Source organism: Leptospira soteropolitanensis, from assembly GCF_026151655.1.
Taxonomy (GTDB): Bacteria; Spirochaetota; Leptospiria; order Leptospirales; family Leptospiraceae; genus Leptospira_A; species Leptospira_A soteropolitanensis.
This window is the reverse complement of sequence record NZ_JAMQPN010000002.1, coordinates 403,699-461,072: the sequence shown is the minus strand read 5'-3', so window position 1 is coordinate 461,072 and position 57,374 is coordinate 403,699. Positions and strand designations below refer to the sequence as shown.

The 57,374-nt window shown below is 39.3% G+C and carries 58 protein-coding genes, 2 tRNA genes and 1 pseudogene (1 of these 61 running past the window's edge); 40 read left to right on the top strand and 21 right to left on the bottom strand.

Translation table 11 applies throughout. The annotated features are described in order from the left end of the window. On the top strand, positions 1-1,774 hold the 3' portion of the coding sequence (locus tag ND811_RS06910) for a methyl-accepting chemotaxis protein (protein ID WP_265351352.1). The gene continues 32 nt to the left of window position 1, outside the view; 1,774 of the gene's 1,806 nt are visible here — the last part of the coding sequence; the start codon falls outside the window, past its left edge; it ends in the stop codon at positions 1,772-1,774. Between the two features lie 47 nt (positions 1,775-1,821). Here the strand turns inward: ND811_RS06910 and ND811_RS06905 are convergent, their stop codons facing one another. Then, positions 1,822-2,826, bottom strand: a complete 1,005-nt coding sequence (locus ND811_RS06905; protein WP_265351351.1) for a PAS domain S-box protein — start codon at positions 2,824-2,826, stop codon at positions 1,822-1,824. 505 nt (positions 2,827-3,331) lie between these two features. On the opposite strand from ND811_RS06905, the gene ND811_RS06900 reads away from it, so the two are divergent. The 8 genes and pseudogenes from ND811_RS06900 (at position 3,332) to ND811_RS19575 (ending at position 7,768) form a co-directional block, all read left to right on the top strand. Then, entirely contained in the window at positions 3,332-3,772 is a 441-nt protein-coding gene (locus ND811_RS06900; protein WP_265351350.1) for a hypothetical protein, read from the top strand. Between the two features lie 99 nt (positions 3,773-3,871). Continuing rightward, positions 3,872-4,081: a hypothetical protein gene (locus ND811_RS06895; RefSeq protein ID WP_265361136.1), complete on the top strand. Its 210-nt coding sequence runs from the start codon at positions 3,872-3,874 to the stop codon at positions 4,079-4,081. A gap of 218 nt (positions 4,082-4,299) precedes the next feature. Then, entirely contained in the window at positions 4,300-4,635 is a 336-nt protein-coding gene (locus ND811_RS06890; protein ID WP_265351348.1) for a hypothetical protein, read from the top strand. A gap of 74 nt (positions 4,636-4,709) precedes the next feature. Next, positions 4,710-4,874, top strand: coding sequence for a hypothetical protein (locus ND811_RS06885; RefSeq protein WP_265351347.1), 165 nt, complete (start codon positions 4,710-4,712; stop codon positions 4,872-4,874). A 395-nt stretch (positions 4,875-5,269) separates the two neighbouring features. After that, positions 5,270-5,629, top strand: a pseudogene (locus ND811_RS06880) (RHS repeat-associated core domain-containing protein); the annotation flags it as partial. A 496-nt stretch (positions 5,630-6,125) separates the two neighbouring features. Beyond that, positions 6,126-6,566, top strand: a complete 441-nt coding sequence (locus tag ND811_RS06875; RefSeq protein ID WP_265365520.1) for a hypothetical protein — start codon at positions 6,126-6,128, stop codon at positions 6,564-6,566. Positions 6,567-6,808: 242 nt separating this feature from the next. Continuing rightward, complete coding sequence (locus ND811_RS19580; RefSeq protein ID WP_322113444.1) at positions 6,809-6,952, top strand: hypothetical protein; 144 nt, start codon at positions 6,809-6,811, stop codon at positions 6,950-6,952. 57 nt (positions 6,953-7,009) lie between these two features. Beyond that, positions 7,010-7,768 carry an RHS repeat-associated core domain-containing protein gene (locus ND811_RS19575; RefSeq protein WP_407658875.1) on the top strand — a complete coding sequence of 253 codons (759 nt, stop codon included), beginning with the start codon at positions 7,010-7,012 and terminating at the stop codon, positions 7,766-7,768. Positions 7,769-8,046: 278 nt separating this feature from the next. Here ND811_RS19575 and ND811_RS06865 read toward each other — a convergent pair whose 3' ends face one another. Then, positions 8,047-8,652 carry a hypothetical protein gene (locus ND811_RS06865; protein WP_265351346.1) on the bottom strand — a complete coding sequence of 202 codons (606 nt, stop codon included), beginning with the start codon at positions 8,650-8,652 and terminating at the stop codon, positions 8,047-8,049. 424 nt (positions 8,653-9,076) lie between these two features. On the opposite strand from ND811_RS06865, the gene ND811_RS06860 reads away from it, so the two are divergent. Together ND811_RS06860 and ND811_RS06855 are read left to right on the top strand one after the other, a co-directional pair. Then, complete coding sequence (locus tag ND811_RS06860) at positions 9,077-10,621, top strand: RHS repeat domain-containing protein (RefSeq protein WP_265351345.1); 1,545 nt, start codon at positions 9,077-9,079, stop codon at positions 10,619-10,621. Beyond that, entirely contained in the window at positions 10,618-11,034 is a 417-nt protein-coding gene (locus ND811_RS06855) for a hypothetical protein (RefSeq protein ID WP_265351344.1), read from the top strand. The genes ND811_RS06860 and ND811_RS06855 overlap by 4 nt, the downstream gene beginning before the upstream one ends. A 575-nt stretch (positions 11,035-11,609) precedes the next feature. Here the strand turns inward: ND811_RS06855 and ND811_RS06850 are convergent. From ND811_RS06850 to ND811_RS06840, 3 genes are read right to left on the bottom strand one after another with little or no spacing between them, the layout of a single operon-like run. After that, positions 11,610-12,350 (bottom strand): UDP-galactose-lipid carrier transferase, encoded by a 741-nt coding sequence (locus tag ND811_RS06850; protein WP_265351343.1) that lies wholly within the window; start codon positions 12,348-12,350, stop codon positions 11,610-11,612. Beyond that, positions 12,347-13,102, bottom strand: a complete 756-nt coding sequence (locus tag ND811_RS06845) for a polyphosphate kinase 2 family protein (protein ID WP_265351342.1) — start codon at positions 13,100-13,102, stop codon at positions 12,347-12,349. Before ND811_RS06845 ends, ND811_RS06850 begins: the two co-directional genes overlap by 4 nt. Before the next feature lie 58 nt (positions 13,103-13,160). After that, positions 13,161-13,517, bottom strand: a complete 357-nt coding sequence (locus tag ND811_RS06840; protein WP_322113452.1) for an HIT family protein — start codon at positions 13,515-13,517, stop codon at positions 13,161-13,163. A gap of 32 nt (positions 13,518-13,549) precedes the next feature. On the opposite strand from ND811_RS06840, the gene ND811_RS06835 reads away from it, so the two are divergent. The 4 genes from ND811_RS06835 (at position 13,550) to ND811_RS06820 (ending at position 15,858) form a co-directional block, all read left to right on the top strand. Beyond that, positions 13,550-14,392 carry a hypothetical protein gene (locus ND811_RS06835; RefSeq protein WP_265351340.1) on the top strand — a complete coding sequence of 281 codons (843 nt, stop codon included), beginning with the start codon at positions 13,550-13,552 and terminating at the stop codon, positions 14,390-14,392. Positions 14,393-14,410: 18 nt separating this feature from the next. Beyond that, a tRNA-Arg gene (locus ND811_RS06830) sits at positions 14,411-14,485 on the top strand. A gap of 472 nt (positions 14,486-14,957) precedes the next feature. Then, a complete protein-coding gene (locus tag ND811_RS06825; protein WP_265351339.1) occupies positions 14,958-15,428 on the top strand; it encodes a MarR family winged helix-turn-helix transcriptional regulator in 471 nt (156 codons plus the stop codon). Positions 15,429-15,438: 10 nt separating this feature from the next. After that, positions 15,439-15,858 carry a DUF1398 domain-containing protein gene (locus ND811_RS06820; protein WP_265351338.1) on the top strand — a complete coding sequence of 140 codons (420 nt, stop codon included), beginning with the start codon at positions 15,439-15,441 and terminating at the stop codon, positions 15,856-15,858. Between the two features lie 319 nt (positions 15,859-16,177). Here the strand turns inward: ND811_RS06820 and ND811_RS06815 are convergent, their stop codons facing one another. From ND811_RS06815 to ND811_RS06800, 4 genes are all read right to left on the bottom strand, one after another. After that, positions 16,178-16,405 (bottom strand): hypothetical protein, encoded by a 228-nt coding sequence (locus ND811_RS06815; RefSeq protein WP_265351337.1) that lies wholly within the window; start codon positions 16,403-16,405, stop codon positions 16,178-16,180. A 94-nt stretch (positions 16,406-16,499) separates the two neighbouring features. Further along, positions 16,500-17,111: a hypothetical protein gene (locus tag ND811_RS06810; protein WP_265351336.1), complete on the bottom strand. Its 612-nt coding sequence runs from the start codon at positions 17,109-17,111 to the stop codon at positions 16,500-16,502. Then, positions 17,111-18,601 carry an NAD(P)H-hydrate epimerase gene (locus ND811_RS06805; RefSeq protein ID WP_265351335.1) on the bottom strand — a complete coding sequence of 497 codons (1,491 nt, stop codon included), beginning with the start codon at positions 18,599-18,601 and terminating at the stop codon, positions 17,111-17,113. Before ND811_RS06805 ends, ND811_RS06810 begins: the two co-directional genes overlap by 1 nt. Continuing rightward, positions 18,602-19,708 carry an LIC_12708 family protein gene (locus ND811_RS06800; RefSeq protein ID WP_265351334.1) on the bottom strand — a complete coding sequence of 369 codons (1,107 nt, stop codon included), beginning with the start codon at positions 19,706-19,708 and terminating at the stop codon, positions 18,602-18,604. Between the two features lie 132 nt (positions 19,709-19,840). Between ND811_RS06800 and rimP the strand changes: the two genes are divergently transcribed. From rimP to ND811_RS06730, 14 genes are all read left to right on the top strand, one after another. Beyond that, positions 19,841-20,329: a ribosome maturation factor RimP gene (rimP, locus tag ND811_RS06795; RefSeq protein WP_265351333.1), complete on the top strand. Its 489-nt coding sequence runs from the start codon at positions 19,841-19,843 to the stop codon at positions 20,327-20,329. A gap of 4 nt (positions 20,330-20,333) precedes the next feature. Continuing rightward, on the top strand, positions 20,334-21,728 hold the full coding sequence (nusA, locus tag ND811_RS06790; protein WP_265351332.1) for a transcription termination factor NusA: 1,395 nt from the start codon (positions 20,334-20,336) through the stop codon (positions 21,726-21,728). 15 nt (positions 21,729-21,743) lie between these two features. After that, on the top strand, positions 21,744-24,497 hold the full coding sequence (gene infB, locus ND811_RS06785) for a translation initiation factor IF-2 (protein ID WP_265351331.1): 2,754 nt from the start codon (positions 21,744-21,746) through the stop codon (positions 24,495-24,497). Between the two features lie 9 nt (positions 24,498-24,506). Beyond that, entirely contained in the window at positions 24,507-24,938 is a 432-nt protein-coding gene (rbfA, locus tag ND811_RS06780) for a 30S ribosome-binding factor RbfA (protein ID WP_265351330.1), read from the top strand. A gap of 120 nt (positions 24,939-25,058) precedes the next feature. Then, positions 25,059-25,988 (top strand): tRNA pseudouridine(55) synthase TruB, encoded by a 930-nt coding sequence (gene truB, locus ND811_RS06775; RefSeq protein ID WP_265351329.1) that lies wholly within the window; start codon positions 25,059-25,061, stop codon positions 25,986-25,988. 26 nt (positions 25,989-26,014) lie between these two features. After that, a complete protein-coding gene (gene rpsO / locus ND811_RS06770) occupies positions 26,015-26,281 on the top strand; it encodes a 30S ribosomal protein S15 (protein ID WP_100742754.1) in 267 nt (88 codons plus the stop codon). A gap of 5 nt (positions 26,282-26,286) precedes the next feature. Next, complete coding sequence (gene pnp, locus ND811_RS06765) at positions 26,287-28,377, top strand: polyribonucleotide nucleotidyltransferase (RefSeq protein ID WP_100734469.1); 2,091 nt, start codon at positions 26,287-26,289, stop codon at positions 28,375-28,377. A 37-nt stretch (positions 28,378-28,414) separates the two neighbouring features. After that, positions 28,415-29,701 (top strand): M16 family metallopeptidase, encoded by a 1,287-nt coding sequence (locus ND811_RS06760; protein ID WP_265351328.1) that lies wholly within the window; start codon positions 28,415-28,417, stop codon positions 29,699-29,701. A 40-nt stretch (positions 29,702-29,741) separates the two neighbouring features. After that, complete coding sequence (gene dut / locus ND811_RS06755; protein ID WP_265351327.1) at positions 29,742-30,185, top strand: dUTP diphosphatase; 444 nt, start codon at positions 29,742-29,744, stop codon at positions 30,183-30,185. Positions 30,186-30,257: 72 nt separating this feature from the next. Beyond that, positions 30,258-31,055, top strand: coding sequence for a flagellar basal-body rod protein FlgG (gene flgG, locus ND811_RS06750; RefSeq protein WP_100790205.1), 798 nt, complete (start codon positions 30,258-30,260; stop codon positions 31,053-31,055). After that, the gene (gene flgA / locus ND811_RS06745) at positions 31,055-32,005 is read left to right on the top strand and encodes a flagellar basal body P-ring formation chaperone FlgA (protein WP_265351326.1); all 951 of its coding nucleotides are present in this window, start codon (positions 31,055-31,057) and stop codon (positions 32,003-32,005) included. The genes flgG and flgA overlap by 1 nt, the downstream gene beginning before the upstream one ends. Positions 32,006-32,018: 13 nt before the next feature. After that, positions 32,019-32,804: a flagellar basal body L-ring protein FlgH gene (locus ND811_RS06740; RefSeq protein WP_265351613.1), complete on the top strand. Its 786-nt coding sequence runs from the start codon at positions 32,019-32,021 to the stop codon at positions 32,802-32,804. Next, positions 32,805-33,956 carry a flagellar basal body P-ring protein FlgI gene (locus ND811_RS06735; protein WP_265351612.1) on the top strand — a complete coding sequence of 384 codons (1,152 nt, stop codon included), beginning with the start codon at positions 32,805-32,807 and terminating at the stop codon, positions 33,954-33,956. It abuts the gene before it with no gap. Positions 33,957-33,991: 35 nt separating this feature from the next. Continuing rightward, the gene (locus tag ND811_RS06730; RefSeq protein ID WP_265351325.1) at positions 33,992-34,474 is read left to right on the top strand and encodes a rod-binding protein; all 483 of its coding nucleotides are present in this window, start codon (positions 33,992-33,994) and stop codon (positions 34,472-34,474) included. Here the strand turns inward: ND811_RS06730 and ND811_RS06725 are convergent. From ND811_RS06725 to ND811_RS06705, 5 genes are read right to left on the bottom strand one after another with little or no spacing between them, the layout of a single operon-like run. Next, positions 34,471-36,822 carry a YhjD/YihY/BrkB family envelope integrity protein gene (locus ND811_RS06725; RefSeq protein WP_265351324.1) on the bottom strand — a complete coding sequence of 784 codons (2,352 nt, stop codon included), beginning with the start codon at positions 36,820-36,822 and terminating at the stop codon, positions 34,471-34,473. The genes ND811_RS06730 and ND811_RS06725 overlap by 4 nt on opposite strands. An 8-nt stretch (positions 36,823-36,830) precedes the next feature. Next, positions 36,831-37,712, bottom strand: coding sequence for a class I SAM-dependent methyltransferase (locus tag ND811_RS06720; protein WP_265351323.1), 882 nt, complete (start codon positions 37,710-37,712; stop codon positions 36,831-36,833). After that, entirely contained in the window at positions 37,712-38,320 is a 609-nt protein-coding gene (locus ND811_RS06715; RefSeq protein WP_265351322.1) for a class I SAM-dependent methyltransferase, read from the bottom strand. Before ND811_RS06715 ends, ND811_RS06720 begins: the two co-directional genes overlap by 1 nt. After that, complete coding sequence (locus ND811_RS06710; protein WP_265351321.1) at positions 38,317-39,519, bottom strand: ATP-grasp domain-containing protein; 1,203 nt, start codon at positions 39,517-39,519, stop codon at positions 38,317-38,319. Before ND811_RS06710 ends, ND811_RS06715 begins: the two co-directional genes overlap by 4 nt. Beyond that, a complete protein-coding gene (locus ND811_RS06705; RefSeq protein WP_265351320.1) occupies positions 39,520-39,888 on the bottom strand; it encodes an RNA recognition motif domain-containing protein in 369 nt (122 codons plus the stop codon). A 113-nt stretch (positions 39,889-40,001) separates the two neighbouring features. Between ND811_RS06705 and ND811_RS06700 the strand changes: the two genes are divergently transcribed. Continuing rightward, complete coding sequence (locus tag ND811_RS06700; RefSeq protein WP_100790507.1) at positions 40,002-40,862, top strand: flagellar hook-basal body protein; 861 nt, start codon at positions 40,002-40,004, stop codon at positions 40,860-40,862. A 231-nt stretch (positions 40,863-41,093) separates the two neighbouring features. On the opposite strand, the gene ND811_RS06695 is transcribed toward ND811_RS06700, so the two are convergent. Continuing rightward, entirely contained in the window at positions 41,094-41,846 is a 753-nt protein-coding gene (locus tag ND811_RS06695; protein ID WP_265351319.1) for an SDR family NAD(P)-dependent oxidoreductase, read from the bottom strand. Positions 41,847-42,216: 370 nt separating this feature from the next. On the opposite strand from ND811_RS06695, the gene ND811_RS06690 reads away from it, so the two are divergent. The 4 genes from ND811_RS06690 to ND811_RS06675 all read left to right on the top strand — a co-directional run bounded on the left by ND811_RS06690 (position 42,217) and on the right by ND811_RS06675 (position 48,083). Further along, positions 42,217-45,579: a PAS domain S-box protein gene (locus tag ND811_RS06690; protein WP_265351318.1), complete on the top strand. Its 3,363-nt coding sequence runs from the start codon at positions 42,217-42,219 to the stop codon at positions 45,577-45,579. Further along, on the top strand, positions 45,563-46,555 hold the full coding sequence (locus tag ND811_RS06685) for a response regulator (RefSeq protein WP_265351317.1): 993 nt from the start codon (positions 45,563-45,565) through the stop codon (positions 46,553-46,555). The genes ND811_RS06690 and ND811_RS06685 overlap by 17 nt, the downstream gene beginning before the upstream one ends. Before the next feature lie 43 nt (positions 46,556-46,598). Continuing rightward, positions 46,599-47,459 (top strand): AraC family transcriptional regulator, encoded by an 861-nt coding sequence (locus ND811_RS06680; RefSeq protein ID WP_265351316.1) that lies wholly within the window; start codon positions 46,599-46,601, stop codon positions 47,457-47,459. Positions 47,460-47,591: 132 nt separating this feature from the next. Next, the gene (locus tag ND811_RS06675; protein WP_265351315.1) at positions 47,592-48,083 is read left to right on the top strand and encodes a GyrI-like domain-containing protein; all 492 of its coding nucleotides are present in this window, start codon (positions 47,592-47,594) and stop codon (positions 48,081-48,083) included. A 20-nt stretch (positions 48,084-48,103) separates the two neighbouring features. On the opposite strand, the gene ND811_RS06670 is transcribed toward ND811_RS06675, so the two are convergent. Both ND811_RS06670 and ND811_RS06665 read right to left on the bottom strand, forming a co-directional pair. Continuing rightward, a complete protein-coding gene (locus ND811_RS06670; RefSeq protein WP_265351314.1) occupies positions 48,104-48,835 on the bottom strand; it encodes an aldose epimerase in 732 nt (243 codons plus the stop codon). Between the two features lie 32 nt (positions 48,836-48,867). Further along, a complete protein-coding gene (locus ND811_RS06665; RefSeq protein ID WP_265351313.1) occupies positions 48,868-49,512 on the bottom strand; it encodes a class II aldolase/adducin family protein in 645 nt (214 codons plus the stop codon). Between the two features lie 146 nt (positions 49,513-49,658). Between ND811_RS06665 and ND811_RS06660 the strand changes: the two genes are divergently transcribed. Continuing rightward, positions 49,659-50,282 carry a TetR/AcrR family transcriptional regulator gene (locus ND811_RS06660; RefSeq protein WP_265351312.1) on the top strand — a complete coding sequence of 208 codons (624 nt, stop codon included), beginning with the start codon at positions 49,659-49,661 and terminating at the stop codon, positions 50,280-50,282. 305 nt (positions 50,283-50,587) lie between these two features. Beyond that, on the top strand, positions 50,588-50,878 hold the full coding sequence (locus ND811_RS06655) for a hypothetical protein (protein WP_265351311.1): 291 nt from the start codon (positions 50,588-50,590) through the stop codon (positions 50,876-50,878). 168 nt (positions 50,879-51,046) lie between these two features. Here ND811_RS06655 and ND811_RS06650 read toward each other — a convergent pair whose 3' ends face one another. Both ND811_RS06650 and ND811_RS06645 read right to left on the bottom strand, forming a co-directional pair. Beyond that, entirely contained in the window at positions 51,047-51,877 is an 831-nt protein-coding gene (locus tag ND811_RS06650) for an SDR family NAD(P)-dependent oxidoreductase (protein WP_265351310.1), read from the bottom strand. Further along, on the bottom strand, positions 51,874-53,304 hold the full coding sequence (locus ND811_RS06645; protein ID WP_265351309.1) for a flavin-containing monooxygenase: 1,431 nt from the start codon (positions 53,302-53,304) through the stop codon (positions 51,874-51,876). The genes ND811_RS06650 and ND811_RS06645 overlap by 4 nt, the downstream gene beginning before the upstream one ends. Positions 53,305-53,390: 86 nt before the next feature. On the opposite strand from ND811_RS06645, the gene ND811_RS06640 reads away from it, so the two are divergent. Next, positions 53,391-54,080: a TetR/AcrR family transcriptional regulator gene (locus ND811_RS06640; RefSeq protein WP_265351308.1), complete on the top strand. Its 690-nt coding sequence runs from the start codon at positions 53,391-53,393 to the stop codon at positions 54,078-54,080. Positions 54,081-54,182: 102 nt separating this feature from the next. Continuing rightward, positions 54,183-55,037, top strand: a complete 855-nt coding sequence (locus ND811_RS06635) for an ankyrin repeat domain-containing protein (RefSeq protein ID WP_265351307.1) — start codon at positions 54,183-54,185, stop codon at positions 55,035-55,037. Between the two features lie 102 nt (positions 55,038-55,139). Here the strand turns inward: ND811_RS06635 and ND811_RS06630 are convergent, their stop codons facing one another. Next, the gene (locus ND811_RS06630; protein ID WP_265351611.1) at positions 55,140-55,814 is read right to left on the bottom strand and encodes a CDP-alcohol phosphatidyltransferase family protein; all 675 of its coding nucleotides are present in this window, start codon (positions 55,812-55,814) and stop codon (positions 55,140-55,142) included. 103 nt (positions 55,815-55,917) lie between these two features. On the opposite strand from ND811_RS06630, the gene ND811_RS06625 reads away from it, so the two are divergent. Further along, positions 55,918-55,994: transfer RNA gene (locus ND811_RS06625), tRNA-Asp, on the top strand. A gap of 14 nt (positions 55,995-56,008) precedes the next feature. On the opposite strand, the gene fliG is transcribed toward ND811_RS06625, so the two are convergent. Next, positions 56,009-57,028 carry a flagellar motor switch protein FliG gene (gene fliG, locus ND811_RS06620; RefSeq protein ID WP_135630968.1) on the bottom strand — a complete coding sequence of 340 codons (1,020 nt, stop codon included), beginning with the start codon at positions 57,026-57,028 and terminating at the stop codon, positions 56,009-56,011. A 129-nt stretch (positions 57,029-57,157) separates the two neighbouring features. Here fliG and ND811_RS06615 point away from each other — a divergent pair, with 129 nt between their 5' ends. After that, complete coding sequence (locus tag ND811_RS06615) at positions 57,158-57,367, top strand: hypothetical protein (RefSeq protein WP_004788926.1); 210 nt, start codon at positions 57,158-57,160, stop codon at positions 57,365-57,367. Positions 57,368-57,374 lie beyond the last annotated feature (7 nt).

The window sequence follows — 57,374 nt, the reverse complement described above, 5'->3', positions numbered from 1 at the left end:
GCGATTAACATTAGGTTTAGAGCTACTCACTTCTATACTTGCAGTGCCGATTGCTGTTTTGTTTATCGTTTCTGGAGGAGAGTATAACTTTGAAAAGGCGATCTATGTAGTCATTGGTGCCACTATCGCCCTCACTGTATCCTATATCATTCCAACCATTCGATTTTTTCGTTTGCGTAGGTTAATTCTAGAAACAAAACCAATGTATTTTTCGAAAAAAACATTGGAAGAGAAAAAGGAAATTAAAACGAGACTTCTTAAGTTTCCAAGGAACAATCTTGGATATTTTTTGGTACAATGGTCGCTCGGTATTCCATCCGCAGCATTGGTTACTTTTTTATTTTTCACACCTACACTTATCGAACTCATTCCCTATATGATCTTACCTGTGATTATTTATCCGGTATTAGGTGTTTCTCATTTTTTTCTTACAGAGTTACGATTAGCACCTGTTTTATCTTTACCTGATATAAAAAGACTTCCTTTGGATATTGAAAACATTCCCAAAATTGGCATTTTCCCTCGAGTTTTTTTTACAATGCTTGCCGTATTTAGTATGAGTATGACTACCCTTGGGTATTTGCTCGGGGCACAAGTCACTGGTATCATTCAATTAAAAAATGCGGAGTTAACGATCGGTCTTCTTGCTTTATTTATTTGTATTGCGATTTATATTTTGACCTCACTATTTGTTCGTGCATTGAAAATGAATACTGTGGAAATGGTAAACCGCTATAAAGCTTTAGCAACGGGAGATCTACGTGATCATGTTCCTATGATATCCACAGATGAGTTGGGTCTTGGGACAATTTCTCTCAATTCCTTCATTGATAGTATTCGAAAAATTACCGCAGGGGTGATTAAAGAATCGGAACGAGTGAGTAATGATTCGAAAGTCATTTCGACACAAACACAAGGTTTGTCTCAATCTATGATGGAACAAGCCTCTTCAACAGAACAAATGTCTGCTGGTATTGAGGAGATGTCGGCAAGCATACGTTCAACGGCGGTAGGGGCAAAAACACAAAATAAAATTACAGGAGAAGCGCTCCAATCTCTTGTGGAAATGGAATCTGTGTTAGTGGAAGTGCATTCTTCTATGGAGAGGACCGAATCCGAAACCAAAAAAATGGAAGAAGAAATAGTTTCTGGTCAAAACACATTAAAGTCAACACTTCTGGCTATGGAGGAAATCGAAACTAGTGTAGAACATACTGCAGATGTTATACAGGTGATTAGTGATATTTCCGATAAAATAGGACTTTTGTCTTTGAATGCATCTATTGAAGCGGCTAGGGCGGGAGAGGCAGGTAGAGGTTTTGCTGTCGTTGCCAGTGAAATTTCTAAACTGGGCGAACAAACACTGCAAAATACAAAACGAATTTTAGAGGCAGTTGATAAAGCATACGAGGCTTCCAAACTCGGAAGAGCTGCTGTTTCCAATACCGAAAAAACATTTTCACAAATTGGTAGTGCAGTAGAGATAGCGGTTCATTTGATCCAAACTTCCTCTGAAATGACAAGAAAACAGATGTTAATCGCTAAAGATGTAAAAGACGGATTTTCAAACTTAACACGTTCCGCTTTAGAGATTGAACAAAATACGGAGGAACAAGCACGCACTTCTTTTGAGTTGTCAAAAAGTATTTCTACCATTTCAGAGGGAACAGAATATCTAAATCAATTTGTCGGCGAAATCGATAAACTCTGTTTAACACTCGCAGAACAAGCGGATAATCTCAAAAAAGGGATTGGTTTTTTTCAAATCGTATGATTTTTTGGGCGCCTCGCCTTGAGGCGACCGCGCTATCTGCTATTCGATTAAAGTTTTTCTTTTTCCTCTTGTAAACTAACGGCAGTTCTATTTACAATTTCGCAAACTAGATTGTCTAATTCCTTTGCCGATTGTTTTAAATAGGTATATATTTCGTTAGTGGTATCAGTAGCCAATCCAGATTCCAAGAGATTGATAAGGCCTAAGATATTGGCAAGTGGACTACGTATTTCATGTGATTGGATTCTTGCTATTTCTTTTAATTCGAAAATTTGTTTTTGAATTTTATTATCAGCTAAAACCTTTTCTGTAATGTCCACGATGATGGCTGAAACATAATTGGTTTGGTTGACAACAAAACTATTTAGGCTGACTTCTACTTGGATTTCCGTTCCATCCTTTTTGACTGCTGAGGTTACTTGGTTTTTTCCTATTCGCATCGGTTTTGGAGCTTGGAAGTAACCTTCAAGTAATCTATCATGTCCTTTTCTGTGGTGCATGGGAACAAGAAGTTCTACTGGTTGGTTTGTGAGCTCTTCTCTTGAAAATCCAAAGGTATTTTCTGTTTCTAAATTACAATGGATGATTTTTCCTTCGCGGTCGACAATGAGGATCGCATTCGGTGCCGATTCAATTAAGTTTCGAAATTTTTGTTCGCTTTCGGAAAGGGCAATTTCCATTTTTTTTCTAACATCAATATTTTTTCCCCTAAGACAAACGCCCATTAGTTTCTTATCTTTATCATAGGTGGGATTCATTTTGTATTCGAACCAAATGGATATAGCATTGATACTTGCGATTCTTTCTATGGTTACACTTTGTCCTAAAAGAGACTTTTGAAATAGTTCGAAAAATACCTCTTTGTCACCTGCTGTAACAAATTCTCGATAATCATCTCCAATTTTAATCGTTTTTCCAGAATAGGCAAGGATGGTTTCTTTCAAATTCTGGTTAAAGGCAAGAACCGAATAATCAAGTCCCATAAGCACAATGGCATCGGTAGAATTATCTAAGATCATTTGTGCGTAATTAGAGGAATCTTCGGGAAACATTGGCTATCTAGGGCATTTTCCCCTTTTTGCTAAATCAGGAAAGAAAATTTAAGCGGTTGGCAATCGCAAGTTTTGATCAATACAAGAATCTCCTAAGTTTTTTTTAGATACATTCTAAGAATGGAAAAGCTAAGTATTTTACACTCGTTAGCTTGGTTCTTTTGGATTTGGTCTTTTTTAGAATCCTTCTGATCATTGATTTAGTTTTATTTGCTTTGAAAAAGTGTAAAATTCGAAAAAATGAAAGATATTAATAGAATTTTGCATTAAGTATACGGAATTTTTTGCACATTCAAGATGAACTGAAGAAATCCGATTTAATTTTGGGGCTTTGACGAAACAATATTAGGGATTCTAAATATGCCCTTTTGAAAGGAAATTTATGAAAAACAGAATACTTGTATATTATGGTTAACGCTTTATAACCAGTGCAAAAATTGATAAAAAATAATCGCCAAACCGCAGTCATATTGTTAAGTTTGTTTCCTATAGGAACTTTTATTTTTTGAAAAAGTTTATATTTAGTTTGGTTTTCGTATTTGGTTGTAATGGAATCGGTGGCCCCTCTGTCCTACCTTACGAAAATTTTAAAAGCCAGGCAGAATCTTATTTTTACTTAAAAGCCATCGAATGTGGAAGGATTTATGCTACCAACTCAGCCAACACGCTAGAAACAGAAAAATCGGCAAATGATCAAGGTTTGTTGGGTATTTTGGTATCAGGAGCTGCCAAGTCTTCTGAGATTTTATCCTTTTCTGGACCAAGCTTTGTAAGAAAGGATGATGCTGGTTTTTGTTTTAGATCTATATTGGCAGTTCCATGTGGGAATCAATATTCGGATTTTTTAGTTTCACATAGCGTAGCCTATGCGATGCATTGTTCCCCCAAGAAAGCATGTATGACCAGCCATCAAAATTTCCTGCAAGGAGATTTTTGCAATCGTTAACTTCTGATAAATCGGGAGTGATTTGCTATGGAACTTATGAAAAAAACTGGTATATCGGCTTGTATAGTTGGAATTAAGAAATTTTGTAGGTTGATAATCTTGATCTCTAATTTGCATTGTTTTTCTCCTAGCATTTCTGGTATGCGTGCGTCCTGTAAAGAGTTTTACACAAAAGAAGCTCCGTTGTTAGTGGGAGCAGCGGGTCTTACAAATGAAGAACTGAACCGGATGGTAACAGGGTATTTGACCGGTTATTTAATGTGTCTTGATAATGCAGAAAGAAAGGGTGATCCAGGACCAAGGTTATAAATTTGGTAGATTTTGCGCGAGACTATTCCTTTTTAAAATAACAATAGATGGCCTGATGAGTTATGTCTAAAATCATTAGAATTCCTTTAGAAATGGTAAGGCAGAAATTACGTAGGAGCCACATGGGCGTTGTTAAATTATGGAGCTGGAAAACTGATGCAACGTGATACAAAGTTAAGAAAGTAAATGGGGGATATGTAGTCCAAGGTGGTCCGCTGATGCCAAACTCTGAGGGTCCAGGGGTTACCATAGGTCAATTTGCCGTTACCAGAGGAACTGATGAATCTACATTAAGACATGAAACAGCGCACTTGCAACAATATAAGGAATGGGGGCCTTATCGGTATTTATCTGTATTAGGATCATCACCGGCTGGAGGTGGTGGCGTCGGAGAAAATGATGCTGACCTTCGTGGTGGTACATTTGCATACAATGCAACTTATACAAACAGGATGCTTTCGGGTTTCGCTTTAGCATTTAGGCCAGGTGCATCTTATGATTACAATAGTCGACAAGCCATGACACTTTTCATTTATCTGGGTTATATGCCGTGAATTTCATTATTAAGGAAATAACTATATTCGCACTGATTATGACTGTAATTTCTTGTGGACGTCCGAAGGATGTCATGGAAAAAGAATGTGCATACTTATTATTGGCACCCCTTCTATTGGAACAGAGAGAGGGTGAAAGCATACAAGCATTTAATGAAGAAAGATTTTATTATGTGGGAATCTACGGCGGATGTATGATTAATGCAAAAAGGTTTGGAACTAAAAATCGAAGTTTATAGATCTATTGTATATATACAGTAATTCACTTTGTGAAATTATCTAGCTAGTGTTAGGTTATCGATTTTCTTCCTTTTCTAATTCTAGGAATCCATCGAGGAAAAATTGATAAGGAGTTCTGCCATTCCTGTACTTTCCTGGTGAGATTTCTTTGTTGAAATAGGACTTTTGATAACCTGAAAATATTTTTCCATCTCATCAACCATTTATAAAAAATCGTTTTTCCCACGAGAAGGATACGTCGGGCTTGGTCCGCAGGACGGGAGCGAACTCAGGACCCCAAAGTAGCCTGATCCCGACGAACACGGGAAAAGTGATCGCCAAACGTTAGATATGTTGTAGACTTGGTTCCATGTTCGGGACTCGCCCAAAAAAGACTACGACCCACAACGCCAGAGTGGAAGGGATGTATTTTTACCATCCGGACCATTTGGGTAGTATTACCATGATTACCGATGGTCATGGGAATGTGCTTGCCGGTGGGGAAAGAGGCGGTAAAAGTCATATCACGTATAAACCGTATGGGGAGATATTCCGAACGGACTCGTATGGACCAGACATTACTAAATTCAAATATACGGGACAAGAGGAAGACCAGGAAAGTGGGTTGTATTATTACAAGGCCAGGTATTACGATGCGGCTCTAGGCAGGTTTGTGAGTAACGATGGTATGGTATTTCCTGATAAAGCACAAGGGATGAACCGAATGATGTATGTGGAAGGGAATCCGGTAGCCTTTGTCGATATTACCGGGCATAATCCAAAGATGCATATGATTAATCAAATGATAAGACATACAGTTGCGGCTGCTAGAGTGATAGGGCGAAATATTGATGGTGGTGCTAGATGGCTTGCCAGTGGTGGTAACTTCTCAAGAAATAAGGGAAATGATTTAGACAAATTTTTTGGCTTGTCAAATATGCATTCACAAATTGAAAAAGGAGATATAGGAAGATTGACAACAAAAGTATGGCAGGATTCAATAAAAAGAATGCAACACCCAAGTACACGAACTGGACGTGCAAAAAACAGAAGTAAAGAGTCAAACGAATATAAAAGAACAGAACGACATATTGGTATGGCAGTCATTGCTTTTAGTCTTTGTAAGGGAATTGTTATAAGTTCATCGAATATACCTAGTTTTCCCACTTTGCCTGCTTTGCCAGAGGATGGTAATTGCAATGATCTTGGAATTTGCACAGATTCAATTGGAAATAATTGTACAGAAGATTTATTGGGTGCGGATGGTTTATGTGAAACTCCTTAGTATTGTAAATTCATTATTTTTTATTATTTTTCTATCATGCGATACAAATTCTAATTATAAAGATGGATATAAAAATTCGATTTTGTATAATCTTGTTTTAATAGATGCACTCGCGAATCAAAATGATAAATTTACATTTCAGAATTACCGCTTTAGTTATTCTTCAATGATTTCACGTAATATCAATAGTTCGAACTATTCTATTTGCGTAGATATTTTTAAAAATGTGACATTGGATGGAAATAAAATAATTACAGGCTATGAAGGTAGCGAGATGCCAAATAGATGTCATACATATATTCCAATTCAATTTCGTTGTATTAAAGATGTATTGCTTGTAATAGAAGTTCAGAATTTTCCTAATGAAGTAAATACAAGTCTTAGAGATTATTGCAAAGATACTTTGAATGGCGTTATTGCGTATTAGCAAATTTTCCTAAGTTGTAAAGATACAGTAATTACTTTACGCAAGCATTTAACTTGGTTTAGATTGTTGATTTTCGTCCTTTTCTAATTCTCGGATACTATCGAGGAAAACCTGATGGGGAGTTCTTTCATTCAAATTTCTACCTTAGTGTGATCTTTCGTCGTTATAGAATTTGAGATGAACCAGGGCAAGGTGGTAGTGGAGGCGGGGGAACTTCTACAGGCAATGCCAGAGTGGAAGGGATGTATTTTTTCCACCCAGACCATTTGGGTAGCATTACTATGATCACTGATGGTCATGGGAATGTGCTTGCCGGTGGGGAAAGAGGTGGTAAAAGTCATATCACGTATAAACCGTATGGGGAGATATTTAGAACGGACTCGTAGGGACCAGACATTACTAAATTCAAATATACGGGACAAGAAGAAGACCAGGAAAGCGGGTTGTATTATTACAAGGCCAGGTATTACGATGCGGCTCTAGGCAGGTTTGTGAGTAACGATGGTATGGTGTTTCCAGATAAAGCGCAAGGGATGAATCGGATGATGTATGTGGAAGGGAATCCGTTGAAATGGGCAGATAGGAGTGGGAATAAGATATCTACGCCACTGGCATGGGGTTTAGTGGGGGCTGTCGCTGCCCAAAATTTAGGACTATCTATGCAGCAGGGTTTCGCACTGGGATATGGGTTCGGCAAGAATCAACAACAAAAGAGTAATAACTCTAAGCTAAGAAATACAATGGATAATACTATCGGAAAAAATGGTTTATTGGGTTGGACGGCTAATAATGCATTAAGTATAAGGAAAATTAATCACTATTTATTTAAGTTTAAACATACATATGCTCAATCGCGTATGGGAGAACGAAGGAAAAGTTTGTCACAATTTCTTCAGGTTGCTTGTAGCTCAAAATCTGCAGATAAAGCTACTTGCGAGAATTTAATACTTTGGAATGGTATAATGGCTGAAAGGGAGACTGCGAAATTTAGCACAAATACAAATGAACCATTTTTAGGTATGTGGGATTTTAATATTAGGCCAATTAATGAAAGTCGAGTTACAGAGGAAGATGTAGGCTATAAAAAAACTGCTTTAATTTGGAATTTTTATGAAGCAGCTGTTTCTTGTTATAACAAAGAGCCTGATTGTTATGGAAATGGTATGATTAGAGGTTGGTATATTGCTAGTATGAAATGGTAAGGGGTTTTTTTAATTACGCTAATTATTTTCCATAGCATGTTGAGTGGTTGTGCTAAAGGTGATGAAGGATGTTTTGATTTTTTTGGAATGCCAGCGCTAACAGATTGTGACAAAGCAATAAACGATCCGGCAAAACAAGATTTGTGTTTGTTATGGTTAACTTTATATCAAAGATGTAGAAAGCGATGATGGCATTGTTTTCGTAGTATTTTTTTCCGTAAAGTATCTGACAGCTGCTTTAGTTTGTATTTTAAAATACCGTAAATTTTAAACTTTATTTAGTTTTGGTCTGTCTCGTCGTCATTAAGTATATCTAGAGTTGAATATCCGACGATTAGGTCTAGCAATTCACCAAGATTAAATCCAAACCTTACTCCGAAATATAATCCGAGAGACCCCTCAATTTTTACAGGAGAGTTGCAGTACGCTACTTTTCTCTTTGATTCGGGTATTGGTGGTATTGGAAAAATGGTTAAAAAATTTACAATTTGGTAATCTTTTTCTTTTGTTCTCTCTTGTGGGTGTAATTGTTTATGACCACTGGAATTGATTAATATATTTGAAATCCCAATTTTGTTAGCGGGCGAATCTTTTCTGACTAAGGGGAATATATCCAGGGTTGAATTGTCATTTATTTCATAGATGCCAAAATGTCCATCCCTCATACCGATCCCGCTTGTCCTACTGCTAATGGTTAAACCTCCCCCTAGGCACCAGAAAAAAAAATTTGCTCCGATATTCCCCCTTTCGATACCAATGGTAAAAAGGTCTGCTGTGTCGTGAATTCGATTACGTGAGTATCTTTTGACACTTTCACATTGAATGAGAAAAAGGATTAAAAATAATTTAAAAATTAAAAATGATTTTATCTTAACTATTTTCATAGATATACTTAATTGATTGAAATGACGACATTAATTATGTTTACGTTGTATGAACAGTTAATTGCTTATATACAAAAAAAATGTACAGATACAGTATTCATCTTACAAAATCCTCTAACTTAATTTAGATTATTGAGTTTCTTCCTTTTCTAATTCTAGGAACCCATCGCGGAAAACTTGATAGGGAGTTCTGCCATTCATATTCCTTCCTGGTGAGATTTCTTTGTTGAAATAGGACTTTTGATAACCTGAAAATCTTTTTTCATCTCATCAACCATTTCGTAGCAATTCGTCCTTCCCGCGAGAAGGATACGACGGGCTTGGTCCGCAGGACGGGAGTGAATGCGGACCCCAAAGTAGCCTGATCCCGACGAACACGGGAAAAGTGATCGCCAAACGTTAGATATGTTGTAGACTTGGTTCCATGTTCGGGACTCGCCCAACTCTTTATGTGATCGGAGCCGAAGGGGATATGGTGGCTCAGTATAGCCGAGGGGATGCAATTCTTTTGAACCAGATGGCATCGAACGATTGGCTCGTGAATCCATTTTGCAAAGATGTAAACATTGATTGTGATACCTACTGGAAAAACAGGGTGGGATTTCTCTTCATAAAAACATTGGAAGATACCAATATCTATATGGATGGAAAGTTAAGAGAAGGTCATAGAGGTCTTCCTTGGGTGGTCCTGCTTGGATTTTTATTCTGGGTGGTGTATAAGACAAAGGATCAAGCAGAGGAAGTTAATGTAGAGATGACAACCTTCGACTTGTTTGGAATCTCCCTTCTACCAAGTCTTACCAACAAAATCCAAAAGCAGGTCCCTAGATATGGAACGGCACTTCTTGTTGTTGTGTTTTCTTTTACTACGACCTCAGGATGTTTTCCTTTGTTACTAGGTGGTGGGGAAGCAGAGTCGGGAACACCGATTTGGTTACTGGGACTTGGGAATGGAATTCCTGCAGACACACAGTCTGTTGCCGATGAACCAGGGCAAGGTGGCAGTGGAGGCGGGGGAACTTCTACAGGCAATGCCAGAGTGGAAGGAATGTATTTTTTCCACCCAGACCATTTGGGTAGCATTACTATGATCACTGATGGTCATGGGAATGTGCTTGCCGGTGGGGAAAGAGGTGGTAAAAGTCATATCACGTATAAACCGTATGGGGAGATATTCCGAACGGACTCGTATGGACCAGACATTACTAAATTCAAATATACGGGACAAGAGGAAGACCAGGAAAGTGGGTTGTATTATTACAAGGCCAGGTATTACGATGCGGCTCTAGGCAGATTTGTGAGTAACGATGGGATGGTATTTCCTGATAAAGAGCAAGGAATGAACCGGATGATGTATGTGGAGGGGAATCCGGTAGCCTTTGTAGATCCAAGTGGAAATAATAAGCACATACATATGTTGAATAGAATTATTGGACATGCAATGGGTAAGGATTTTGGAGGGCAAGGAATAAATAAAATAGGTAAGAATATCTCCACAGGTATCAATAAAGCTGCAGTTAGAAATACTATGTGGGTTTCCGATCGACTCTCAATCAGAAGGCATGTAAAATACATTGCCCGCGAGGGAGCTGAGAAAGGAATTGGTCATAGAGAGGAACGATTTAAGGATTATGCAAAGGAATATATAAAGGATAGGTGGAAAAGCCTCGAAGCTAAAGTTTTTTCTGCCTGGTTTTCCAAACAGGATGTTAAATTTGAACAAAATGACTTTGAAATTGATGCTGAAGATTTTTTGAGTGGATTTGTTCAGTCTGAAATTCGTTATTATGCAGGGCTAACTATTGGTTCACGTCTCGGAGGAGACATTTTAACTAATATAAAAGATAATCCTTGGGATATTTTTAAATACTACCAAAGATATCGAAAATTCAGAGAAACAGAGAAAACCATAGAGAATGTCGGACTAATGAATTCGATATATGAAATTGGAAGAAGGAATCATCGATGAATCTAAGATTTTTCTTTCTTATACTAATGTTTTTCTCCTGCTCATTCGATGGTGGAAAAGTTAAAAATTTAAATGATTTTTTAAAAGAAAAAAGAGAAATTATCAATTTGAAATTAATTCAATGTGGAATGGGTGAAAGAGAAAATAAAGAAAACTCAGATAATAATCTTCTCCTTCTTCTTCTTTTCCCAGAATCGTCGTTCTATGAACTTGGTCTTTTTAAAAGTCATGTAACCAATAAAGATGCCCATTTTTGTTATGATGCATTATACAGTGTCCAGTGCGGAAGAACTGCCGAAGAATCTGCTCAAAATATAATAACGACAAATTTGCTTTATTGTAATCCAAAAAGTGCATGCATGGGTGATAAACAAAACCTAGGCCAAGGAGAACTTTGCATTTCGGGTGAGTGAAGCGGACCTGCGAGCAGGAACATTTGCCTATAGCGCAAATACTAATATGCTAGACTCTTCAATTTTCTCTAGTTTTTCTTCGAACGATTACAATCCACAGCTAATGGCTCTTTATTTACTTAGGCTACTTACCGTGAACATAATAAATAAAATAGTAATTCTAAGTATTGTATTCTTTGGGATTTACTGCGGCCGGTCTAGGGATGTTATGGAAAACGAATGTAAATCCCTGTTGGCACCACTCTTTGTCGACACAAAAGGTGAGCAAAGCTCGCAAGTATATGATGATAAAAAATTTAGCCTAATTGTATTTTATTACGGATGTATGGCAAATGCAAAGAGGTTTGGAGGAGAAGGTCCTTTCTGAAAATTTGGAGCAATTTGTTATCAAGTATAGTTTAAGTTTCTAAATCAAATAAGTCTTCTTCGATATCTCTTTCAGAACAAAAAGCCTTCTCTAGAGATCAGTTGTTGATAAAACAATCCATCCCCCCAAGAGAGAAGGATACGACGGGCCTAGTCCAAAGGACGGGAGCGAATGCGGACCCCAAAAAGAAAGACCCTAAAGCTGCAATTTAGCTGAGTTCCTCTTGTAATTTGGCTACGACCGTTTCTAAGACTTTGGTTCTTGCAAAATATTTATCATTGGCTGGAATTAAAAACCAAGGAGCTTTCGGGGAGTCGGTTTTTTGGAACATTTGGTTTGCTGCTTCTTCGTAAAGAGGCCATTTTTCCCGATTACGCCAATCTTCCTCGGTCAGTTTCCATCGTTTGAGAGGATCGTTTTTTCTGGATTCAAACCGTAACAGTTGTTCGTTGGAATCAATATGGAGCCAAAACTTAATGACAATAGTACCAAAACTTATCAATTGTTCTTCAAATAATGCGATTTCCTCATAGGCCCGTGACCATTCTGTTTCGGTAGCAAATCCCTCCACTCGTTCGACAAGTACACGACCGTAATAGGAACGATCAAATATGCCTATATGCCCTTTTTTAGGAATTCGATTCCAAAACCTCCAAAGGTAATGGTGTTGGATTTCTTCTGCGTTGGGTGCGGAAATATTATGAACTTCGAATAATCTTGGATCGATTTCTTGTGTGAGTCTGCGAATGGCCCCACCTTTACCTGCTGCGTCCCATCCTTCGAACACAAATAAAATAGGCCTTTCTTTTTCTTTGGAAAGAAAGGTTAGGTCTCTAATTCGATTTTTTAAGATTTTCATCTTCATTTGATATTCGTCAGGTGGAAGTTTCTTTTCCTGATTCAATTGGTCTAAATGTAAGATGCGGCTAACGGAAGAACTTGATTTCATGGGATAAGCTCCATACCATGATTGATCGATTGTAAGGCGGTTCGGGAATCATATTGCAAAACTCTCTCTAATCTTTCCAAAATGGATTCGAATACCAGAAGCTTTGTATCTTCTTTTTTATCACTGGTGATGATTTGCCAAGGTGAATCAATGGTTCGGGAAGAACTCAAAATAGAATCAAAAATCTCAAAGTAACGATTGTAATGTTTTCCTTGGTCTTTGTCAAAAGCAGAGAGTTCCCATCCCTTTTTCTTTTTTTTAGAATCTTCCAAACGTTTTTTCTGGTCTTTTTTCGAAATGTGTAAAAAGAACTTATGAACGATGATTTTGTCTTTCGATAAGATTCTTTCTGTATTTAAAATGGAGAGAAGCCTGTGGTCATATTCTGATTGGCTGATTTTTTTCTCGGACCGAAGAAAGGCTAGGCGACTATAGTAAGTATTTAGATAAAACAAAAACTCTCCGTAACGAGGAACCACACGCCAGAAATTCCAAAGAAAAGGATAACCTCTGTCTTCGGATAAATGAACATACGGTGAATAAACTTTAAATTTCCGTGGATCTAAACGAATCGTTAATGACTGTAAGATGGAGCCTTTTCCGGTAGAGGAAAATCCCTCTAACAAAAATATATGAGCTATTTTTTGTTTGAAACTTTCGCGTTGTAATAAAAAGAACCTTTCTTGTAGATCCGTCAGGTCACTTGCCGAATATTTGGGAATTTGGTTGGAAGGATGTCTATCTAAAACCACAGAGAAAAGTTATAGGTAAGTTTTTTAAAAAACCTACCATTTTTTTATTTTATTTTGACTACATGGGTTTTGGAAATCCAGGTCCCGTAGCTTTTGCGATATGTTCCAAACCTTTGTCTTGGTTTTCATACCGAGGAATTAGATGCACGTGCAAATGAGGAACTCTTTCGGCAATGGCAACAATGTACATTTTTTCTGGATTCAATTCTTTTATCATTTCTGTAGCTTTGTGTAGGGCACGACCGTAATTTTCAAACTCTGAAAGAGACAATCCAAACCAGGAATCCACGTGGTTGCGGTGTTCCATATATAAATACCCTTCTAAGTTTTGTTCTGCTTTTCTGAGTATCCAATTTTGGTTTTGGTAGACTATTTGAGATTCATTTTTATGCGCATCGCAGATGGGACAGTTTATCATTCTACCCAATTTGGCCGATAGGTAAAGAGATGAGAATCTATTTTTCTGTCGTTTTATTTCTAATTCTTTTTGGTGCAGAAACTACCTATGCGCAACCAAAGTTAGATTCTTCTTTGCCCATTACCGAATTCATTTATTCTTTATCAGAAACTGTTTTTGCAAATCCCTTTCGGAAAGAAGAAACCGAGATCCAAAAGCGCATCCATGAAGCAAATACCGCAGAAATTCGAAAGTTAAGAATCCGTCTAAAAAACAACTTACGCACCCTTAGTCTTACAAAAACCGATCTGCAATGGAAAAACAAAAATCGAGAGGCTCTAGAGGAATCTTTGGAATCTTTCCCGAGTCTCGGAGGATTTCTTTGGAAAGAAGAGGAGAAAACAATTTACCAGTGGGGAGACTGGTCCGATTTTTATGAAGATGGGTTTAGCCGGGATAAACTAAGGCTTGAAGGCCAAATACCTTCTTTTCCTTTTGATGGCGGCACTATTTATTTTTTTGTGAAAAATCCTCCCGGTTCTCTTCCCGCAGAATTTGGATTTTTAGGTTGGGAATCTCATTTTTATGCCTTTGGGGATGAAGGTTCTTTGCGTTATACCAATGACTTCCATTTAGATCCTTCCGAAAGATTGGGTGATTTTCGTAAGGCATTCGACTCGATTCGAAAAAAAATCCCCGGCTCGCAGATTGTCACTGCCAATGATTTAACTATTTTTATTGTTCCAGGGGAATCCAAACCCATTTACTATATCTTTCTTTTCCTTCGGTTTTTTCTCATTGGATGGACCATCCTCCTTTCCGTATACATCATCCGCACAAGTCTCTCTCCTCCAAAAAATCATTTGCCCGAAGACAGCCCCCGCCTATCCTGACAATACATCCATCACCATGCCCTGGTAGTTCAACGGATAGAACATCGGTCTTCGGAACCGACAGTGGGGGTTCGATTCCCTCCTGGGGCACCAGGTCAATTTTCTAAAACTAAATACAACTAACAAAAGAAAGTCGGGGATCGAACAGTTTTGTGAGCCAAAGTGTTGCGACCCATAGGGAGCAATGGTTTGGGCAAGCCGACCCGGATGGGAGGCGACGAACAAAGCCGTGCCTCAAAGCGTAGCCACCACAGGAAGTGTTGGCAGCGGCGAGGTCGATTCCCTCCTGGGGAACCAAAATTTTCTAATCAAAAAAATCAAATCCAACTAACAAACCAAATCCGTAATTAAACACCCTGGCAAGTCCCAAATATAAAACGAATCTTTAGAACCTGACACATGCTTTGCGTTCTTTTCTTAATGCGGGACCGGGTTACTTTGGGGTGCGCATTCGCTCCCGCCTGCCTTTTGCAGACGGGACCGCCGTATCCCTCTTGCGGGTATAAATCGTTTTTCCGTATTTAATTTCCTTGACAATAGTTTACTAGGAAACTATTGTCATTCTATGCCCAAAAAGTTAGATGTAGAGCCAAGCCACTTAAAATCTCACCTGGGATACCATTTAAGAGTAGTTTCCAATGCTGTTTCCCATTCTTTTTCCGGGAAACTTGCTTCCTTGGATGTAACAGTTGCCGAATGGGTGATCCTTAGGGAAATGTATTCTTACAAATCAAATACCGCTCCGAGTGTCATTGCAGAGACGACTGGACTCAGTCGAGGAGCCGTTTCCAAACTCATTGATAGACTTTTACATAAGGGACTTGTGAGTCGCGAAGAAATGAACAAAGACCGTCGTTACCAAGAAATCAAACTTACCAAAGAAGGAGTGAGGCTTGTTCCTAAACTTGCTGAGATTGCCGATGAAAACGATTCCCATTTTTTTTCTTTTCTCTCGGAAAAAGAGAAAAACCAACTCAGAAAGACTCTTATCAAACTAACAACATTAAACAAACTAAACTTAAACCCCATTGAATGAGGAGTACCAAATGGTCAACCTAACAACAAAACTAACCGAAGCCCAAAAATTGGCGATGTCCGTTCGTCCGAAAGTGGGAGGGTTTCCTACCTTGGCAGAAGTTCTAAGAGAAGCCGGTGTCATTATGAATCGTTGGTATCTACCTTCTTGCCAAGCCGTCTACCAAATGAATGAAGGTTCTGTGGTCCAACAAGGAACTCCACTTGTCAGTGGAGTCCATGTGATCCCGAAGTTTCAACGCGAAGCTTTAATCAAGGCACTCCGCGCCGACCAAGAGGGCAAAAGTACATTTCCTGAATTTCTAAAGGCAGCCTGGGAAGCTGGAGTGATTGGGTATGATGTTGATTTCATTTACCGAAAAGTGATCTATTACGGAGCAAATGGCGAAAGTTATTTAGAGGAATATCCTGCAGTGACAGTGGAGAACTAATAACAATTGTCTAAAATAGATATGGAACTTAGAACAATACTTGTTTGCGGAGATGCCTAATAATTTCCCCCTGTTATTATTGGGCCATTCGAATAATCAGCCAAAAAATTTATCCAAGATTATTTGAAGTTCATGGTTTTGGCGCACCCATTCGATTTAACCTATAACTGTTATGTTTTGGTGATAGATAAACTGACAGCAAAAGCACCTTGGAATATAGTTCCCACCTGCAATTTTTATTTCACAAGGAAGACCATATTGAAAACAGTTTTCCACTATTCGAATGAAAAAACAGTTTGGATAGACGAATTCAATAAAACTACAATAGATGTGGCATATTACAAATTTTTGCATAACAAGGAATACATTCCTGAAAAATGGATTCGTCTGATTTTTCAGGAGTCTCTCTAGTTTTTACTAAATAACAATTGAGAAAGGATTCTCCTCGTCTTTCTGAAGTTTTATCTTCGTCTTTTTCATTGAAACAATGAATAAAATGAAATGTTACAAAAACAATACAAATACAAGTGCGGATAAGTCGATTCATCGGTCGATATCAACTGGTGAATTGTTTCTTGTCAACCTGACAAGTGGAAAGAGAGTATTACAAATTGGTTACTCAGTCTTGTTAGGTGTTACAGTTATTGATAAGGTTTTTGTTTGATTTGAAAAGTGTACGTTCTGTCCTCAGAGTGAATGAGCACTTGAGAATAAAATCCTAAATCCAGAGAACGAAACTTAGACCGAAAGATAGAGGCTTCTTCATCAAAAATTTCCTTCCGGCAATCTGCAACTAAGGACTTCCATTTTTCTTTCGAAACCGAATGGTATAAAAATCCATTGGCATTAGGGGGGATGTTTCTACTTTCCCAACGGATATCCTCTTGGAAACATAAAACCCCTTGTCTTGTTTTGATTCGAAACTCGGACTTCCACTTCGTGTTTGGAACCTGAAGTGGATTTTTTGTATTATTTTCTATAAATAAAAAATAACCTTGGAACTTTTCATCTTCTTCGCGGGATAAACTTAAATAAGTAGGGTATCCGTCTACTATCTGTTTGTCGGACTGAGTTCTGTTTTGGAAACTTCCTGGATTTAATGCTCGAAACCCGATATAAAAAATGAGTACTACTAAAACCAAATCGATAAGAAGGACAATTTGTCTCCATCTTGTTTTTTTATTTTTATCACCGATCTGTTTTAGGTAATCGCGAAATTCTTCGGGCGAACGAGAATGGTATCCTTTTCCCATCACACTAACTCCACAAGTGATTTTAGGATTTGGTGGGCAGAAGGATAGGGTTCTTCCAATTGTTTGGAATGGTCTAAAAAGGATAATGCCATGTGTACAGATTCTGGAATGGTTAAATCCAAACTTAAATAACGTGCTAAAATTCCTGATAATAAATCTCCCGTACCCATTGTGGCAAGTTTCGGATTGGGTGATTCCCAAACATATGAAGAACCATCAGGGCAAACAAGTAAACTTACGAAGGATTTGAGTAGCACATAAACATAGTTCCCGGAGCAGTAGTCGATTAAGGTATCGTAGGCGGCCTGTACAGAGTGATGAGTTTTTCCCGTCATTCGGTTCAGTTCTCCCACGTGAGGTGTGAGTAGGATTTGGTTTCCCTTAGGAAGGGGACTTCCTTTTGTGGGAATGGCACCAGCATCTAAAACCAAACGTAAGTCCTCCGGAACACTCCATCCACTTAGATCATTTGGGTATTGGGTAAGGCCTGGACCCACAACAATGGTCTTTGTTTTTTTTAAAAACGGATCTTCAAAAGTTTCGGCAAGAGAACTAGTTTTTGTCATTTTGGAAAGATCTTCTTTTAAAACCAAGGAACTGATTTTTAAAGATGGGGAGAAAATTTTACTAATCCCTCCGCCGAGTCTAGAGAAGGCCTGTTCTGAAAGGAGGATGGCTCCTTCCATTCCATCGGAACCCCCATAAAATAAAGCAGAACCTGCGCTATATTTATGATCTTTATTTTTTCTTTTTAGGGTTTGGATGGCCGTTTCTGGATCAGCTTCTAAATAATAACGATTGGAAAAGGTAACATTACTTAGATGAGTGCGGATGGGAAATCCAATGGCTTCATAGTATCTAGGAATGACGGAATCTTTTTCATAAATGAATCCTACGTTTTCCCATTTCCTCGTCCCAAGTTCTTCAATCGAATCAGCATAAACAAAAACATTGGTTTCTTCTTTTTTTCCTAGATTGTATGGATTCCAACCACTAGCTGTGTCGAGTGACAAACGATAAAAAAAGACATCAGAATCATTGATGGTTTCGATAAGATCCGCAAGTTCTTCCGAGAGATTCCCTTGAAATCCTGTTCCAAGAATGGCATCGACAAGTAAAATAGAATCTTCTTTTGCCTCTTCCCATTCTTTATAAAAATCTTCTACATTGCCGACGGCACCTAAAACGGAAGTTACTAAAGATTCATAAAACTTTCCCGCCTCGGATTTGTTTGGTGCAGTGGAAAAACATCGGACATTGTATCCTTCTTGGTGTAAAATGTAGGCTAAGGAATAGCCGTCTCCACCATTCCCACCAGTGCCGCAGAGAATCCAAATGGATTCAGCTGTTTTCCAAAGATCTTCATTGGCATGGAAAACAGAAAGGGCCGCCATCCCCATAAGAGTTTCTTCCTGAAACCCAAGTTCTTTTATGGCAAGAGAATCAATTGCTTTGGATTCTTTGTTTGTGAATAAGGGGTTATATTTCATTTATATCCAGCGATAGACTTCTAAAGCACCTTGGCGGATGCGAACTGAATAGATATTATCAAAAGCATCTGTGTAGGTTTCTCTCCATTGTCCGCGGGGACTGGAAAAAGGAATCCTTTTGTTGTTGATATGGTTTCCCTCTTTGTCATGAACTTGGAGTCTTGCTGCATTCCCACCATCTTCGGTTTCCCAAATATAAAACTCACCGTTGTTACGAATGGAAAATAAAATCTCCGAAGGGTCTTGGATTTCTTTTAAAACTTGCGAACTTTTGGAATCAAAAACAAATCGAAAGATCCTACGGAACTTAAACCGTTTGTCTTTTTTGGAATAATAACTAAAAGATCCGAGGACATATTCTCCTTCTGGATGAGGAAGGAGTTTATCGAGAGTAATATCATATTCTTTGGCATCACCACTGGCAAATACATCTAGTCCTGATTCTTTTAGGTTTCCTTTCAGTTCCCCTTCTTCAAAATAGGAAAGTCGCATTTCCTCTGCAATCCGGTGGTAAACAAATAATTTGTCTCCCTCTCCTGGTAAAATGTATTCGATGTAACGGAAAGGCTCTGAATTTTTTCCAGAGGCCCCTAACATAAATTTCACGACACCTTTCTGCGATATTTGTACAAGGAAGGAAGGTAACACCGTTGTTCCTTGGGTCGAAAACGCACCACTATAGGTTTTGTATAAGTTTTCTTGTCCTTGGGGTAGTTCCATACCTTTGGTAGAAATTCGGTTTTGGACAATCAGGTCGCCGTCTTCATTCATAGCGACAATGCCGATCCCACCAAAACGGAAAGGATAGTGCGGAATTCCTGAAATGGATTTAAAATCGGGGTTTCCGAGTGTGGCATCGAGCCTACCGTTTCTGTCAAAAAGTTTGATTACGGCTTGTTTATTGTCAGCCAGTGCGCTAATATTGGAAGAATTGGGAATGGTCAACGGAACGTTGGTTAGTACTTGGTTTACCACAACCCCTTCAAAACTTTCGTTGGTTCCACCAAGAGGGATACGAAAGAGAATTTCTTCTTTTAGGTTTTCGACGCGAAACCTAAGGCAGGAAGTGGAAACGAATAAGGTGAGAAGGAGATAAAGAGTTCGCATGGTGCAACATCCATTCCCTAATTTTTTATTTACAGGACAACTCGCTTTTCCTAGCTTGTCTAGAGACGTGCTAAATTTTAGCATGAGCTGGGTCTCTTATACGGATTCCTATGGGAATCTTTTGGAAATGGTTTGGTATATACCGAGGAAAACATCAGAGAACTTATTTTACGTGTTCTCGCTCCACCTCTAGCGCTTTTTTCGCTCCAAGTACAGAATCGGAAAAACCACGCCCTCATTGAGATAGAACTTGATCATCTTACAGACAAAACTGGCTCTGCTAGTTTGGAAGACTGTGAGACTGTGTCTAGGAGACTCAAAGAGGAGCTGGATTTATGGGGAGAGGAATTTGATTTCACTCTCCAAGTCTCCTCCGCGGGAGCAGAACGTGTTTTACGACTGCCGGAGGATTTAAGTCGTTTCCAAGGACTTTTAGTGAAACTAGAAGTGCCGCTGGAAACAGGGAAATGGGACAAACGATTGTATCGTTTGGGACCGGTTTCGGGGGATTCTGTTGAGCTTACGCTTTACGATCGTAAAACTCGACACAAAAAGAACCAAAAATCGGTACTAATGCCCATCGCAGAAATACGAAAGGGAAATTTGTATTTAGAAATTTAAGACTATGGCGACAAAACAAGCAACGAAAGAAACTGGGCTATTCGAAGCCATCCAACAATTCTGTCAGGACAAATCTCTTGATAGAGAACTCGTACTCGGTGTCATCCGGGACTCACTTCTTGCCGCCTATCGCAAAAAGGTCGGTTTGGAAGCAGAAACAGATGATCGTTGCCAAGTAGACTTTGGATCCGACAACAAAAACGAAATTATCATTTCCGTATTACGTGATGTGGTAGCAGAAAAAACAACAAACCCTCTCGAGATCTCTCTTGAAGATGCACAAAAATTGGACCCAAAAGCAGAAGTGGGAACCCAAATGAGAGTGTTTGAAAAACCACAAGACCTTTCTCGGGTTCTTTCCAGCCAAGCGAAACAGATGGTGTTCCAGCGCCTTCGCGATATGGAAAAGGAATTACTCTACCAAGAGTATAAATCCAAAGAAGGGGAACTCACCCACGGATATTTCCAACGTTGGAAAAAAGACATCATGTCCATCGACCTAGGTAAGGTAGAAGGGATCATGCTTAAAAAAGACCAAAACCCTGGGGAAAAATACCGCCAAGGCGATCGTCTGAAAGCTATCATTTCAAGGGTGGAACTTCGCCCCCGCGAACCAATGCCTGTCATCACACTTTCTCGTGCTTCTGGTGACTTTGTCAAAAAACTCTTCGAAATGGAAATTCCCGAAGTGTATGATGGCATTGTGGAAATCAGAGATGTTGCACGAATTCCATCTTACAGAACTAAGGTGGTTGTTACCACTAGTAAGTCTGACGTGGATCCTGTGGGAGCCTGTGTGGGAATGAAAGGGGTTCGAATCCAAGCCATCGTTCGCGAACTTGGAAACGAAAGAATCGACATTGTCCTTCACTCAGACGAACCAAGTGTATTCATTGCCAACGCCATTTCACCGGCAAAACCAGTGGAAGTACATGTGGATAGAAAAAGAGGAGATGCTCTTGTCATCGTTCCTGATGAATCTCTCTCTCTTGCGATCGGAATCAACGGATCCAACGTAAAACTCGTATCCCAACTTTCTGGTTTCAAAATCGACATCAAAACTGTATCACAATACAACCAGGAACTGGCTTCACCAGAAGCTCGTGAAAAACTGGATCGACTCTTCAATGCCCAACAAGAAGCAATGGAAGAATCAGAAGACCAATATGATGGTGGTTCGGAAGAAGGGGAAGACTCTGGATTCACTCCACTTTCTGAAGTTCCAGGTCTTACCCCAAGGATCGTCGGCCTTCTCGAAGCTGGCGGGATCAAAAACGTGGAAACCCTTCTCGAGTTCAGCCAAGAGGAACTTTCGAAAATTTCCGGAATCGGGAAAACGACGGCAGAGCAAATTTTACGTCTGCTTCGTGAATCTATCGAATGGGTAGAAGAGGGTTAAGTTTTAAGGCATAATATGGAAGAGCAAAAATCGATTAAAGAAACCCTCCAGCAGGGAGCCAGTGGTGACAAAACCAAGAAAAAGCTTGTCATCAAGAAAAAATCGGCACCTGCAGATGAGAAAAAAGAATCCAGCCCTAGCACGCAAGGCGTAGAACCGGCAAAGCCGATTTCTTCTACCCCTTCCGCTGCTCCGGAAAAAAAGAAGGATTTGAATGAACTCATTCGTGAGGAAGCCAAAAGACAGGGACTCGGTTCCGGTCCGCAAGCTCCTTCCCAAGCATCACCCATTGTGTCCCGGCCAGAAAGAAAGCCGGAACCACAACCGGAACGTGAAAGACCTCCAATGGATCGTAAACCTGAATCCATCCTTTCCGGTGATACTTCTTCTCCTAACTACCGTTCTGGTGGTGGCCAAGGTGGCCAACAAGGAGGAGGGAACCAAGGTTATTTTAGAAAAGAAGATCGTAACCCAATCGTTTCGCGTCCGACCACTCCACGTCCCCAAAGATCGGATGGACAAGGTGGTGGCGGTTACCAAGGAAATCGTGGCCCAGGACAAGGCGGTGGCGGCTACCAAGGAAATCGTGGTCCAGGACAAGGCGGTGGCGGTTACCAAGGAAATCGTGGCCCAGGACAAGGTGGTGGCGGTTACCAAGGAAATCGTGGTCCAGGACAAGGTGGTGGCGGTTACCAAGGAAATCGCGGCCCAGGACAAGGCGGTGGCGGTTACCAAGGAAATCGCGGCCCAGGACAAGGTGGCCCTGGTGGCTACCAAGGAAATCGTGGAGCAAGACCTATAGGCCAAGGCGGACCAGGTGGTGCAGGAAGACCTCCAGGGGATGCTCCGTTTGGTGCTCCCGGTGGACCTCCTGGTGCTGGTGGTGCCAGCGGTGCCAAAAAGAAAGTATTTGATAAAGAAAAAGGCGGAAGAGAAGAGAACGAAAACACAAAGTTTTTCAAACAATCTTTTCGCAAACAAAAGGCGCAGGCTGCCGCTCTTGCGGCTGTCCCCAAAGAAATCTCCATTTTGGAAAACATCCAAGTGGGAGAGATCGCCAAAAAACTGAATTTAAAACCAGGAGAAGTCATCAGTAAACTCATGAAAATGGGTATGATGGTCACCATCAATAATGTGATCGATGCTGAAACTGCATCCATTCTTGCCGATGATTACGGCTGTAAGGTAAAGATCGTTTCTCTATACGACGAAACGGTCATCGAAGAAGAAAAAGATGATCCAGCAGACTATATCACTCGTCCTCCTGTTGTGACGATCATGGGTCACGTGGATCATGGTAAAACCAAACTTTTGGATACCATTCGGTCTTCCAGGGTCGCAGAAGGGGAATCCGGCGGGATCACTCAGCACATTGGTGCCTACCAAGTAGAGACGGAACGCGGAAAAATTGCCTTCCTCGATACGCCAGGTCACGAAGCTTTCACTTCGATGAGAGCACGCGGTGCTTCTGTTACCGATATCGTCGTGTTAGTGGTTGCTGCTGATGATGGGGTCATGCCTCAAACCATTGAAGCGATTAATCATGCTAAAGAAGCAGAAGTTCCTATCATTGTTGCCGTTAACAAAATTGATTTACCAGCAGCAAACCCAGAAAAGGTAAGACAAGAACTTTCTAACTACGGATTACAACCAGAAGATTGGGGTGGTACTACCATCTTCTGTGATATATCCGCTAAGAATAATATTGGTATCGATAAACTCCTTGAGATGTTAATCATCCAAGCGGAACTCCTAGATCACAAAGCCAATCCGAAACGAAAAGCAAAAGGAACCATTGTGGAAGCAAAACTCGATCCAGGTCGTGGTGCTGTTGCTACAGTTCTCATCCAAAACGGAACCCTACGTGTGGGTGATGCCTTTGTTGCCGGTGTGCATGCGGGACGTGTTCGTGCGATGTATGACGACCTTGGTCGTTCCATCAAAGAAGCGGGTCCATCCTTCCCGGCACTTGTTACGGGTCTCGATGGTGTTCCTGATGCAGGTGCTCCATTTGATGTGGTGATTGATGATAAAGAAGCACGAACGATCTCTCATAGCCGTCAAGATTATGAAAGACTCGGCCAATCGAAAAACGCGGCCACTCGTGTCACACTCGACAATATGAGCGAGATCATCAAACAAGGTGCTCTGAAAGAACTCAAAGTCATTATCAAAGCAGACGTTCGTGGATCTACGGAAGCGGTGAAAGAAGCACTCGAAAAACTTTCTACAGCGGATGTTCGCCTCAATGTAATCCATGCGGGAACAGGTGCCATAGTTGATTCCGATATCATTTTGGCTTCGGCATCTAATGCGATCGTGATTGGTTTCCACACTCGTGCGAACCCAAAAACGGTTTCGCTTGCTGAAAAAGAAAAAGTCGAAATCAAATACTACAGTATTATTTACGATGTGGTGAATGAAGTAAAAGCTTCGATGGAAGGAATGCTCGAACCGGAAAAAGTAGAAAACATCATTGGTAAAGTTGAAATCAGAGATGTATTCAAAATTTCCAAAGTGGGTAACATTGCCGGTTGTATGGTGAAATCTGGTAAGGTCACTAAACAAGCTTACGTTCGTGTGGTTTCCAGCGAAACAGGTGAGATCACTTGGGAAGGGAAAATCAAAAACCTCAAACGTATGAAAGACGATGTGGCTGATGTTCTCACTGGTTTTGAATGTGGTATCTTACTCGATGGTTTCAATGACTTCTCGGTAGGTGACGAAATCGAAGCATACGAGATTCGCGAAATTGCTCGTAAACTGTAGGCGGCCTAAATGAATCCTATTCGAATGAAAAAACTCGAATCGGAGATCATTCGCCTTATCTCTACGGCCATTTTGGAAGGCAAGGTAAAAGACCCAAGAGTCTTTTTGCCGAGTTTCCATCGGATTGAGATCAGTGAAGATCTAAAGTTTGCGAAAGTTTACTTCACAGCGCTCTGTAATAACAATGAAAGAAAAAAACTCACACAAGGACTTGTTTCTTGTGCCGGTTTTCTTTCTTCCCTTGTTGGGAAAAATCTTCACCTTCATACGAACCCCAAATTTACGTTTGTCTGGGATAATAATTATATCAAAAGTTTGGAAGTGAATCGTCTGATTGATGAATCGGCTCCGAAAACTCTTTTTGAAGAACTACATCCAGAGGAATCCGAATCGGAAGAACCAAACGATGATTCCGATATAGATTCAGATTCTCCAACCTAAACGAAAGTCGCTAGTGATTTTAAGGAAGGAGAGTAAAAGTCCAGAACTAAGGAAATTTTTTCTTCCTGTGAGTGTTTTTACACTTCTTGCAACTTGCTTTGATTAGGTGACCTTTTTCCTATGTCTAAACCATACCATTCGGGATTTTTATTTGTCTACAAACCACCTGGGATCACAAGCTCCGATTTGGTTTTAAAAACCAAAAGAATCTTAGGTCAAAAATCAGTGGGACATACCGGTACTCTTGATCGGTTTGCAGAAGGCCTACTCATTTTGCCTTGCGGAGACTACACTGCTTTTTCCCAAGTGTTTCTTGGAAAAGATAAGTCTTATTTTGCGGAAGTAACTGTAGGATTAAAAACTGATTCTGGGGATCCAGATGGAGTAGTGGAAGTAGATGAAAGAGAAAATGCCATTCCCCGTTTTGAATCCGATTTTCCTTTGTTACGATTACAGGAGGAGTTAAATCATCTTACACGGCTCACTTCTCAAAAAGCGCCTAAAATTTCCGCCTTGAAAGTGGGGGGAAAGCGCCAATCGGATTTAGTCCGGGAAGGTTCGGCGGTGGAAGAAAAAGAAAGACCGATTGTGATCTATAAAGTAACAGACATCGAAAAAACTGAGTTTGGATTTTCCTTTCGGATTCACGTTAGTTCTGGAACCTATATTCGTAAAATCATCCTCGACCTTTCCGAGAAATGGGGAATTCCATTGTCTCTGCAAAGACTTGTGCGGGAGTCTATCGGTACCTACGACTTAGCACGCGCAAAAGCCTTGGATCAGATTTCACCGAAGGATCTCCTTCCTTGGAAAGAAATTTTTCCGCTTCCAACCCGCATCGCAGAGGAAACTGAAAAAAAGGCCGTCATCCACGGGGGATACCTTTGGGACAAACTCCCAAAACCGGCTGAAAACGGATTTTTTATTGTGGATGCAGATGAAGAAACAATCCTTGCTTGGTGCGATTACGAAGGGAAACCGGACCACATTCCCTACCGTTACAGAAAAGTATTTTTTGACCCTTCTGCAAAAATTATGTTTTCTAAATGAGTCCTTCTTAAAATCTGGACACTAGTATGATCACAAAAGAACAAAAACAGCAGATCATTGCTACATTCGGTAGCAAACCAAACGACACAGGTTCTGCAGAAGTACAAATCGCTCTTCTCGACTCTCGAATCAAAGACCTTACTGAACACTTCAAAGCGAACAAGAAGGACTTTCACTCTCGCCGCGGTCTAATCGCAATGGTGAACCAGAGAAAGAGTTTGTTGGAATACCTTAAAAAGTCCAACGTAGAAAGTTATAAAAAGCTGATTGAAAAACTCGGCCTTAGGAAGTAATTCCTATGGCTACAGAGTTCACTGGTTCTTGGGGTAGAGACTCTATCACCATTGAGACCGGCAAGTGGGCGAAACAAGCTCACGGGTCGGTTGTATACAAAACCGGAAATTTGGTTCTCCTCGCCACAGTTTGTGCCGCTGACGAACCAAAAGAAGGACAAGATTTTTTCCCACTTACTTGCGAATACACAGAGAAAGCCTACTCTGTAGGTCGTTTTCCTGGTGGTTACTTCAAACGTGAAGCAAAACCAGCAGAACACGAAGTATTACTTTCTAGGATTCTGGATCGTCCCATTCGCCCAATGTTCCCGGAAGGATACTTCTCAGAAGTACAACTTCTTGTTCAAGTATTATCTGCAGACAAACAAGTATCTGTCCAAGGCCATGCGATTAACGCAGCTTCGGCGGCTCTTTCTGTTTCTTCCATTCCTTTTGCAGGCCCTATCGCTGGTGCTCGTATCGGTCGTATTGGTGGAGAATTTGTTCTCAATCCAACGAACGAAGAAATTACAAAATCTGATTTGGATTTGGTAGTTGCGGGAACTAAAGATGCCATCGTTATGATCGAAGGGGAAGCAAATGAAATCTCCAAAGAAGATATGATGGCGGCTCTACGTTTTGCACAAGAACAACTGAAAGTTGCTGTTGCAATGCAAGAAGAATTAGCTAAGAAAAACGGAACCGTAAAAAAGGAAGTAGTTTTAAAAGCTCCTGACAAGGAGCTTCACGCAAAAATTCGTGAGTTCGCGTTTGACCGTTTAACTGCTGCTAACAAAAATGCTGACAAAGCAAAACGTAACGATGACATCAAAGCCATTAACAAAGAAACAGTAGAACATTTTAAAACTCTACTCGCTCCAGAAGACAAATCGAAAGATATCAAACATTTCCTACATGAATTAGAATATGAAGTGGTCCGCGAACTAGTGCTTGGCGAAGGAATTCGTTTTGACGGTCGTAAAACCAACGAAATTCGTCAAATTTCTTGTGAGATTGATGTGCTTCCAGGACCTCATGGATCGGCAGTTTTTACCAGAGGACAAACGCAGTCCCTTGGGGTGATGACTCTTGGAACTACTTCTGACAACCAAAGGTACGAAACTTTGGAAGGTTCGAAAGAGAAGAACTTTATGTTGCACTATAATTTCCCAGCTTTTTCTGTTGGGGAAGTGCGTCGTAACTCAGGTCCTGGTAGACGTGAAATTGGTCACGGAAACCTCGCAGAACGTGCGATTAAAAAAGTCCTTCCGACGCAAACTGACTTCCCTTACGTGATCAGGCTTGTTTCTGAAATTTTAGAATCCAATGGATCTTCTTCAATGGCCTCTGTTTGTTCGGGAACCTTGGCTCTTATGGCTGGGGGAGTTCCGATTTCTGGTCCAGTTTCCGGAATTGCGATGGGACTATTTAGTGATGAAAAAGGCCGTTTTGCGGTACTTTCTGATATCGCAGGAATTGAAGATCATTTTGGAGATATGGATTTCAAACTCGCAGGAACCAAAAAAGGGATCACTGCCTTCCAAATGGATTTAAAAGTCAATGGACTTGGTTTGGAAGTTTTACAAAAAGCCATCGAACAAGCAGAAGTGGGTCGTGACCACATCCTTGGTGAAATGAACAAAGCCATTTCTTCTGTGAAAGGTAATTTGAGCCTCAATGCTCCACGCATCACTCAAAAACAAATTCCAAAAGATCGCATTGGCGAGCTCATTGGCCCGGGTGGTAAAATGATCCGTGCGATCATTGAACAATCTGGTTCTGAAATTTCTGTGGATGACACAGGTAAAGTAACCATTGCTTCTCCAAGTGAAGAGTCTAAAGCAAAAGCCATCGCCATGATCGATGGGATCTTTGAAGAAATCGAAGTAGGTAAAATCTACGACGGTGTCATTAAACGAATTGCTGACTTTGGTGCTTTTGTAGAAATTCTTCCAGGAAAAGAGGGCCTTTGCCACATCTCTAAACTAGATGTGAAACGAGTGCAATCGGTTCGTGATATTGTTTCTGAAGGGGACAAAATCCAAGTTAAGGTGATTTCCGTTGATAAAATGGGAAAAATCGACCTTTCCCGTAAGGATGTTCTTTTAGACAACTAAACAGTCCCCAAACGACTGTTTGGGGGGAGTAAAACCAATGGCATCCGTCATCGAGTGCAAACGAACTGTTTTACCCAATGGGTTAACGGTTCTCTTCCAACCTATGAAACACGCATCCTCAATGGGGGTGGGTGTTTTTTTGAAACAAGGCAGTCTTGCCGAAACTAATTCTGAACACGGATACTTTCACTTTTTAGAGCACATGCTCTTTAAAGATACAGAGCGTAGAACGAGTAAAGAAATTGCCGAGTCGATTGAACGAGTCGGTGGAATTTTGAATGGTTCCACTGGGCGGGAATACACTCAGTATTATGTAGTGGCAATCAAAGACCAAGCTGAACTTGCTTTTGATATTCTTTCCGATATGTTATTTCGTCCTCTTTTTCGTAAAGAAGACATCACAATTGAAAAGGGTGTCATTATGGAAGAGATGCGTTCTTATGAAGATGCGCCCGATGATTTTGTTTATGATTTTTACTTTCGTAATATCTTTGGGAAGTCACCTTATGGCCGTGATATTATAGGAACTAAAAAATCAGTCACAGGTGTAACGAATAAATCCATCCGCAATTTTTTTGAAAAACACTATTTCCCCAAAAATATGGTGATTTCCGTTTCAGGAAATTTCACCTGGGAAAAAATTTTGGACCTAACCAACAAATATTTTTCTTTTGAAAATCCTAAAGGCAAAAATCCCACTGAGCTTATCATTCCAGCACCTAAAAAAAGTTATTCGAAGCATTTAGAACGCCGTAAAATCGAACAGTTTCATATTATGCTTGGTGTGAATGGAAACAAAAGAGATTACCGAACAGTGACTGTCACCCAACTCATTTCTACCATCCTTGGTGGAGGAATGGCTTCGCGGCTTTTTCAAAACATCAGAGAAAAAGAAGGTTTATGTTATAGCATTTATAGTTTTCCTTCGTATTACAAAACCACAGGACTTTTTTCTATCTCCTCTGCGACTTCCAAAGAAAAAGCAGCACGGTGTGTTGAGCTTATCCTAAAAGAATTGGAAAGTATTTCTAAAAATGGTTTTTCTAAAACGGAACTAGCTGATGCAAAATCCAACCAAATGGGTTCGATAGCCATCGGGTACGAACTTCCCGAAAACCGAATGAATAATATTGGCCTTCAAGAAATTTATTATGGTAAGTATTTTTCATTGGAAGACCGAATGAAATCGATCAAATCAGTTACCTTGGATGAAATTAATGAAACTGCAAAACAATTGTTTGATTTAAAGAAAGTTCATTTGTCTTGTGTGGGCGATATGTCAGAAAGTCAATTTGCCAAAATTCCCGTCCAGTTTGGTGTTTGATAGTTCAAATGCTGCATAGAATCTGTTTGTAAGGATGATCATGAACCAACCGAATTTACACATTCAAATTTTAAGAGAGGGAGCGGTTCTCCCCGAATACAAAACTTCCGGTTCGGCGGGGATGGATTTGTCTGCTTGCCTCACTGAAAACCTAATCCTGCCAAATGGAAAAGTGGTGTTTGTTCCCACAGGCCTTGCGATGAGTATTCCTGAAGGGTATGAAGGCCAAATTCGACCAAGAAGCGGATTTTCTACAAAAAATTCCATCATCATGCCAAATACCCCAGGCACCATCGACTCGGATTACAGAGGAGAAATTCTCATTCCACTTCTGAACATAAGTGGTGCGGATTTTGTTTTGGAGCCTGGGACAAGGGTTGCCCAAATTGTATTTCAAGCGGTGGCGATTCTTCCTGTCCAGGTGGTGAAGGAACTTATCCCCACAGAAAGAGGAACTGGCGGATTTGGGAGCACGGGAAAATAAGACATAATTAGAAAAAAAGACACTTAGCTTTTTTCGGGCTTTACCGATAGAAAGCTGTAGAGGTGCCTTTTTATGATGCGATCCCTTTGGACCGGTGCTACCGGGATGATTGCCCAACAATTCCATATTGATACGGTTGCCAATAACCTTGCGAACGTAAACACCACTGGTTTCAAAAAGAACCGTGTGGACTTTGAAGATTTAGTTTACCAACACCAAGTGCTTGCGGGAACTCCAGCCACCTCTGTTTCCGAAATTCCTACCGGTGTGAATGTGGGTCATGGTGTGAAAGTCGCCGCCACACAGAAGTTATTCGAAATTGGATCTTTCCAAGCTACAGGAAATAAATTAGACCTTGCCCTTACCGGTGAGATGGCATTTTTTAAAATCCAAATGCCAGATGGAACCTTCTCCTATTCACGGGACGGATCTTTTAAAATTGACTCCAACCAACAAGTGGTTACATCAAATGGATACCTACTCGAACCACCCATCATCTTACCAGAGAATGCCATCCTCAATACATTAATGGTTTCCGAAGAGGGAGAAGTGACGGTAAAAATCGGAAACGATATCCGTCCGACTACCATCGGCCAATTGGAACTTTACCGATTTGTCAACCCAGCGGGTCTTCAAGCGGTTGGTAAAAACTTATTTCGAGAAACAGTCGCCTCAGGTCCTGAAATTCCGGGAATGCCTTCACAAGAAGGATACGGCAGTGTCTTACAAGGATTTTTAGAAATGAGTAACGTTAAAATCGTAGAAGAGATGGTGAATATGATTGTGGCACAAAGGGCTTACGAATCCAATTCCAAAACTATCCAAACCTCAGATAACATGCTTTCGACGGCCATTGGACTCAAACGTTAATGAAAGTTTGGTTCCTTATCTTTTTTAGTTTGGCTCTTTCTTTGCCTGTTTTGGCAAAGGAAAATGATTTTCGGCTTTACCTAAAACCCAAAACCATTGTGGGTACAGGGGAAATCCGTCTTTCTGATTTTACCAACTGGAAAGGAAATTGGAACCCGATATTATTTCAAAATTTACAATCACCCAAAGTTTTGACACCGGAACAATTAGTGGATGTTTTAAATTCTCGTTATACGAAAGAAATAACTGAGACGGGAGAATCTGTTTCTTTTGAAGTAATGGGAAAAGAGGGGATGATACTACCCAAAACCACAATGGTTTCCAAAAAAGATCTGGAACGTTCTCTTTGGAAGGATTTGAAAGAATCCGTGGAGCAGGCGTTAGGTGAAGATGGAGAAAGGTATCGAATTAGTTCTGAAAAAGAATTTTTACTAGCGATCTCTGGAACTAAACTCGTTTGGAGAAATACGGGTCGCACCCTTCATGGAGGAAAAAGACTTTTTCCTTTGGATTATTATTTTGAAGGAAAAATGGTTCATTCGGAATCTGTGCCTTTCTTAATTGAAGAAAAGAAAAACGCTTACTTTACAACGAGAGAAATCCCTGCAAAAACTGTCCTAACAGAGGAAGATGTAGAAATCCGTTCTTTTTTTACAGCAGACCATAACCGCGAGTATGTGGAGGAAAGTCCCGTTGGGAAAACAGCCCTGAATGCTCTTCTAAGTGACATGACTATTGAAAAAAAACAAGTCCGGACCCTCCACACCATTGAAAGGGGACAAGAAGTGCAACTTGTGTATACTACAGGAAATCTTTTATTAAAAATTAAAACAAGAGCTCTGGCATCAGGAAACCGTGGAGATGAAATTCCAGTCCTTAACTTAGCTTCGCAAAAAATCATCAAAGCCAGAGTCCAAAATGAAGGGATCTGCCTTCTGGAAGAAATTTAAGGTCCCCACAATGATGATGAAGAATCAAAACTACCTACAAAATGATCATTCCCGTTTCAACCTCGAAGAGTGTTTGCCCGTGGATTTGAAATCCATTGTTGCATTGGAAGATACAGTTAAAAAGATTCCAACGCTTGTTCGCTCTTTTCTATTTGTATTTGTCGTATCTATTTTCTTTCCTAACTTTTCTCTTTTGTTTGCGGATTCTCTTTGGAAAGACAAAGATCCTTACTCTTATCCCAAAACCATACAACCAGGAACTGTAGTAAAAGTAGTTTTAAAAAACGGACTTCGTGTGGAATATGAGTCTGAATACAAAGCTACTTTTGATAATGATATCAAAACCGTTCCCGATAAAAAGTTAGTCCCTGATCTTCCCAATTATAACTCGAATTCCACATATATGAGATCAAAAGTGGGAAAATCGAAATCCCAAGGAAAAATTGTGGGAGTGATGGCAGTCCTTGTTACAGGTATCGATCCTGGAACAGGAAACTTGGAACTGGAAGGAAGTAAGGTATTTAATTTATCAGAAGAAAGAATTAACCTTCGTTTGTCGGGAACTATTTCTCCAGAAGATTTGGATAAAAATCGATTTATTTCGAGTGATCTGATTGCAAACCTAAGAGTAGAATACCAAGGAACCTTAAATCCTAAAGAACTAACGAGTCCGAATGTCCAAATGAAACGGATTACAAATCCAGATGGAACAGTAACCGAAAAAGCGGAATTATCGGAATCAGAAAAACAGGAAATCATTTTAAAGAATATCAAACGACTCTTAGGTGAAAGTGAGTAAATAACAATGACTGTTTTATATAAAACTGTATTTAACCTAGAGTGTAAAAGAGGATATCTCCAAATTTTTGGAAATCCACTTGTTGCTGTTGTCATTTTACTTTTTGCGACTCTCCCTAGTTTTGCGGTAGAAACAAAACTAAAAGATTTGGTGCGAATTGATGCCGTTCGTGAAAATCAGCTCACTGGATTTGGACTTGTGGTGGGCCTGAATGGAACAGGAGATACAAAAAATCCCCTCACAGAAGAAGCCTTACAGAATTATTTGGCAGGTCTTGGTGTGAATACCAAAAAGAACCTAAGAGATGCCAAAAATACAGCATCTGTTCTCATCACTGCCAATGTTCCCGTAAACCTTAAAGAAGGGGATAAAATCGATGTTTTAGTTTCTTCCCTTGGGGATGCACGTTCTCTTGAGGGAGGAGTGCTTTTGCAATCACCATTAAAAGCAGGGAATGGAGAAACCATTGCCGTTGCTTCCGGCGTACTTGCGTTTGGTGGAAAAGAGAAAAAACGAGGCGGGGCTGATAAAAAATCAGGATCCAATACGGCCCTTGTTCCTATGGGTGCCATTTTGGAAAAATCGGTTCCGAATGCCCCTGTGACTAAATCAGTCAAACTCACACTTCTGGAAAAAGATTATACTACGATGGGTTCCATCGTTGATGCCATCACTGCCGAACTTGGAGTGGTTCCCGAAGTGGTTTCTCCTACCGAAGTCCTAGTTCCCTTGCCACTAAAAAATTCCGGCCAAAATCCCAGTGGGGAAATGGCTGCGGGAGAACCTAAACTCGATTTGGCCTTCCTCTCTAAGTTAGAAAACCTAACGGTGAATTCTTCCCCCGTAGCTCGCGTGGTGATCAACGAAAGAACAGGGACCATTGTGATGGGAGCTAATATCGCCATCGATGAAGTGGCCATTTCCCAACAAGGACTCACCATCCAAATTGCGAGTAGGGACAAAGCTCGGTATTTTTTTCCCATCCAAGAAGAAGGCAAAGGAGAATCCGTTTTTGTTTTAAAGGAGACTACCCAAGTTTCGGATGTAGTGGCCGCTTTAAACAAGGTGGGAGCATCCACCCGGGATATAATCTCGATTCTCGAGGCTTTAAAAAAACAAGGGGCCTTAAAAGCGGAACTTGTGATTCAGTAATTGGAAAATCTGCCGATAGATTTAGAAGACATAATATGGACATTCACAAAATCCAAGACTATTCGAATCGCCTGAGCCGTTCCCAGGACGAATCCATCCTAAACCGGATGAAATCCTATTCGGATGAAATGAAACCACCCAAAAAAGAAGGTGTGTCTGATTTCCAAAATTTACTCGAAACCCATGAAGAAATTATGGGAAAGGTGAGTTCTTCATCCCTACGAGTTCCACAGAACATTCGTGAGGAGATCAAAGAAGATCCTTACAGAAAAAAACTCTATGATGCATCCGTAGAATTTGAATCTGTTTTTGTGAAGATGATGTTAAAGGAAATGAAAAACTCCATCCACAAAGAAAAACTCATCGATGGTGGTTATGCAGAAGAAATTTTTGAAGATATGTTATACGATGAGTATGCTAAAAATATTTCCCAAAACGAATCGATGGGACTTGCAGAAGAGATTTACAAACAAATGTCAGCCTCTCTTCCGCCGGTGAAAAAAAATCCCTATTTCTAAACTAAATCTTTAAACGAGATTTTTTGTAGTTCCTCTTTTAGTTTCAATTCTAACTTAGATAGACTTTCATTTAGTTTAGGAGAAATTTTATTTAGCTCCTTCGGCGCTCCGAGTTTAAAACTGGAAGTTTCTTCGTATAACGTAACCAAATCAATTTGTTCTTTTAGTTTTACAGGTGCTATCCTTTTATCTTCAGTGATTTCTAAAAGTTTTGCTCCATTCAGTTTTTCTAAAATATCATTTAGTTCTTTTTCTGGCATCAAAAGTGTTTTTCTGAGATTTGATAACTTGATAAGCTCTCCATTTTTTAATTGGTGGTCATAGGTGAGCGCCAATACTTGGATGGTTTTATAAAACTCATACGATAGATTACTATCAATATCTTCAAAGGGATGCTTCGGAAGTAAGTATCGATCAGGGAATTGTAGAGTAGCCGTAACTTCTGCACCATATAAAATGATGAGTGATATGGAATAAATGGCAAGTAGGGCAATGGGAATTGCTGCTAGAGCCTTGTATACCAACATAGTTTTTTCGGTAAAGGAAGTTAGGTAGATATTGATAAATCCCCAAAAGAAAATGATAAGAATCACTCCTGTAACCGCAGCACCAATTGACGATGCTTTGATCGGAACCTTTGTATTCGGAATGATGTTAAAAATTAGTAAAAAGAAAAGCCATAATGCTAATAAGGGGAGAAGAATTTGAAAAATGGAATACAGAGAGAAAAATCTTTTTCCTCCTTGGTATTTTTTCCAAATAGTTTGGCCCTTGTCATCTTCTTCGACGCGAATGATTTTGTTGAATTCACCTACACCAACAATTCCTAACATTCCTTCGTTTAAAGTCTTGGCTTCGTTTTGCGATTCGATTTCGATACTTTCCTCTTGAGTTAAAGCGGAACTTTCCAGTACAGATTCGATTTCTTTTGTTTTTTTCGAGAGTAAGATCATATCTAGAATCATCCCCTCTTTACCTTTGTAAGCCGTTGTCCAATTTTCACCTTCGTCTTCTGATAGAAGTATATCACCTAATGATGTTAAGATGAAAATGTCGTAGTCTTGTTTTTTGGGAGATGTAAATACCCAAACTCTTTCATAGGAATATTTTCTGTGGCTTAAGTCGTTCCAAGTATAACCACCGTCTATGGTTTTAAATATGGCTCCATTATCACCTACGAGAAACCCAACATTTCGATTTAGAAAAGCAATGTCATTTAATGGTTTAGGTGAAATCTCTTGTGGAAAAAAAGTGGAACCTCCATCGCTTGTTTTCCATAACCGTCCTTCCCGGTCCAAGATAAAACCGTCTTTTTCGGTAAAGAACCGAACACGGATGGGTGTAATCCCGGGATCAGTGAATCGTTTGATTTCTTTTAATGTTTTTCCGATTTCATAGCGGAGTGTGCGAGTGTCTTTGGTGAGAATGAATATTGTATCAAAATCAATGGCACCAAAGTCTGAAACTGCGATTCCTTTTAGCGAATGAAGTTTCCAGGTTTTTCCTAAATCATTAGAATATAAAAAAGTTCCATCTTCGGAAATGGTAAATAGGTCATTTCCAACGCTTCGAATACGGAAAAAATTTTCTTTTGTGATGTCTGGCTTTTTACAGGTCCCTGTTTCCACAGTATCAAAATCTACGCAAAGCATGTTTTCAAAATCAATGCTTGAATTTGGAATAAAAGATATGGATTTGTTGAGTTCTTTGATAGTTCCAATATTTCCTTTTTCTCCGGCAACCCATAGCTCTCCTTGTTTGGTGGAAACAATTGACTTTAGGTGGGGTGGGCGAACGGAATCAGAAATCTTATCTGTGATATTTTTCCCAACCACAAAAAGAAGTGGGCCAAAGGAAATTAGAAAGAAATAAAATACAAATTTATTAATGACGTTCCTGTGAAGGTCAATTTTCCAAATGATATGGAAAGCCTTTTCTAGAGATCTTAAAACGGCAGTTGCCGAAAAAATAAAAACGACAAAACCTACTGCTCCAATTTGAGACGCAGTGGAAATAATGTCCGTTAGTGTTTCTAAATAGGGAGTGATATCAAATTGGATATTATTTCTAAGTAAGTATGCGTTGATATCATCAACCATTTCCCCTTGCCGAGTTTGGATTCCTGAAGCTACGGTAATGAGTGCTAATGCAACCGTTAGAGTGGGTATGAGAGTAACAATCGTTGTATAAGCAAGACTTGATCCTATGATCAAACAATCGTCTTTCATAAACCGGTGAATCGAAACCAACAAAACTCGAACGCTGAGGATGAGTTTTCTTTTCCAACCATTTTCTTCTGGAATGGCTGTCAGTCGGACAGAAAGTGACGATTTTGTTAGAGCATTCATAGTGGTTCCTATTTTTTAAAAGCGTATAAAACGTAACTAGAAGTGATTGGATATCCGTTTTTTTTCCATTTTGACTTAAAATGGTAAAATGAAATTCGAATCCATTGCAGGTAGTCTTTCCAGTTTTGAAAAGAACCCCTTGATTTTTTTAGTTTTGCGAGCAATGGAAAATCCACTCCGAAGTAAGATACAAAATGACCAAATCCAAGGTTCGTCAATATTTTTTTTAAGATGGTGTCTGAGTAATAAAAAACATGGCCAGGCATATAATAATGATATTTTGAACCTTCTATTTTTGCCTGCCATCCATCAAAATTAGCAGTTTGCAAAAGGAGAATTCCTCCCGGTTTCAAAATTCTTGTTAGCTCTTTAAAAAAGAGATTCGGATTTTCTATATGTTCGATTACTTCCACAAGGGTAATGACACTAAAGTGATCATTGGGGAATTTTGCATCTGTTAGGTTTCCATTAAATGTGGGAATACCATTTTTGTTTGCATAATGCGATGCATATTCTGAGATTTCGACTCCTTGGATGGAAAATCCTTCTTCCCGGGCCATTTCAAGGAATCCACCAAAGGAAGAACCTATGTCTAAAAAGTTTCCAGCCCTTATGAACTTCTTAATATTTTGAATCCTTGCCTTCCATACATACTGAAAAAACTTTTTATGAGCCCTTTCATCTATATAAGTATAATCTGCCTTTCCTTGGTAATAATCTTTAGAATAAAGTTCCTTTTGAATTGGGCGCGGGGAGAGTGCTTGGAGTTTACAGGTTTTACATTCTACAATGGACAAACCTGAATATTGACCCGTAGTAGTATAAAGTGGTACCCAATCACAAGTTTGGTCTAGTGGGCATTCTTCGGACAAAGAAAGTTTTTCATTCATTATTTTTCAGCGAGAAAAAACCAGTGACAGATACGTTCCTCTAGTTTTCCCAGTGGAGTTCTTTCCGAATAACCAATGGAAACTTTGGAAAAAATAGATAAAAATGATTTTAAATCTTCTAGTGAATAGGTTTCCGCATAACCACCGTTCAAGTCCTTTAAGTTCATTTTTCCTTGTCTTAGGCCAAGATGAGTATCCCCATCCGCACGGATCGAACCTAAAAGATACCCGCCAGTATCTAAGGAATCATATAAATTAGAGAGAAGGTTTTTTGCATCTTCTCTTTTGTTGTAATGGAAAACGCCCCAGCTCACAATGAGTCCAAACTCCTTCGGGGAAAAGGGAAGAGTTGTATTTGGGGTATGTAAAAAACGAATGGAAGGACTTTCTTCATTGAGTTGGTCAATTGTCGTTTTTGCATTGTCGCAACCGGTAACAAGATAACCTTCTTTTTCCAGGAGATAAGAATGCCTTCCTGATCCACACCCAAAGTCTAAAGCTTTTCTGTTTTTGGGTTGGATTCTGGATAAAAGACGGACTAAGTTTTCATCAGGAAAGGCCAATTTTGACTTTGGTCTTTCATAGTGTTCATCCCAGACATTTTTCATGAATTGATTCTTTGAAAAATAGAATCCAACCAATCTTTTGTGTCGATGGTTTGTTTGGTGGAGATACCAAACACTTGGGTTCTTTTATGGTTTCCTTCTAATTTTTCTAGGTTTGCGCCCGTTTCGACCAATTGTTTTTGAAAAAAAACGATTTCCCCTGTGTTTGCTTCTAAGGTCACAGGTTCTCCCATTTTTTTTTGACGTTCTTTGGGGAGGGTGAAAACTAATGCTGATTTGGTGATACCATCTTTTGCTTTCTTTAAAAAACCTGGTCTAGTTTTTTCACCAATGGTTACAGATAGTAAATCATTAAAGTATTTATAACCGTAATGCTCAGGAATAAGAACATCGGCTAAGAATTCTCCACCCACTTCAGGAGCCGATTCGATAAGAAGGCATTCTTTATTTTTGGTAATTTTGAATTCTGCAACAAATGGTCCGGTTTTTAGTTTTGTTGCAGTGACAACGGCCTGGCAAATCATCTTAATTTCCCCCGCCATATCGATATGACGAGAGGGCGCTACATGGGCCACCTCGATAAAGTTAGGTTTTCCAGTTGTAATTTTATCTGTAAGTGAGATCAGGTAAAATCTTCTTGCGATCACAAAACCAAGCACTGTTATTTCATCACCAGAAATAAATGGTTCTAGAAGATAACTTTCGCTAGTTTTTAAACGAATAAACTTTTTATAATCTGTATCTGATTCGAGAACAGAAATTCCTTTTTTTCCAGAACCTTCTTTAGGTTTAGCGATGACTGGAAAAACAATTTCAATTTTCTTTTCTTTTGATTTGTTTGATAAACTGGATTGGAGTGATGGGGGAATCGGGATACCGAACTTTGTAACTGAGTTTTTGAATCTCTCTTTATCCAAAAACAGATTCACTGTATCGCGCGGATTACCTCGAAGTTTTAATTTTTCTGCTAAGTAGGAAACGGTATAGATGGCTTTTCCAAAGGATCTAGATCCGACTCCCAGCAGTTTAAAGGGAAGAGGAACTCGGCTCATGGCATGATGAATTTTTCTATACTCATGAGTCGATTCTAATATACGTATGTCTGATCCCAATAGACCTGGAGCCTCAGGATTTATGTCCACAGAGATGACTTTGAGTCCTCTAGCTTTTGCCGCTTGGATGAGAGGGATTTGATTCTCTCCGGCTCCAATGGAGAGGTAACTACCGGTCAGTTGTCTCATCTATGAACCGCGAGAACCGCCTCTCCTTTGCACTCCGGTATTTCCACCACCTGTGGTTTGGTTTCTGCCAAAGGTTGGTTTTGCAACCGCAGGGCTTCCTTTCTTTTTGGCTGCTTCGTTTTGCGATTTGGTTAGTTCTTCTTGGTTGACGAGAACCAATTTTTTACCTTCCATTTCTTTGCCATTTAAGGCAGCAATGGCTTTGGAAGCATCGGCATCCGCCATATCCGCGGTTCCATAACCAAGGGAGACTTTTGTGATTTTGTCCCGTTTGATTTGGAGGTGTTCCACTTTTCCATGCGCAGAAAGAAGTTTTTCGAGAGCTTCTTCAGTAAGAGTCTGGGGTAGGTTTCCGATGGATAACTTCATGTCCTTCTTTTCTCCTAAAAATTAAAGAAAACTTCAACTCTTTTTTAACTATGTCGCATTTTCTCTTGGGGAATCTCGAAATCTGACCGAAAGAAATGATAGGTAGGAAAGTTATGTTACGAGGTCTCTATACTGGTGCCAATGGGATGATTTCCCAACAAGTAAGAATGGATGTGATTGCCAACAATTTGGCCAATGTGGATAAAACTGCATTTAAAAAAGATACCACAGTCTTCAAAACCTTCCCTGAAATGTTACTCCATCGTTATTCAGAAGATGGGATCGGAAAAACGCCGATGGGCTCTTTTGATACTTCTCCTGTCGTCGGTAAACTTGGATTTGGTGCCGAAGTGAACGAAGTTTACACTCGCTTTGAACAAGGTGCTGTAAAAAAAACGGATAATATTTTTGATTTGATGGTCCAAGACCAACCCGGAATGGAAAAACCTGCTTTTTTTTCTGTCCTTACCAACCGGGGGGAACGCCTGACTAGAAGTGGCAGTTTTGTTTTGGATAAAAATGGATTTGTTGTGACCCCACAAGGTTTCCCACTGCTCGGGGAAAAAGGCCCGATCCAAGTCAACCAAGGCAATTTCCTTGTAAAGGAAAATGGAGAAATCTATATCAACGCCAAACTCGGGACCGCTCCCAAAGACGGAACCAACTTTAGCGAAAATAGGTTCGAAGACCCAGTTCTCCTCGATAAATTAAAAATTCGAACTGTCGAAAATCCGCGCCACCTAGACAAAGAAGGGGACTCGTTTTATTCCGACACCCCGGAATCCGGTGAACCAACAGCATTTCCAGAACTACTCGCTCCACAAGTGTTACAGGGTTATTTGGAAGCCTCGAATGTTTCTGTTGTGACAGAGATGGTGGATATGATTGAAGTAAACCGCGCCTACGAAGCCAATTCGAAAACCATGCAAACCCAAGATAGTTTACTGGGTCGACTATTTGAAATTATGCGATAAGGGTTTTTTATTCATCTTAAAATCTTTCTTTGATCCCAAGTCGAGTTTCAGTTGCTTCTCGTGTGAATCCCCGAAAGGACTTTTTGTCTTCTCTAATCATAGGTTTCTTAGTTATCTGCAAGATCCAAACTTTCGGGGCCCGGGCTGCTACGGGGTGCGCTAACGCTCCCGTCTGACATTCGTCAGACCAAGCCCTTCGCATCCCTTTCACATAGGAGCCATTATAGTATCTTAACTCCTTGTTCCCCCGTCCACGCGGTAAACGGAACCTGTAATAAAACTAGATTCCTCTGATGCTAAAAATCCAATCAGGTTTGCCACTTCTCTTGGTTTACCGAGCCTACCCATCGGGATATTTTTTTCCATAGCATCTTTTCCCCGTTCTCCTGCAACATCTAGGATTGCTGTTTCTGTCCAACCGGGGCATACTGCATTGATCCGAACACCAAATCGTGCGACTTCCAATGCACCTGTTGTTGTTAGTTCAATCACTCCCGCTTTGGCGACACAATAAGGTCCAAGACTTGGCGAGGCACCAAGTCCTGCGATTGAGGCAACATTGATGATGGATCCACCGATACGATCACCAAGCATAAGCTTTGTGGCATACTTTTGGCACCAGAAGACACTTGTTAAATCCATTAAAATCAAACGGTTCCAAACTTCTGTTGTTACTTTATGCATAAATGTCGGTTTGTTTGCAATCCCTGCATTGTTTACCATAATATCCAAACGTTTGTTTCTAAATTTGAATGTTTCTACAAGTGTAACGATTTCTTGCTCACAGGTAACATCACATTTGATAAATTCTGCTGAACCGCCGAAGGACTCAATTTCTGTGACAACTTTATTTCCTTCTGTTAGATTGATGTCAGATACAATGACATGGGCCCCTTTTTTTGCGAGTAATATGGAAGTTTCTCTTCCGATTCCGAGAGCACCTCCGGTAACAATGGCATTTTTCTGATATAAACTTTTTTCCATACCAAACCTTTTTGTTTTAGAGATAAAGGTGCAAGTAAATATCTTAACTTTATGCGTTGTAATTAAGTCAATAGTGATCCAATCGGTCTATATTTTTGTTTGGGTAATAAGTAGTCTAGTCGGTCTTTTGTTATAATTAGCATACAATTGAATTATTAAAATATTATACTATTCTTTAAATATGGAACTGCTGTCAGGTATATCTTCTATAGCGAAAATCGCTATAATTCGGAATTTTCATCTCCTATTTCTCTTCTATTTAGTAATAGTACTTAGGTAAAAAGTATTTTTTTAGAATCCATCTAATTTAGCGAGTATCCAAAGAATCCTGAAATAAAGGATAGGATTTAGTTACATAAGGAAACGACAAATGGGGATCGAATCTCTAAAACATTTTTTTATATTAGATGCTGACCAATTGCTTTTTGTCGAAGGCACATATAATTATTGGTCGGTTTCTCTTTCTATTTTAATTTCTATATTTGCCTCCTGGATTTCATTATACATGCTCAGTCGTTTCTCAAACGTTGAGAACAAATTCTCTCGCTTAGCCATTTTATTTACATCTAGCCTATCAATGGGTGGGGCTGTTTGGTCCATGCACTTTATCGGTATGATGTCTTTTGAGCTCTGCACAAAAGTCACTTATCACAAGTTAATCACAATCCTTTCCATCCTTCCCAGTCTATTTGCATCTTATTTCGCGTTGCGAACGTTAAATAAAAAAAGTATTACTAAGAAGGAGTTGATCTTTGTCGGGATACTTGTTGGTGCAGGAATTGGATTTATGCACTATATGGGAATGGCCGCTATGGAAATGCGGCCAAAATTACTATATGATCCGTATTTATTTTTGATTTCACTCGTTGTGGCGATCTCCCTTGCGATACTTTCCATTTTGATTCAATTCCGTCTAAAGGAAACAAAGTTAAAAATAAAAACCAAGTATTTAACTTTGATTAGTGGGATTGTGATGGGCAGTGCGATTTCTGGAATGCATTATACGGGAATGGCCGCCGCTCGATTTGTCATTGAACCTACCCAAAGTTTGGATCAAACAAATTCAGACCAATTATTTTTAGCCGCCCTTGTGAGTTTTGGTAGTTTTTTTGTGATTGGATCTGCTGTTGTTACGATTGCCTTTATTAGTTATAAAGATCTTTTTCAAAATCTTTTAAAAAGTGAATCCAGGTTACGAGCGATTATTGAAACGGCCGCCGATGCCATAGTTTTGATTAATACTAAGGGAATCATTCAAGAGTTCAATATTACTGCAGAAAAGATGTTTGGTTGGAAGGCCAAGGAAGTCATTGGCCAAAATGTAAAGATACTCATGCCAGATCCCTTCCAGAGAGACCATGATCATTATCTTTCCAATTATCTACGGACTGGGGAAGCAAAAATAATTGGTATTGGTCGGGAAACGATTGCTATTCGAAAAGATGGCACAACTTTTCCGATTCGTTTGGCAATTGGGCATACCAAACTTCCGCAAGATGATATATTTGTGGGTTTAATTAGCGATATTTCAGAAAGGGTCGTCATTGAAAATGCGCTGAAGGAAAATGAAGAACAATTAAAATCTTTTATACAAAATATTCCAGGGATTGTATATCGCTGTTTGGTGGATGAACATTGGACGTCTGTTTTTATAAGTGACTCAATTTTTAATTTAACCGGTTACCCTGCGAGTGATTTTCTTTTACCAAATCGGAAACGTACGTTTAATGATATTATCCATCCCGAAGATCGTATTCATGTTTCCAATATCATTCAAAATGCGATCGATACTTCCGATACGTTTGTTTTAAACTATCGGATTGTCCAAAAGACAGGTGATGTCCGCTGGGTCCTTGAATACGGCGGACTTGTTTTAGATGAGAGCAAAAAAGTTAAATTTTTAGATGGTGTGATCTTAGATAATACAGATCGAAGAATGATCGAAGAAGCCTTGATAGAATCGAAAGAAAAAGCGGAAATGGCTGCGATTACCAAAACAACTTTTTTGGCTAACATGAGTCATGAAATCAGAACTCCTATGAATGCGATTCTTGGTTTCACGGAAATTCTTCTCGCTGGTGATTTAGTTGGTAATCAAAAAAAACAACTCGAGACTGTAAAAAACTCAGCAAAATCCTTGTTACGTTTACTGAATGATGTTTTAAATTCTGCAAAGTTAGACAAAGGAGCAGTGGAACTAGAGATATATGACTTTTCACTTGTATCTCTTGTTGATCAAGTTTGTTCTGCGATGAGTATTGAAGCAAAGCGGAAAGGTTTACGTTTCCAATTCAAAATCTCAGAAGGTATTCATGATTATTATAGGGGAGATAGTCTTCGTATTAGGCAAATTTTAACTAATTTGATTGGTAATGCTATAAAGTTTACTAAAGACGGATTCATTCAGCTCAATGTCTCCCTTAAGGAAGGTGAGGTTTTATTTCATATTGAAGATAGTGGTATTGGTATCGCATCAGATATATTAGAAAAAATATTTGATCCATTTACACAAGCTGATGTATCGATGAGCCGAAAATTTGGCGGAACTGGTCTTGGGACAACAATTTCAAAACAATTAGTAGAGTTAATGAAAGGTAAAATTTGGGTTAAAAGTGAGTTTGGAGTTGGTACTCATTTCTTTGTATCTTTACCTTTGGAGAAAGGGAACCCTGTTTTAGAAATAAATGAAACGATTCAATTTGAATTACCTAATTTAAAAATCCTTATTGTTGATGATGTGAAACAAAATGTTGAATTAATTCAACTTCTTATGACAGCCAATGGTCATGAAGTAGAAATTGCTAACAATGGACGAGAAGCATTGGAATTTTTTAAATCAAAATCTTTTGATTTGGTTTTAATGGACATTCAGATGCCGGAGATGGACGGTTTGGAAGCAACTCGTCAGATTCGGTTGTTTGAAAAGAATAAATCGATACGTATACCGATCCTCGCTTTATCAGCTAGCGTTTTTGAAGAAGATCGTATTTCGGCAAAGGATGCCGGTATGGATGGTTTTGTATCCAAACCGATAGATATTCAGGATTTATTTTTAGAAATTAGAAAAGTCATTAATGTCCTTCCTTTGCCAAATTCGCTCACTCGAACGAATCAAACGTTAAATGACGAGGTATTTCGATTGGATAGGGGAATTCAATTATTTGGATCAATTAAAAAATACAAAACAATGTTAAATGGATTCTTTTTGGATTTCCAAGACGATGTAGAAACTTGGATGCAACCTTCCCTGGACCACGCAGGCAGGCAAACTTTTTTGCATAGATTGAAGGGAGTCTCCTCTAATCTTGGAATTGTCCCACTTTCCAATGAAACCATTCGCTTAGAGAAAAAACTGCATTCTTCTGAACTTACCAATGAAGATTTAGAAAGTTTAAAGGAGATTTTTTCAGAAGTTTACCTTCAATTTCAATCTCAGTTTTCTCTACAGCAAGCGAAGGATAATCAAATAGAAGAAAATCATAACAAAATACCAAACGAGAATTTAGATCAGATCCGAAACGGGATAAATACATTAAAAAAATCCTTTTCCAAAGGATCCTACCTTCAAGACGAGTGGAGAATGCTCCATGAGTTACTTCATAATACAGAATTAAATCAACTTATTATAGATATTGAATCTTCCATTAGTCAGTTTGATTTCGACACAACGGTAAAGAAGTTAAACAATTTGGAATTTAAGATCTTTGGAGAATTATATGGAAATGAACGCTAAACCAAAAATATTGGTAGTTGATGATGAGCCGGCCAACTTACAGATTTTAAACGATATATTGCAAAAAGATTTTTCTTTATTTTTTGCTAAAGATGGAGAGAAAGGAATTGAACTCGCTATCACACAATTGCCTGATTTAATTTTACTTGATGTCATGATGCCGAAGATGACTGGGCATGAGGTTTGTAAGATTCTTAAATCAAACGAAAAAACAAAATACATTCCTGTGATTTTTGTAACAGCTTTAACCGACATTGGTGACGAGGAAATGGGTTTTCAGTTAGGAGCTGTCGATTATATTATAAAACCGGTAAGTCCTCCGATTGTGAAAGCAAGAGTTAGGAATCATTTATCTTTAGTGAATGTAAATGAAGTCAAAGCTACCAGATTACAAATTGTACAAAGATTAGGAATGGCATCCGAATACAAAGATAATGAAACAGGAATGCATGTGATTCGTATGAGCCATTATTCGCAAACTTTAGCACTTGCTATTGGTTACAATTCTGAACAAGCAGAAGAAATTCTCAATGCAGCTCCGATGCACGATGTGGGGAAAATTGGTATTCCGGATTTTATCATTCAAAAACCGGGAAAATTAACTCCTGAAGAATGGGAAATTATGAAACGCCATCCCGAGATCGGGGCAGAAATCATCGGGGATCACCATTCTAGTTTACTGAAATTGGCTAGATCCATTGCCATTACCCACCATGAAAAATTTGACGGAAGCGGATATCCTTACCAATTGAAAGGAGAAGAAATCCCTTTAGAAGGCCGAATCATTGCGATAGCAGATGTTTTTGATGCTTTGACAACAGTTAGGCCTTATAAAATAGCCTGGGAAGTTCCGGATGCCGTTGACTTTTTAAAAAAAGAATCTGGGTCTCATTTTGATCCTGTTTTAGTCGAAAAGTTTATCTCTGTTTTGCCTAAAATTCTTGAAATCAAAAACCAATGGCCGGAGAAAATATAATCAATTCACAAATTTTAGGTCTTCTTCAAATTGAGTTAATCTTATGGACTATTATGATCATATAGAACTTGCCATTCGTTTTATGGAAAAAAATTTAACAGAAAATATTCGAGTGGAGGATGTATCGAAGAATGCCTTCCAATCGAGATGGTATTTTCAAAGAATTTTCCGCTATGTGACTGGATATTCTGTATATACATATTTAAAAAAACGTAGATTAACAGAAGCCGGAAATGATTTGATTTTGGGAAAAGAAAAAATCATAGACATTGCTTTAAAATATCATTATGCAACACCGGAATCTTTTCTTCGAGCATTTCGTTCTGAATACGGAGTCAATCCTTCCGATTTTCGCAAGTCATCAGACCATATCAACTTTCCGAGACTTGCCATTGAACCCCTAAGAAATAAAGTTCGTATCGATGGATCGCAGATTAAAACTACAGTCATTACCAAAAATGAATTCATTCTGATTGGAAAACCACACAGAACTACGATGCAGAAATGTCAGAATGAAAAAGACATTCCTAAGTTTTGGGGTGAATTTATGGGGAATGCTTTGATGGAATCCATTCCCAATCGGATCAATCATTCTTTAATGGGAATCTATACAAATTGGGATTATGCGGAAAATTTTGATGTGATTATTGGCGCACAAGTGAAATCCGATACGAAAATCCCTGACGGATTTGTAATCCATCGAATGAAGCCCGCAAAATATATGGTTTTTACTGTTCCTGGAAATACGAATGAAGACATCCTAAATGGTTGGAAGTATATTTATGGAACTTGGATGCCAAACACTGGATACGAAAGAGAATTTAGCGATGATTTTGATTTATTTGATGACCGTTTCCAATCAAATGATAATCCAGAATCAGAAATCTACATTCCGATTCAGTAGGTTTCTTGAATCGATTCTCATTTAGGAATTTCTGCAGAAACTAGGTATCGTTTCGATTTATCTTCTTTCTCCTACAATAAAAAAAGCACAAATAGTCAAGAGCCCAAATGCGATTTGCGTTAGGATCTATTTATGGAACATACTTTACTGAACAAAATACATTTAGAATCAATGGTCCTTGTCGGGATCATAGCACGAACTTCCAATGCCAAAGAAATGGCTGGAAAGGGAAAAATTGCCGCTCTTTGGCAAAAGTTTTGGGAAGAGGGGATACTTTCCCAAATTCCCAATGCTTTGGTTCCTTCCGAAATTGTTGTGGCTTATACAGAATTTGAAACGGACGAAAACGGAGAATATACCATCTTAATTGGAACGAAGGTCGGTACTGCCCAATCCCTTCCTCCTCATTTAACGGCAATCAGTGTTTCTGCATCTGACTATCTCCAAGTTCCCACGGAATGGGGCCCAATTTCAGAAATTGGAATTGCTACTTGGAAAAAGATATGGTCGGAAGAAAAATACCGCAAAAATCGATCTTACAAAACTGACTTGGAAATTTACGGTGCCAATGCAAAAAACCCCAACCACTCCCAGTTTGATATTTACTTAGGGATTCGTTCTTAAATTTTTGCATTAAAATTGTGTTAGTAAGCCTTAAACCCAGTTGGCCTTTCACCACGGGCATAAGCCGCACTAGCTTTTTTTTCATCTTTAAGTAGTCTACTTTTGGCAATAAAACGTACCCACCAAGGTATGTTTCGGATCGGACTTCCTGTGGAGTGCGCCAAAAGATAGGCTTTGGAACATTTTTCAATCAACTCACAGTTGTATATGGCTTTCTCCCGGGTGACACTCGTGATGACCACTGCGTCTTCATCCAAAAATGCATTGGCACCACTAAGGACAAGGGAGCTTGGTTCGACGGTTCCATCAATTCGTTTGGGAATGGGAGAAACGGGTGCTCCTAATTGGCGGCACTGTTCATCAAATACTAATGGAAGCGGATGGTTTAGTGTCTTCAGTAAAGAACTCCACTCCGGCCGAAACGAAGCAATAGCACCGATATCAGACCTTAATGAATATAAACTGGCATGGAACCGAATTTGGTTGAGAGTTTCTTCGTCTTTGGACTGAATTTTTATGGAAGAGGTTGGATTTTGAATTGGGTATTCCGCTATTTCCACTTTTGTTTTTTTTCCTTCTCCTCTATGGATGAGAAGAAAACTCCCTTTGCCTGGAAGACGAAAGGAAAGATCGGCTTTATGGGTTTGTAATAAACCTTTTGTATCTAAGCGGTGCCATAAATGATTTAGTTCTTCTGCATCAGTTTGTGTTTCTAATTTTGGATTTTGTTTTTTGGTTGTAGACGATTTCATTTTTTTCCTTAGATCGAGTTCACAAATTCATTTTAGAGCGCTTCAATTAACTGTGCTTTCATTTCTCGTGGCATGTGGGATAATTTTGGATTTTTCTCAATTCTTGTTTTTAAAAAACGAGCAGCTTCTTTTTCTAATAACTTTACATTTGCGATTGCTTGTTCCAAAGTCATGGCTCCGCAAACCAATCCGTGATTACGCAAAAGATAAGCATTGGTTTCTTTGATAATTCTATTTCGAAATGCTTTGACAAGAAAGGAAGTGCCAGAAGGAGCATAGGATACAATTCGTACATAATTGCCTATATTTTTTCTGCCTTCCACGGATTCAATGTCCATATCCAATCCAAGTAAAGAAACAGCACTGGCAAGAGGTTGGTGCGTGTGCAAGCTCACTTGGATTTCTGATCGCAGACTAAAAAAAGAAGCATGAATTCCACTTTCGGTTGTAGGTTGTTTTGTTCCATCTACCATCTTTAGATCTTTGATTTGTAAAATACAAAGGTCGTCTGGTTTCATTGTATAATAATCTGTTGCCGAAGGTGTGACTGCCATCAGATCCGAATTGATCCGAACTGCTAAGTTTCCACCGACCCCTGCTAAAAAACCAAGATCAGCTAACTTGATACAAGCGGAAAGCATCGCCTTTCTTACGGTTTCTATTTTTGAATCTTTCATCGCTTGGGTCTCCTGTCTCGGGTAAAGTGATTAACCGACATCTGTCGATTATAATTTTTGCAATTAGGGCATATGTCGAATCTTTTTTCAATATTTGAACAATTTTAACTTGAAATTGGATAAAAACTCGGCATTTGTCGGTAGGAATGCGAAAACAAGCAAAAACTCACGTGGAGAAGACGGATGACCTGGGACGGCCTGCGATCCTTGTCCAAGCTTTGCGAGAGCTTTTGCGAACTGAATCACCGGAGTCCATTACCTATGCAAAGGTTTGCGAGAGGGCAGGGATTCCACGCGCATCTGCGTATCATTTTTTTCCTAATTTGGGAGCACTCTATCTTGGACTCCGTTTGGTACATTCGGAACTTGTCCAAGAACGGCTTACCAAAGTGGATACTACAGTCTTTGGCTCTTGGCAGGAATATGTGCATTGTCTGGCAAAAGAAGCTGCGGCAGTGGTCCGAGAAGACCCTGCTTTGGTTCGAGTTGTTTATGGAGTTCGCAATGAAGAAACCATGTACATTGGAAAGGCTTTGGATGAGAAAATCGCTACCCTCGCTTTGTCTCAAGTGGCAGAACGATTTGTTCTTCCTGATTGGCCGGAGGCAGCGCGAAAGGTTGGGATTGCTGTTTCGATCATCGATTCCGTCTTTCGATTTTCCTTTCGTGAAGGAGGTGAGATTACAGAAGAAATGGTGAGGGAAGCTGGCAGGGCCGCAGTCGCCTATTTACGATCTTACTTACCTGAATATCTAAAAGACCGGAAGTAAATTCAAAACGGCCAGGCAAAACAGCCCATTTCCAAAAAGAAATCCTTCGTATGCAATTTCAGACAAACACTTGAGTCAAAGTTGGTGGTCCAACTCGTATCTTAAGGGTTAGGTGAATTTCTTTCCGCAACTTTATGGGTGATGCGATTGAAATTTTACAAACATTCTTACTAAAAAAGAATCATTTTTAAATAAATTACTTTTGAGTGATTCTTCATCATAAAAATGAATTTACTTTTAATAATCCAAGCTTTGTTATCGTTCCCAGAAGGAAGATTTTATACTATCTTCATAAGGTTACATGTATGGAAGAAAACGAAACAATAGAAATTCCACAGATTCAAGAAGAACCTGCTCCGGAAGTAGTAGTTGTGGTTAAAAAAGCAGCTCCTAAGAAGAAAAAGGCCGCAAAAAAGAAAGCAGCAAAGAAAAAAGCTAAGAAACCGGCAAAAAAGAAAAAGGCAGCTAAGAAAAAGCCTGCAAAGAAGAAGAAAGCTGCGAAGAAAAAAGTAAAAAAATCAGTTTCTAAAAAGAGACCGGCTAAGAAAAAAAGAGCTGCTAAGAAAAAAGTAGCAAGAAAGAAAAAAAGACGTTAATTACATAAGATTGGGATAATAGAGCCGCCAAATCGTTTGGTTTGGTTTTGGAACTATTATCCCATTCATTTACTTATTTTCGCCAATCTTATTTAACGTACCATTCACCAACATTTCCTGACAAATGACTATTTCTAAGTATTTTTGCTATCTGGAATAAGCAAATCATCAGTTGATTATTTGATTGATCCCTTTTGACTTTAACCACTTTTGTTTCTGAATTTCTCCATACCATTTGAGAACAGGAGATAATTTCCCCATAAGCCAAGGGAAAATGGCTACAAGTCTTGAAACGAGCCCATCAGAATAGGGTACATAGATCTCCAAAGTTCCCTTTTTTATTCCTTTAAGAACTGCTTTTGCAACAGCATCAGGAGGTTGCACTGCATTGATCCAATTGAGAACGGTTCCACCGTTCAATGCTTCATGTAAAAGCATAGGTGTGTCTACAGCAGCAGGATAAACTCCAGAAACTTTTATATTGGAATTTTTTAGTTCTTCATACAGTGCCGTTAAAAAACCTCTTAGGCCAAATTTGCCTGCAGAATAGATAGAGGAATCGGCCAAAGCGACGATACCACCGATTGACACCACCGATACAATTGACCCTCTGCCTTGTTCTAGCATGAGTGGCAAAATTCCATGAATGATTTGAATCGGGCTTAACAAGTTGATCCACATTTGCCTATTTACATCCTTCAATGATTGGTTTGTAAATGGCCCTTCTTTTGTATACCCAGCATTGTTAATCAATACATCAAGCTGTGGACAGTCTCTTTGGATATTTTGTACTAAATTTTGGATATCATCAGGATTTGTTTGGTCACAGATATAAAACTTTGGATTTCCTTTCAAAAGCCCTTTGATTCTTCTCATTTTCTCTAAATTAATATCAGAAAGAAGCAGTTGGTATCCTTCCTTTTCTAATCTAAGGGCAATTGCTTCCGCGATGGCACCGCCCCCTCCCGTGATCAGAGCGTATTTATGATTTGACTTCACTTTGATTCGCCTCTTGAGGTAATTGAATCTGGTTTGATATCCAATGGATTTGTTAATTTTAAGGAATTAAATTGACCGGGTTTGAGTTCTTTCCATCCCATTTTTTTTTGAATTTTTGCTCTGTAATTTTTATATGCGACTTGGTTCACATAAACGGAATGTCTGCCAGTATTTAAATAGTGAATGTTTCCGTTTAACTTAGGCGCATCAGATTTTATATATTTGGAAAATCGAACGGCTGATGGCATCGATTTCCGCTTTGAATCAATGTAAGATGCAATTAAGTTTGCCATTTCATCAAACATTTTGTAGGCACCCCCATCTGTTTCCATATATCCTAGAGCATACAAATTTTCGTAATTTCGGTTAAACAAAGTTAGGTATAAGTCTGGCCTTCCATTTTTCCATTCAAAGTATTTTAATTCCATGTAGGGGATCGACCAGTTGTAACCCGTGGCAAGGATGATCAAATCGATTTTTTCTTTTGAGCCATCTTTAAATAAAACATAATCACCTTCCAATTTTTGAATATCGGGTTTTGCAATTACGTCACCGTGTCTCAGATTGTGTAGGAGTTGGTCATTGATGATGGGATGGGTTTCGAAAATTTTATGATCAGGGGCAGGTAAACCAAGTTTTGTTAAATCACCAACAATCAGTTTCAACAATTTTCCAAATACCCATTGTGATATCCAATTTGGTATCCAATGAGCACCATCTCCAAACACATCTGCAGGTTGCCCGAATATATGTTTCGGAATGAAATGGTATCCTCTTCTAACACTAATATATGCTTGGTTGGCATTTGCACCGGCGTCACAAGCGATATCGCAACCGGAGTTTCCAGCACCAACGATTAAAACATTTTTCCCCTTAAATAAATTTGGAGATTTATAGTTTACACTATGTAGAATTTCTCCCGAAAAACTATCAGCTCCCTCTAAGGTTGGCTTACTAGGTGACCAAGTGATACCACTTGCGCAAATAATGGCACCGAATATGTAAATTTCATTCGAGTCTGTCTCTACAAGCCACAACTCGTTATGTTTTTCAATGTTTTTGATAGTGGTATTGAATTGAATATTAGGATAGAGGTTAAAAGTTTTGGCAAAGTCTCGATGGTAGTTCAAAATTTGTCTATTGGACGGATAGTCCGGATATTCTTTAGGCATTGGAAAGTCAAAATAACTGGATAAATACTTTGAAGAGATAAAGTGTGCACTTTCATACATTGGTGAACCTGGATTTTGTATATCCCAAATACCGCCAACATCGTTATGTTTTTCAAATACTAGGAATGGAATTCCTTTAGATAACAACGATCTTGCCATTGCAAGGCCAGCTGGACCTGCACCTACAATACATATTGTATCAGACTTATCGATCCAATTTGAAGAATCGGATTTACCATGATTTTTACTTTCCATACATACCTTCCATAAAATGATCAATGCTCATTTTATGGTGAGCATTGATCATAATTTAGAATTGGTCAAGTTCAAATTGGGTGATCATGGAAAAAAAGAAGTGCAAATTAAGGGATGAGAATTCTTCTTTTCGTATGGGTCTAGAGTTGAAAATCCCAGTCCAAAGCAGAAGTCGCGATAGAGTAGAACTCATTCTGAAAACGGCAAAAAAATTGATTGGTGAACATGGAATTGATGCGGTAAGTATGAGGGAAATTGCAAATACTGCAGGAATACAAATTGGATCCTTGTACCAATATTTCCCAGGGAAAAGTGCATTGTTATTAACAATCATGAATCAATATTATGATTCCTTGTATGACGAAACTAAAAGAATTTTAGAACCTGTTCGAACCATCGAAGAATTAGAATTCGCTGCAGAAAAAGCATTCAAACAATTTATTTCTATTTTTCAAAAGGATCCGGCGCTTGCCAATCTTTGGGCTGGGGCCAGGGCAATCCCAGAATTAGTAACCGAAGACAATCGTGATACCTTTAGAAGTGCCGATCTCATTGTCAAAACTACGGTTCGTTGTTTGCCAAATCTTAAAGAAACTGAAGTTCGACCATTTGCTCTCTACTTTAGTCATACGATCGGAATGATACTTAGGTTTGTGCAAGAAATTGATGCAGAAAATGGTAAATCTGTCTTAAAAGAAGCTTTGGAAATTTTAAAATTAAAACTGAAAGAATTTGAAAAATTATCAAAGTTAAAATCGAAAAAGAAAAATTCTTAATCGGATTTAAGATTTTAATTGTATACAATTGGTTCAAATTTTTTTGTTAGGTTTTTGAAAATTTAATTCTTGTTTAATTGTTTTTTGTTATATGATGTAACAATGAAAAAACTCATTCCTCTATTCCTATTATGGGCTCTCGTATCTTGTTCCAGTTTGCCCTACACCATTGAAGATCGTAAATTCGACAAAGCCAAACAAATGATCGAAGGAGGAGCTGATGTAAACCATAGTTCCGACTGTTTTCACCCTCTTACCATTGCTGCAATGGAAGGTGATGAAGGTCTTGTGAAACTACTTCTGGATAAAGGTGCCAAAGTAGACAATCGATCCAAAGAATGTGATTACACTGACCGGATTGGACCGTTCCGAATGAAATTTCGTTGGGGTGCAAGGACAGCTCTTGACCGAGTGGCCAATGCTAAAATTGCAAAATTACTTTTGGCAAAAGGAGCTAATCCCAATATCGCAGGATATCGCGAATATACTTTTGCACCAGACTTTGATGTGGCTTTATGGAATGCAGTACGTATCGCCGATTTAGAATTGGTAAAGGTACTTGTTGAAGCTGGGGCCAATGTAAACGTTTATAATCATTCTGGAAAAAATGCCATTTGGGAAATGGCCGAGGCTAGAAAATCTCAAAAAAAAACAGAATTTCTTTCTTACCTACAATCCAAAGGTATGAAAAAACTCGAAATTACTGATGCAAAAGCAAAAACAACTGATGGTAAAATACTCACTAAATACAAACACATTGCCACAGGAGCGATAACAGAAATGCCGTCTGATATTGCAAAGGGTGTATATGAGAATCCAAAAAATTATTCAGCGCTAACGATAAACGCAGCAGATGGTGCTTACTACCATTATGCGGAATTTGTTTGGGAAGAAACTGGTCAAAATTTGTATGAGTGGTATTTACTTCGCAGAAAGAGAACGGGAACTTTGAAATAAATAGGCTACTAACAAACTATTAACAATTTTGATTTCTACTTTTTGTTTTTCTGTTTTTAACTTTGAATGTTTTAACAATGGAAATCTTAAGTAGAAATCAAATTAGATTTTTTGGTATTTTTTTGCCTGTTTTTTATTTTCGGGATCTAACTCTATAGCCTCTGGATGAAAAACGATATTCCAATACCGAACCATATAAGCCACAACACCTGCACTTAGTACAAAAAGTAAAACATACGCCGAGATCACAGGATGGAGTAAAAAAGAATAAGGAGCACCAAACTGTAAAAAGTATGGCAATGACATATACCAAATTACCGAAACGGCCACAATCCCCACACCAAATTTTCCCCACCAGTTAGGCCGGCCTTGTAAACCTCGTTTTAAATACAAATACCCACCAAGCCATACTCCGAGGATCTCTCTGATAAAATATACAATGAGAATCCAACTGGGAAAATCAAAATGAATGGTCACCACAAAGAGTCCACCGAGGGTTACGAGTTTATCACAAACAGGATCAAGGTATCTTCCAAGAGTTGTTTCTTGGTTAAGGAGACGAGCAAAGAGTCCATCGAGGTAATCACTGATAACAGCAGCAAGTGCATAAAAGATTGATGCAGAGAAAGCACGTAAGTTAGCCGGATCATGTGCATAAGCATATGTGCTTTGGAAAAAAAAGGGGAGTAACAATACCCTAAACACAGATAAAAAATTGGATAGGGTAAAAATTCGATCCTGGAAAAGGTCTTTGGCTTTTTTTTCTTCGATTTGCATAGAACCAGTACCAGATTCTAAAAATTCTAACGAAAGGCAAGAAAACAAATGAAAACAGTGTTGACTCTCGGAGTCGATTCTATAGTTTGGTTTTTATTCCGATGGAGTTGTAGCTCAGTTGGTTAGAGTGCCTGCCTGTCACGCAGGATGTCGCGGGTTCGAGCCCCGTCAACTCCGCCATCGGTTTTTCCCCTTTACTCAATATACTCTTCTTTTTCTTTCTTAAACAAAATCTGATTCTCTTCTTCTAATACTCTTGCCACTTGCACAATTTTACTTCTGGCTTCGTTTATTTCTCGTAAGGTGACTCGCGGTTTCATATCCAAAGCATCTAAAATATCTTCTGACCTATTTTGGCTCATATTGTTTAAGAATTTTTTCCTGATTTCATCTCCTGCACCACGGATGGCAAGTGAGATGGCTGTATCATCAGCCAAACGATTGATGAGGATTCGCATTTCTTTGTTATCAAGAGAAAGGATGTCTTCAAAGGTATAGAGTTTTTCACGGACTTGGTCGGCAACATCTGGAGAAGATTCTTCTAGTTCCGAAAGAATGGTTTCTTCAGCACCTTTTTCCATAAAGTTCAAAATGTTTGCAAGAACGTGGGCACCACCCGCTTCCGAATATTCTTGTTTGTCTCTTTCTTCGTATCGTTTCTTTAAAATTCGCGCAATGTTTTGGATCACATCAGGATGGGTTTTGGATGTGGTGGCAAGTCTTACGGCAATTTTTGCTTGTTCTGGTTTGGGAAAGAGTTTCAAAACATCGGCGGCCTTTTTGGGATCTAGATGGGAGAGGGTGACCGCAATGATCTGGGGAGATTCCGTTCCAAGCATCCCTTGCAAAACACCCGGTTCTACTTGGTTTAGAAATTCAAAATCGTTTTTGGTTTCTTCTTTGTGGATTTTCTTTAGGATCACATTGGCTTTTTCTGTTCCGACAGTTTGTTCCAAAAGAGATTTGGCGGTGGAGAGGCCACCGGATGTGGTTTCGTTCAAATCTTCAATGGTATTATGAAATTCTTTTAAGATGACTTCTCTTTCTTCTTTGGAAATGGACCTAATTTTTGACATTTCCAGAATCACTGCTTCGAGCATGGAGTCGTCGAGATGTTTCAGAACATCGGCAGCTCTTTCTTTGCCAAGGGATAAAAGGAGGAGGGCGGCTTTCCTTACGCCAGGAGTGGCGGATGTACTGTTCTCAGGCTTCATGTGACATAATTCTCCCGGTTTCCTGTTACTGTCAAAAAAAACTTACGTAATGAGACAAAATTTTCTAAAGGTCTCATAAATTCGTACGATACCCTTTGTAAGTTACAAAGATAAGGGAAACAAAACCAGATGGACAAAGCACACAAATTCAAAAGCACACTCGAAAGATACATCCACTACCGAGGAATCGATATCGTTCTTCACTTGAAAGACGGACAAAGCATTGAACTCGATAAAAATCGCCAAATGATGGACGATGTAGTGATCGGGAATTTAGCGAGTGGTGTGGTTCGCATTCCCGTCGCTGACATCCAAAGTGCCGATTTTTTCGCTGCTTAAAACAAAC

Excerpts from the sequence above, each read along its gene's own strand:
- ND811_RS06715 (WP_265351322.1), bottom strand. The coding sequence starts at position 38,320 with ATGAAAAATGTCTGGGATGAACACTATGAAAGACCAAAGTCAAAATTG.
- ND811_RS06885 (WP_265351347.1), top strand. The coding sequence starts at position 4,710 with ATGGAAAAAGAATGTGCATACTTATTATTGGCACCCCTTCTATTGGAA.
- ND811_RS06675 (WP_265351315.1), top strand. The coding sequence starts at position 47,592 with ATGGAACATACTTTACTGAACAAAATACATTTAGAATCAATGGTCCTT.
- ND811_RS06635 (WP_265351307.1), top strand. The coding sequence starts at position 54,183 with ATGAAAAAACTCATTCCTCTATTCCTATTATGGGCTCTCGTATCTTGT.
- ND811_RS06855 (WP_265351344.1), top strand. The coding sequence starts at position 10,618 with ATGAATCTAAGATTTTTCTTTCTTATACTAATGTTTTTCTCCTGCTCA.
- flgG (WP_100790205.1), top strand. The coding sequence starts at position 30,258 with ATGATGCGATCCCTTTGGACCGGTGCTACCGGGATGATTGCCCAACAA.
- fliG (WP_135630968.1), bottom strand. The coding sequence starts at position 57,028 with ATGAAGCCTGAGAACAGTACATCCGCCACTCCTGGCGTAAGGAAAGCC.
- ND811_RS06705 (WP_265351320.1), bottom strand. The coding sequence starts at position 39,888 with ATGAAGTTATCCATCGGAAACCTACCCCAGACTCTTACTGAAGAAGCT.
- ND811_RS06820 (WP_265351338.1), top strand. The coding sequence starts at position 15,439 with ATGGTCAACCTAACAACAAAACTAACCGAAGCCCAAAAATTGGCGATG.
- ND811_RS06645 (WP_265351309.1), bottom strand. The coding sequence starts at position 53,304 with ATGGAAAGTAAAAATCATGGTAAATCCGATTCTTCAAATTGGATCGAT.
- nusA (WP_265351332.1), top strand. The coding sequence starts at position 20,334 with ATGGCGACAAAACAAGCAACGAAAGAAACTGGGCTATTCGAAGCCATC.
- ND811_RS06630 (WP_265351611.1), bottom strand. The coding sequence starts at position 55,814 with ATGCAAATCGAAGAAAAAAAAGCCAAAGACCTTTTCCAGGATCGAATT.
- ND811_RS06685 (WP_265351317.1), top strand. The coding sequence starts at position 45,563 with ATGGAAATGAACGCTAAACCAAAAATATTGGTAGTTGATGATGAGCCG.
- ND811_RS06660 (WP_265351312.1), top strand. The coding sequence starts at position 49,659 with ATGCGAAAACAAGCAAAAACTCACGTGGAGAAGACGGATGACCTGGGA.
- ND811_RS06725 (WP_265351324.1), bottom strand. The coding sequence starts at position 36,822 with ATGAATGCTCTAACAAAATCGTCACTTTCTGTCCGACTGACAGCCATT.
- dut (WP_265351327.1), top strand. The coding sequence starts at position 29,742 with ATGAACCAACCGAATTTACACATTCAAATTTTAAGAGAGGGAGCGGTT.
- ND811_RS06665 (WP_265351313.1), bottom strand. The coding sequence starts at position 49,512 with ATGAAAGATTCAAAAATAGAAACCGTAAGAAAGGCGATGCTTTCCGCT.
- ND811_RS06865 (WP_265351346.1), bottom strand. The coding sequence starts at position 8,652 with ATGAAAATAGTTAAGATAAAATCATTTTTAATTTTTAAATTATTTTTA.
- ND811_RS06890 (WP_265351348.1), top strand. The coding sequence starts at position 4,300 with ATGCCAAACTCTGAGGGTCCAGGGGTTACCATAGGTCAATTTGCCGTT.
- rpsO (WP_100742754.1), top strand. The coding sequence starts at position 26,015 with ATGATCACAAAAGAACAAAAACAGCAGATCATTGCTACATTCGGTAGC.
- ND811_RS06850 (WP_265351343.1), bottom strand. The coding sequence starts at position 12,350 with ATGAAATCAAGTTCTTCCGTTAGCCGCATCTTACATTTAGACCAATTG.
- ND811_RS06640 (WP_265351308.1), top strand. The coding sequence starts at position 53,391 with ATGGAAAAAAAGAAGTGCAAATTAAGGGATGAGAATTCTTCTTTTCGT.
- ND811_RS06760 (WP_265351328.1), top strand. The coding sequence starts at position 28,415 with ATGGCATCCGTCATCGAGTGCAAACGAACTGTTTTACCCAATGGGTTA.
- ND811_RS06670 (WP_265351314.1), bottom strand. The coding sequence starts at position 48,835 with ATGAAATCGTCTACAACCAAAAAACAAAATCCAAAATTAGAAACACAA.
- infB (WP_265351331.1), top strand. The coding sequence starts at position 21,744 with ATGGAAGAGCAAAAATCGATTAAAGAAACCCTCCAGCAGGGAGCCAGT.
- ND811_RS06805 (WP_265351335.1), bottom strand. The coding sequence starts at position 18,601 with ATGAAATATAACCCCTTATTCACAAACAAAGAATCCAAAGCAATTGAT.
- ND811_RS19580 (WP_322113444.1), top strand. The coding sequence starts at position 6,809 with ATGTATTTTTTCCACCCAGACCATTTGGGTAGCATTACTATGATCACT.
- truB (WP_265351329.1), top strand. The coding sequence starts at position 25,059 with ATGTCTAAACCATACCATTCGGGATTTTTATTTGTCTACAAACCACCT.
- ND811_RS06655 (WP_265351311.1), top strand. The coding sequence starts at position 50,588 with ATGGAAGAAAACGAAACAATAGAAATTCCACAGATTCAAGAAGAACCT.
- ND811_RS06720 (WP_265351323.1), bottom strand. The coding sequence starts at position 37,712 with ATGAATGAAAAACTTTCTTTGTCCGAAGAATGCCCACTAGACCAAACT.
- ND811_RS06730 (WP_265351325.1), top strand. The coding sequence starts at position 33,992 with ATGGACATTCACAAAATCCAAGACTATTCGAATCGCCTGAGCCGTTCC.
- ND811_RS06825 (WP_265351339.1), top strand. The coding sequence starts at position 14,958 with ATGCCCAAAAAGTTAGATGTAGAGCCAAGCCACTTAAAATCTCACCTG.
- ND811_RS06835 (WP_265351340.1), top strand. The coding sequence starts at position 13,550 with ATGAGAATCTATTTTTCTGTCGTTTTATTTCTAATTCTTTTTGGTGCA.
- ND811_RS06695 (WP_265351319.1), bottom strand. The coding sequence starts at position 41,846 with ATGGAAAAAAGTTTATATCAGAAAAATGCCATTGTTACCGGAGGTGCT.
- ND811_RS06700 (WP_100790507.1), top strand. The coding sequence starts at position 40,002 with ATGTTACGAGGTCTCTATACTGGTGCCAATGGGATGATTTCCCAACAA.
- ND811_RS06800 (WP_265351334.1), bottom strand. The coding sequence starts at position 19,708 with ATGCGAACTCTTTATCTCCTTCTCACCTTATTCGTTTCCACTTCCTGC.
- ND811_RS06710 (WP_265351321.1), bottom strand. The coding sequence starts at position 39,519 with ATGAGACAACTGACCGGTAGTTACCTCTCCATTGGAGCCGGAGAGAAT.
- ND811_RS06905 (WP_265351351.1), bottom strand. The coding sequence starts at position 2,826 with ATGTTTCCCGAAGATTCCTCTAATTACGCACAAATGATCTTAGATAAT.
- ND811_RS06810 (WP_265351336.1), bottom strand. The coding sequence starts at position 17,111 with ATGGGAAAAGGATACCATTCTCGTTCGCCCGAAGAATTTCGCGATTAC.
- pnp (WP_100734469.1), top strand. The coding sequence starts at position 26,287 with ATGGCTACAGAGTTCACTGGTTCTTGGGGTAGAGACTCTATCACCATT.
- ND811_RS06860 (WP_265351345.1), top strand. The coding sequence starts at position 9,077 with ATGTTCGGGACTCGCCCAACTCTTTATGTGATCGGAGCCGAAGGGGAT.
- ND811_RS06680 (WP_265351316.1), top strand. The coding sequence starts at position 46,599 with ATGGACTATTATGATCATATAGAACTTGCCATTCGTTTTATGGAAAAA.
- rbfA (WP_265351330.1), top strand. The coding sequence starts at position 24,507 with ATGAATCCTATTCGAATGAAAAAACTCGAATCGGAGATCATTCGCCTT.
- flgA (WP_265351326.1), top strand. The coding sequence starts at position 31,055 with ATGAAAGTTTGGTTCCTTATCTTTTTTAGTTTGGCTCTTTCTTTGCCT.
- ND811_RS06615 (WP_004788926.1), top strand. The coding sequence starts at position 57,158 with ATGGACAAAGCACACAAATTCAAAAGCACACTCGAAAGATACATCCAC.
- ND811_RS06740 (WP_265351613.1), top strand. The coding sequence starts at position 32,019 with ATGATGAAGAATCAAAACTACCTACAAAATGATCATTCCCGTTTCAAC.
- ND811_RS06815 (WP_265351337.1), bottom strand. The coding sequence starts at position 16,405 with ATGAATCGACTTATCCGCACTTGTATTTGTATTGTTTTTGTAACATTT.
- ND811_RS06690 (WP_265351318.1), top strand. The coding sequence starts at position 42,217 with ATGGGGATCGAATCTCTAAAACATTTTTTTATATTAGATGCTGACCAA.